Genomic DNA, 55,761 nt, shown 5'->3' with positions numbered 1-55,761 from the left:
TCGCCTATATCGCTCGCCGCATCGTCTATGTCATTCCGATCGTCATCAGCGTGGCGCTGGTGTGCTTTCTGCTCGTGCATATCACGCCGGGCGATCCGCTGGTTGCCGTGCTGCCGGCCGACGCCTCGCAGGAGCTCGCGGCGCAGCTCCGCGCCGCCTACGGCTTCGACCGCCCGCTGCCAGTGCAGTTCGGCCTGTGGCTGCTGCGCGCCCTTCACGGCGATCTCGGCAATTCCATCGCGACGGGGCGCCCGGTGCTCGCCGAGGTCATGCGCGCGGTCAGCAACACCGTCACGCTCGCGATTGCGGCCGCCATCATCGGCTTCACGATGGGCATCCTGCTCGGCCTGATCGCCGGCTATTTCCGCGAGACCTGGATCGACAAGGTCGCGACCTCCTTCGCCATCGCCGGCGTCTCCGTGCCGCATTACTGGCTCGGCATGGTGCTCGTCATCATCTTCTCGGTGCAGCTCAACTGGCTGCCCGCGGTCGGCGCCGGGCCGAACGGCTCCAACTCCTGGGCCTGGGACTGGGCGCATCTGAAATACCTGGTGCTGCCGGCGATCACGACCTCGGTGATTCCGATGGGCATCGTCACCCGCACCGTGCGCGCGCTCACCGGCGACATCCTCAGCCAGGACTTTGTCGAGGCGCTGCGCGCAAAGGGCCTGCACGAAACCGGCGTGTTCCGCCACGTCATCAAGAATGCCGCGCCGACCGCGCTCGCGGTGATGGGGCTTCAGCTCGGCTACATGCTCGGTGGCTCGATCCTGATCGAGACCGTGTTCTCCTGGCCAGGCTCGGGCTTCCTGCTCAACTCCGCGATCTTCCAGCGCGACCTGCCGCTGCTGCAGGGCACGATCCTGATCCTGGCGCTGTTCTTCGTCTTCCTCAATCTGCTGGTCGATATCGCGCAAGCCGCGATCGATCCGCGCATCAAGCGGGGCTAGGCGATGAGCGAGCTTCCGTTGTCCGCCACCGCCGATGCCGCGCTGCAGGCCGCGCCCGCCACCAAGGCGCGCGGCTATTGGGCGACCGTCGGCCGCCGCATCGCCCGCGACAAGGTCAGCATGGCCTGCGCGCTGGTGCTGCTGCTGATCTTCCTCTCCGCGGTGCTCGCGCCATGGCTTGGGCTTGAAGATCCCTACAAGGGCTCGATGATCCGCCGCCTCCGCCACATCGGCACAGCAGGCTATCCGCTCGGCACCGACGAGCTCGGCCGCGACATGCTAGCGCGGCTGATCTATGGCGGGCGGCTGTCGCTGGTCATCGGCATTTTGCCTGTTATCCTCGCGTTCTGCATCGGCACGTCGCTCGGCCTCGTCGCCGGCTATGTCGGCGGCAAGCTCAACACCGCGATCATGCGCACGATCGACGTGTTCTACGCCTTCCCCTCCGTGCTGCTCGCAATCGCGATCTCGGGCGCGCTCGGTGCCGGCATTCTCAACTCGATCGTGTCGCTGACCGTCGTGTTCGTGCCGCAGATCACCCGCGTCGCCGAGAGCGTCACCACCGGCGTGCGCAACATGGATTTCGTCGAGGCCGCGCGCGCGTCAGGCGCGGGGCCCTTCACCATCATGCGCGTGCATATCCTCGGCAACGTGCTCGGCGCGATCTTCGTCTATGCGACCAGTCTCATTTCGGTCTCGATGATTTTGGCCGCAGGTCTCTCCTTCCTCGGCCTCGGCACAAAACCGCCGGAGCCGGAATGGGGACTGATGCTCAACACGCTCCGCACCGCGATCTACGTCAATCCCTGGGTCGCGGCATTGCCGGGCGCGATGATCTTCGCGGTCTCGATCTGCTTCAACCTGCTCTCGGACGGCCTGCGCAGCGCCATGGACATCAGGAACTGAGATGATGATGCAAAAGCGCAATGGCGCGGCACGGAAGGTCGTCATGCCCGGGCTTGTCCCGGGCATCCACGTTCTTCATTCCGCGTGGCAAGGCGTGGATGGCCGGGACAAGCCCGGCCATGACGGCATGGAGGCTTTAGTACCAGCCATATGCGGCTGTCCTGCCCCGATGGGGAGAGGTGGGAGCCTGCGGCCATGAGCGAGATCAGCACATCCGTCGAAATGCTGGAGCCCGTCGAGGACGTTGGCGGCGTCGCGCAACCGCTGCTCCAGGTCAACGGCCTGACCAAGCATTTTCCGGTGCGTGGCGGGCTGTTCGCCGCGAAACGCACCGTGCGCGCGGTGGACAATGTCTCCTTCTCGGTCGCGAAGGGGGAGACGGTCGGCATCGTCGGCGAATCCGGTTGCGGCAAGTCCACCACCGCGCGGTTGCTGATGCATCTGATGCCGCGCGATACCGGCGACATCATCTATGACGGCATGACCGTCGGCCAGTCGCTGTCGTTGCGCGAGCTGCGCCGCGGCATGCAGATGGTGTTCCAGGACTCCTACGCCTCGCTCAATCCGCGCCTGACGATCGAGGAATCCATCGCCTTCGGCCCCAAGGTCCACGGCATGGCTGATGGCACGGCCCGTGCGCTCGCGCGCGAGTTGCTCGGCAAGGTGGGCTTGCGGCCGGAAAACTTCGCCAACCGCTATCCGCACGAGATCTCCGGCGGTCAGCGCCAGCGCGTCAACATCGCGCGTGCGCTGGCGCTGTCGCCGCGGCTGGTGATTTTGGACGAAGCCGTCTCGGCGCTCGACAAGTCCGTCGAGGCACAGGTGCTGAATCTGCTCGCCGATCTCAAACGCGAGTTCGGGTTGACCTATCTCTTCATCAGCCACGACCTCAACGTCGTGCGCTACATCTCGGACCGCGTGCTGGTGATGTATCTCGGCGAGGTCGTCGAGCTCGGCCCGGTCGACCAGGTCTGGGATAACCCTGCGCATCCCTATACGCGCGCACTGCTTGCCGCGATGCCGTCGTCGGATCCGGATCGCCGCACCGAAAAACCGCCGATCACCGGCGATCCGCCCAATCCGATCGATCCGCCCCCGGGGTGCCGCTTCCACACCCGCTGCGCGTTTGCGGAGCCGCTCTGCGCAAATGCAGCACCAAAGCTCACCGCGCTCGATAGAATGGGCCACGAGGCCGCGTGCTACATGGCGATTCCGGGTTCAGGCCATAGCCGCGCGCCCGCAGAGGAAACAGCATGACAAGACCGACACCCAAAGAGATCAAGCCGATCGCGCAGATCGCCGGCGTCCCTGTTGATGACGAGATCGCGACGCGCATCTCCAATTCGATCGGGCCGGCCTTCGAAGGCTTTGCGGCCATCGCCGGCACGCTGCCATTCGATCTCGAGCCCGCGCTCTATCCGATCGCGCAGACGCAGAAGGTGTCGAAATGAGCCGTGAGCCTGCATTGATGACGCTCACCGAGGTCGCGCGTGCGATCGCGATGAAGCAGGTGTCCTCGCATGAGGTGACGCGCGCGCTGCTGCACCGCATCGCGCAGTGGCAGCCGCATCTGAACGCCTTCATGTCGGTTGAAGCCGAGTCCGCGTTGAAGGCGGCCGATGCCGCCGATGCCGAGCTCGCCAAGGGCAATGTCCGCGGTCCGCTGCATGGCGTGCCGCTCGCGCACAAGGACATGTATTACGACGCAGGCCACGTCTCGACCTGCGGCTCGCTGATCCGCCGCGATTTCGTACCGACAGTCACGTCGACTGCCTTGCAGCGGCTGAAGGATGCCGGGCAGGTCCGCCTCGGCACGCTGCATCTGGCCGAATTCGCCCATGGACCGACGGGGCACAACGCCCATTACGGCCCTGTGCGCAATCCCTGGAACGTCGCGCACATCACCGGCGGCTCGTCCTCCGGCTCCGGCTCGTCGGTCGCGGCGCGCCTGACGTTCGCGGCGCTCGGCTCGGACACCGGTGGTTCGATCCGCATGCCCGCGCATTTCTGCGGCGTCACCGGGCTGAAGACCACCGTCGGCCGCGTCAGCCGCGCCGGCGCGATGCCGCTGTCGCAATCGCTCGACACGGTCGGTCCGCTCGCCCGCACCGCCGAGGATTGCGCGCTGCTGCTGGCGCTGATGGCCGGTCCCGATCCCGCGGATTCGACCTGCAGCCACGAGCCGCTGTCCGACTATGTCGGCGCCACCAAGGGGTCGCTCAAGGGCTTGAAAATCGGCGTGCCCGCGTCCTTCTATGTCGATGATCTCGACGGCGAGGTCGCGCGCGTGCTGGACGAGACCATCGCGGTGCTCGAGCGCGAGGGCGCCGACATCGTCACGGTCGAGTTGCCGGACCAGCGGCAATTGTCTGCGGCAAGCCAGCTCGTGCTCGCGGCCGAAGCGGCCGCCTTCCACAAGCGCTGGATGATCGAGCGTCCGCAGGACTATGGCCCGCAGGTGCTGATGCGGCTTCAGAACGGTCTCGCCGTTCCCGCCATCACTTATCTGGAGGCGATGCGCTGGCGCGGTCCGGCGCTCGCCGCTCACAATGCGGCCACCGCTGGTGTCGATGCGGTCATCGCGCCGGCATCGCCCGTGCCGGCGCCAACGATCGAGGAGAGCGACGTCGGTGGCGGCCCGAACGCGCCGGCGATGGTGCAGCGGCTGACGCTGTTCACCCGCCCGGTGAATTTTCTCGGCCTGCCGTCGCTCACCATTCCCTCCGGCTTCGCCAAAAGCGGCCTGCCGGTTGGCATGCAGCTGATCGGCCGCTCCTTCGATGAAGCGACCTTGCTCACCATCGGCGCCGCCTTCCAGCGCGTCACCGACTATCACGATAGGTTGCCGAAACTGCCGTCATGACAAAGCTCGTCGAGATCTCAGGCCTCAACATCCGCTTCACCGGGGAGCGCACGGTCTATGCCGTGAACGATCTCAGTCTCTCGCTCGGTGACGGCGAGGTGCTGGGCCTGCTCGGCGAGTCCGGTTCCGGCAAGAGCGTGACCCTGCGTGCGCTGATGCGGCTCCTGCCGAAGAAGCGCACGCAGATCACGGGCAAGGTCAACGTCATGGGCCGCGACGTGCTCGCCATGAACGACGAGGAGCTGTCGTCGTTCCGTGGCCAGACCGTGTCGATGATCTTCCAGGAGCCCGCGCTCGCGCTCGATCCGGTCTACACCATCGGCGCGCAGATCGCCGAAAGCGTCGTGCGCCACGAAGGCAAGAGCTTTGCGGAAGGGCGGGCGAGGGCGCTCGAAATGCTCGAGGTCGTGCGAATTCCCTCCGCAAAGCGCAGACTCGATGCCTATCCGCACGAGATGTCCGGCGGCATGCGCCAGCGCGCGATGATTGCGCTTGCGCTCGCCTGCCGTCCGAAGATCTTGCTGGCGGATGAGCCGACCACCGCGCTCGATGCCACCGTGCAGATCCAGATTCTGCTGCTGCTGCGCGAGCTTCAGCGCGAGTTCGGCATGTCCGTCATCTTCGTCACCCACGACATCGGTGTTGCGATCGAGATCTGCGACCGGGTCGCGGTGATGTATGCCGGCCAGATCGTGGAGCAGGGCACGCTCCGCGACATCGTCCGCACGCCGGTGCACCCCTACGCCAAGGGCCTGCTCGCCTCCACCATCCACGGCGCCAAGCGCGGCGCCCGGCTGGAGACCATCCCCGGCACCCCGCCATCGCTGGCCGAAAAGCCGAACAACTGCTCCTTCGCCCCCCGTTGCACGGTCGCCCAGCCGCGGTGTCTGGAGCAATTGCCTGCGAATGTCGAGGTCGGACCGGGTAGGGCGGCGAGATGCGTGCTGGCCGAGCCGGTGGTGGCGACGTAACCGGCGGGCTCCCTCGCTCCGCTCTTGCGGGGAGAGGGCCGGGGTGAGGGGCCTCTCTCCGCGGATGAGATTGTCGAGGGACCTGCACCCCCTCACCCGGATCGCAAGGGCGATCCGATCTCTCCCCGCAGGCGGGGAGAGGTGAAGAGCCCCGCGCACGTCTTCAGAATCCCTCTACGACAACACCGACTTGTCACAGTTCACCTCGCACCGCCAGCCAACTGCACCCCTACTGTGCATGGGGTTGTTTTCGACATTTTTGTTTCCGCAGCCGCAACCGGGTCGCGGGGAACAGCATTCAGACCCCGTTCATCCCGGTTCCCGTTCCATGCCGGGCATTCCTAGGAGAGGGACCTCACTTATGTACATTTCGAACGAAGGCCTGCTCGTCATCCTGTTTGTCGGCCTGATCGCCGGCTGGCTGGCCGGAAAGATCGTGCGGGGCGCCGGGTTCGGCATCATTGGCGACATCGTGATCGGCATCGCCGGCGCGTTTGTCGCAAGCTTCCTGTTCCCGAAGCTCGGCATCCATCTCGGCACCGGGCTCGTGTCCGAGATCATCTAATCCGCCATCGGCGCCATCATCCTGCTCCTGGTGGTGCGGCTGGTGCGCGGCGGCGGCCGGCTCTAGCGTCACATTGGCTCGGTGAGCCGACACTTTTCGCCTCTCCCCCGCTGGGGAGAGACCGCGATGTCTGCTATAAAAAGCCGCAAAGACTGTGAAATACCGGACTTGCGTGCGAGGCCGTCAGGGGTAGAGGTGGCCTATCAGGGACCTGGATTAATTCGACCGCGTTCGTCGCGGGGGAATACGATGTTAATCCGGGTCGCGTACCCCTGAACGACCTAGGAAATCAGGGGCGTTGCCCCTTACCCGAAAGAGATCAGACTGATGGCAGCCGTACCCGGCGTCCGCCGTTCAGAGCTCGGTGACGCCCTGCGTGCTTGTCGCACGGCGTTCGTCGGCGTCGGCTTGATGAGCTGCATGATCAACCTGCTCTATCTGACCGGGTCGATCTTCATGCTGGAGGTCTACGACCGGGTTCTGCCGAGCCGGAGCGTTCCGACTCTCGTCGGCCTGATCATCATCGCCAGCTTCCTCTATATGGCGCAGGGCATGCTCGACATGATCCGGAACCGGATCCTGGGGCGGATCGGTACGGCGCTCGATGAAGCCCTCAACAAGCGCGTGTTCGACACCGTCGTGCGTCTGCCGCTCCTGGTCGGCAGCCGCAACGAGGGCCTGCAGCCACTGCGCGACCTCGACAATGTCCGCTCCTTCCTCGGCGGCATGGGCCCGAGCGCGTTCTTCGACCTGCCCTGGCTGCCGCTCTATCTCGCCATCTGCTTCGCCTTCCACGTTATGATCGGCCTCACCGCTTTGGTCGGCGCCATCATCCTGGTCGGGCTGACGCTGGTCACCGAGTTCCTGTCCCGCCAGCCGGCGAAGGACGCGATGGGCCTCGCCGCCCAGCGCAACGATCTCGCCGCCTCCAGCCGGCGCAACGCCGAAGTCATGGTCTCGATGGGCATGACCGGCCGGATGAACCAGCGCTGGAGCGAGGCCAACGAAAAATACCTCGACGGCAATCAGCGTGCGAGCGACGTCGCCGGCGGTCTCGGTGCGGTCGCAAAAGTGCTGCGCATGATGCTGCAATCGGCCGTGCTCGCGGTCGGCGCCTATCTCGTCATCCACCAGGAAGCGACCGCCGGCATCATCATCGCCGGCTCGATCCTCTCCGCCCGCGCCCTCGCGCCGGTCGATCTCGCCATCGCGCACTGGAAATCCTTTGTCGCGGCACGTCAGAGCTGGCAGCGCCTCACGCGCCTGCTGGAGCAGATGCCGCCGCAGACGATGCCGACCCAGTTGCAGGCGCCCACCAGTCGTCTGTCGGTCGAGGGCATCGCCATGGTGCCGCCGGGCGATCAGCGCCTCATCGTGCAGGACGTCAGCTTCGCGCTCACCGCCGGCAATGGCCTCGGCGTGATCGGGCCGAGCGGCTCCGGCAAATCGTCGCTGATCCGCGCGCTGGTCGGCGTCTGGCATCCGGTCCGGGGCAAGGTGAGGCTCGACGGCGCTGCGCTCGACCAGTGGGCCTCCGACATGCTCGGCCGCCACATCGGCTATCTGCCGCAGGACGTCGAATTGTTCGGCGGCACCATCGCGCAGAACATCAGCCGTTTCGATCCCGAGGCCACCTCTGACGGCATCATTTCCGCCGCGAAAGAAGCCGGCGTGCACGAGATGATCATCAAGATGCGCGAGGGCTACAACACCCAGGTCGGCGAGCAGGGCACCGCGCTCTCCGCGGGCCAGGCGCAGCGTGTGGCGCTGGCGCGTGCGCTCTACGGCAGCCCGTTCCTGATCGTGCTCGACGAGCCCAATTCCAATCTCGACACCGAAGGCGACGAGGCGCTGACCCGTGCGATCCGCAGCGCGCGCGAGCGCGGCGCCATCGTCATCGTGGTGGCGCATCGCCCGATCGGCGTCGAGGCGGTCGACCAGATCCTGGTGCTGCGCGACGGCCGTATGCAGGCGTTCGGGCCGAAGGAGCAGGTGCTTGCCCAGGTGCTTCAGCCGCGCGTGACGCCGCCGGCACCGATCAAGATCGTCAGCGAAGGCGGAGTGCCCAAGTCATGAGCACGATGGCTATCGGCGGCGGAAAGCCCGCCGCGAAGAGGACCGTGCGGGATTCCATCAGGTTTCACCTGATGCTCGGGCTGGCCATCGTGGCGGCCCTCGTCGTCGGCCTCGGCGGCTGGGCCTCGACGGTGCAGATCTCGGGGGCCCTGATCGCACCGGGCCAGGTCGTGGTCGAATCCAACGTCAAGAAGGTGCAGCATCCGACCGGCGGCGTGGTCGGCGAGCTGCGCGCCCGCGACGGCGACGTGGTCAAGGCCGGCGATATCGTGGTGCGGCTCGACGACACCGTCACCAAGGCGAACCTCGCCATCGTCACCAAGAATCTCGACGCCGCGCTGGCGCGCGCGTCGCGGCTCCAGGCCGAGCAGCGCGCGCTCGACAAGATCGAGTTTCCCCAACCGCTGCTCGATCGCACCAACGAGTCCGACGTCAAGACGCTGCTCTCTGCCGAAACCAAGCTGTTCGACGTCCGCGTCAACGGCCGCGCCGGCCAGAAGGCGCAGCTCCGCGAGCGCATCCAGCAGCTCAACGAGGAGATCGAGGGCCTCTCCGCGCAGGAGAAGGCCAAGGACAGGGAAATCGCCCTGGTGCAGCAGGAGCTCACCGGCGTGCGCGATCTCTACGAGAAGCACCTGGTGCAGATCTCGCGCCTGACCACGCTCGAGCGCGACAGCGCCCGCCTCAACGGCGAGCGTGCGCAATACATCGCATCGCGCGCGCAGGCCAAGGGCAAGATCACCGAGACCGAGCTTCAGATCATCCAGGTCGACAAGGACATGGTGAGCGAGGTCTCCAAGGACCTGCGCGAGACCAACGACAAGATCGGCGAAATGATCGAGCGCAAGGTCGCCGCCGAAGACCAGCTCCGCCGCGTCGATATCCGTGCGCCGCAGGACGGCATGGTGCTGCAATCGACGGTGCATACCGTCGGCGGCGTCGTCACCGCCGGCGATGCGCTCATGCTGATCGTGCCGCAGGCGGACGATCTGCAGGTCGAGGCCAAGGTCAATCCTGTCGACATCGACAAGCTCCAGATCGGCCAGAAGACGCTGTTGCGCCTGTCCGCGTTCAACCAGCGCACCACGCCCGAGCTCAACGGCGTCGTCAGCCGCGTTTCACCCGACGTCACTACCGACCAGCGCACCGGCCAGAGCTACTATACCATCCGCGTGTCGATGTCCCCGGAAGAGGTCGCCAAGCTCGGCGACTCCAAGCTGATCCCCGGCATGCCGGCGGAAGCCTTCGTCCAGACCGGCGACCGCACCATGCTGTCCTATCTGATGAAGCCGCTGCACGACCAGCTGATGCGGGCCTTCCGCGAGAAGTGACGCGCGAAAGCGCGTCATCCCGGAGCGCGCCGCATACTCACTGTCATCGCCCGGCTTGACCGGGCGATCCAGTATTCCAGAGGTGGCTGTGTTTGAACCGGGACGCCGCGGCGTACTGGATGCCCCGGTCCCGGCTCCGCCAAGGCTACGCCGAGGCCCACACGAGCGCTCGGCACGCCGAAGCTTCAGCGAAGGCGGCAAGCCGGGGCATGACGGCGGAGCGTGTGGTCCGCAAGCCGCCCTTCGCTGACGATTGCCATCGTTCTTTGCTATAGTTCGACTCAAGCCCAGCAACCCGGCGGTCGAACAATGCAGTCCCCACCCTCCATCGCCACCAAATCCTTCACCGACGCCGCCCTCGCCGTCGCCCGCCTCGAGGAAATCTACGAGCGAAATACGAAATTCCTGCGCGACCGGTTCGAGGCCTACGTCAACGGCGAGGCGATCACGACGCGGGTGCGGGCCTATTATCCCTTCGTCCGCGTCACCACCGCGACGTATGCGCGGCTGGACTCGCGACTTGCCTACGGCTTCGTCGCCGGGCCCGGCGTGCACGAGACCAGCGTCACGCGGCCGGATCTGTTCCGCGCCTATCTCACCGAGCAGATCGGGCTGTTGATCCAGAACCACGGCGTTCCCGTCGAGATCGGCGAATCCGCCGAGCCGATCCCGATCCACTTCGCCTATCGCCGCGACATCAACATCGAAGCCGCCATCACCACCAGCGAGAAGTCCCTTGTGACGCGATCGCTGCGCGATGCGTTCGACGTGCCCGACCTCGCCACCATGGACGATTCGATCGCCGACGGCACGTTCGAGCTTCAGCCGGGCGCGCCCGAGCCGCTGTCATTGTTTCGCGCTGCCCGTGTCGATTATTCGCTGCGGCGGCTCTATCACTACACCGGCACCGATCCTGAGCATTTCCAGAATTTCGTGATCTTCACCAACTACCAGTTCTACGTCGATGCCTTCGCGCAGCTCTCCCAGCAGCGGCTGCAGTCCGGCGAAGCCGGCCTCGAAGCCTTCGTCGCGCCCGGCAATGTGATCACGGGCAGCGGCGGCGCAACCAGCGGGGTGGCGCCTGCCCGCGCGCCGCAGATGCCGGCTTTCCATCTGGTCGCGCCTGGCTATCGCGGCATCACCCTGATCAACATCGGCACCGGCCCGTCGAACGCGCGCAACGTCACCGACCACGTCGCAGTGCTGCGCCCGCATGCCTGGCTGATGCTCGGCCATTGCGCAGGCCTGCGCAACACGCAGCGGCTCGGCGACTACGTGCTCGCCCACGGCTATGTGCGCGAGGACCACGTGCTCGACCGCGAGCTGCCGCTCTGGGTGCCGATCCCGGCACTGGCCGAGATGCAGGTCGCGCTCGAACAGGCGGTCGAGGACGTCACCGGCCTCGAAGGTTTCGAGCTGAAGCGCCTGATGCGCACGGGCACCGTCGCGAGCGTCGACAACCGCAACTGGGAGATCTCGGGGCCCGAGGTGATCCGCCGCATGTCGCAGTCGCGCGCGGTCGCGCTCGACATGGAATCGGCCGCGATCGCCGCCAACGGCTACCGCTTCCGCGTCCCCTACGGCACGCTGCTGTGCGTCTCCGACAAGCCGCTGCATGGCGAGATCAAGCTCGCAGGCATGGCCAGCGAATTCTACCGCCGCCGCGTCGGCCAGCATCTCGAGATCGGCCTGAAGGCGCTGGAGCGGCTCAAGCAGCAGGAATCGGAGCGACTGCATTCGCGAAAGCTGCGAAGCTTCGCCGAGGTCGCGTTCCAGTAAAGGACAACGGGACTGTCGTACGAACACTAACGTCTCTGTGAGCGTAGCGTCCCGGAATATCGCTGCCGATGCAGGGTTATCACGTCGTCCGGGGCCGCTTGAACAGGACAGGAGGCAGACATGATCACAGCGATGATCAGGCTCGTCACGCTCGGTACATTTGCGGCAGTGCTGTTGAGCTCGCCGGCCTTTGCCGCCGGCGGAGGTGGTGGCGGCGGCGGGGGCGGCATCAGCTCCACTGATCCCTATGCCGGAGCCTATGCGGATCAGAGGGCGCAGCCGCAGCCAGTCTACCCGAAGCGCTGGGGCACCAAGGCAACACACAAAGGCAGGAAGCCGAACAACCAGTCCAGTATCGGCGATCCTGCCTTCGCGGCCGGCTACCGCGTGGCTTATGACACCATCTACGAGCGCAACGACTATGCGACCGCGATCGAGCAATTGAAATCGCTCGGCCATGACGACCATCCGAACGTCGCCAACCTCATCGGCTATTCCTACCGCAAGCTCGGCGACTACGAGCAGTCGCAGGTCTGGTACGAGCGCGCGTTGAAGGCAGATCCGAACCACGTATTGACGTGGCAGTATTACGGATTGTGGCAGCTCGAGCGGGGTAACCGCGAGCAGGCGCTCTATCATCTCAGCCGGATCGCTGCCATCTGCGGGACGGATTGTGAGGAGTATCGATCGCTGGCCGCGGCACTCGACAAGCCGACCGGCACGGCGCTCACCTATTGAGTTGGAGCCGGGCCGACCGACGGAAGCTCGCTGTTGATGAACATCGCATGACAGCGATGCCTCCTGGCGCGGATGGTGACAAAGCGCCAGATTTTCAGCATTGTCCCGTTCGGGGGCGCGAACGGGACAATTGGATGCCGCTGTCGCGCGACAGGATCATCGGCCACGACCTCGAACGGTTGGCCTTTCGCTTCACGATGATGCGTGACGATGAGGTCGTGCATTGCCAGATCAGCGATGCCGCGATGGACGAGCTCGCGGGCATGCAGGGCACCGAGAGCAGCGCGCGCCAGGCGCAGTTCCTATCCCTGCGTGAGACCATCGAGCGGCTCGCGTCGGATATCTATGACGAGGCGCCGCGGGTCCAGGGATATGTGGTGCGGATCTTCATGCGGCATCTGGCAAGATAGCAGGGCATGCGCGCAACTCGCCATGGCTGCGAAAGGATTCATTAAGGGCAGCCTGTAGTTGCAATGGATGGCGGCGACCCGGCGTGAGATGATCTCTCGCGGTAACCCACACCAAAACTCTCACATGACCAGAAGATCAGTCCTGCTGCTCGTCGTCGTCGCCCTGCTGGCGGGAAACCTGGCCTATGCGAACCTCGTCGGGCCGAGCGCGTTTGCACGCGATTTCGATCAGAACATCGCGCGCTTCCCTTTGGCCGCGTCGATTGCCCGCAGCGATCCCGCGCTCAGGGCGGTCTTCCTTCGGGAGACCGAAGAGGCCTTCAACGAGGGCGGATGGCCCGCCGCCAATGGTGCACTCAACATGATCCTGGCGAGCGAGATGGAAGTCTATGCCGACGACGAGCACATCAATGCCCTGGACCGGGCGGAGCTGGCGACCCTCCTGAAGCTCGCGAATAACCCGTTGGCTTGCAAGTCCTATCTGCTGGCCGGTTCCCAGCGCGGTGAGTTTACGGACGCAGCGCAAGAGGTTGCGGATCTTGGTGCGGCACATGGGGCGGCGATCGCAAACGGCTTCGAACGCAGGATGAAGGGTGTTGCCCGGACGCAGACGAGCGACGCTGAAATCGCCGCGGTCGAAACGCAATTGCGTCTGGGGCCATTCGCGGAGCTCACCCGGCAGGAGCTTGGCGCCCAGTCGAGATACCTCGGCGGCAACGCTGCTCTGATGTGCAGCGCGGCGACCAAGAAGCAGCTCAATCTGCTTTCAATGGACAGTGCCGACTCGGCCTCCGCCTCGCGCAAGCGGAGAGCCGGGAACTACTATATCGATATCGTAGAGGTTCGCGCGAAGCTCTGCCGCGAGCCCGGCAACGGCTTGTCCTGCTCTTAGGCCGGCGCGGCGCCGGGCCAAGGGCCGCGTCACGGCTTGGCGCTTTCGGCGAAATGCTTGCGAAAGAACGCAACGACATCTGCGTGAAGCCGTCGGTGGAAATCGACGCGATCGAAATCCGGCGCATCGGTGCAGACGGCGGGGGCCTCCCGGGCGTCCTTTGGGGTGCAGGTCGCGAGGAAGGAAAAATGCCGGGCATTGTCCACGAAATGGTAGTCCGGCTTGATCGGAAGCCTTTGATTGATCGCTGCCGCACAGCATCCGGAGAGACCATCGGCATTCTGCGCGGGGTCAGAACTCCACAATTGAACCGGCACTGTTATCGCTTTCAGATTCTCCTCCGGGAAGACGAACACCGGATAGGGATCGATGATGACCGCGGCCTTGACGCGCTTATCATGGGTCGTCGGCTGATCAGGAAGCTCGCCGCTTTCGAGTTGCTTGCACGCCTTCAGGCTGGACGTCTCGCAATTCGGCAATCCCTTGCGCAGATCGGGATTGCCGCCGATGACGACGAGGCCGGTGTAACCGCCAAACGAAAACCCGTAGAACCCGATGCGCTGAGGATCGATGCGGGATGCGTCCGGCCACCCCTCCAGCATGTAGTCGATGAGCCGGCTCATGTCCGTGGGGCGCTCGACGAGAACCGAAAGACTGTCGGTGCGGCTGGTGTCGCGCATGGTGTCGCCGGGATGATTGAGCGCCGCCACGACGAACCCGGCATCGGCCAAAGCCGCGGCGGTGTCATGGTGACCGCCGAACCATCCTCGGCGGCCGTGCGACATCACGATGAGTGGAAGCTTTTCTCCGGTGACCGGACATGCGGGCACGGCGAAGAAGGTGGCGCCACGCGCATCCATCTCGCGAGGTGGCTCTGCACACGGAGTCCAGACCAGCAATCGGATTGCCGGTCCCGCCGGACCGGCAGGGATGTCGAAGTTTCTGACCCCGGCGGCTTGCGCCGTCGTTATCCCAAGGACGAGCAGGGTCGCGAAGACGAACGCTGGAAGTCGCATCATTGCTCCTATCGCGCCTGGGCGGTGACGCGCTCGCTCATGCGCCTGCACGACGGTCGGTCCGGCAAGAGATCGGGAGCGCGGGCGGTTCCCATGTGAGGGCGTTCACCCCTCCAGCTTCCGCAGCAACAGCTTCAGCGCCGCGGCAGCAAACATTTGCATGTTCGCGAACCGGTCGTTGTTGCCCATCTCCAGCGTGATCACCTCCGCCGCGGGGCCGGCGACGGCCATGCAACTGTGCCCGGCGGCGTCGCCGTAGCGGTTGCCGGTGGGGCCGGCGGCGCCGGTTTCGGACAGGCTCCAGTCGCAGCCGAAGCGGCTGCGCATCTGTTCGGCCAGCAGCTTTGCATAAGGCTCCGACGAGGAGCGAAAGCCCTTCATTCCTTCGTCCGAAATATCCATCAGCACGCGCCTGGCATCGCGGGTGTAGACCACCGCGCCGCCGAGGAAATAGGCGGAGGCGCCGGGTACCGCGAGCAGGCTGGCCGAGATCAGGCCGCCGGTCGAGGATTCAGCCACTGCAATGGTCTGTTTGCGCGCGATTAATCGGGCCGCGACCTGTTCCGCAATGCCGACGAGCTCTTTCATCCCTTTAACCTCTCAGTCCTCGCAACGGAGCTGTGCCTTCCTAGCATATGACAGCGGCTTTGGCCGAGTTGCGGGCGACGGGCAGGCCTGCTTGAATGGTGGAAGACAAAGCGTGACGAGGAAACGTGAAGGAGACGTGATGGCGTCCCTGATCGCCGGCGGGGTGGATTGCGACGTGCATCCGGCCGTGCCGCATCTGACCAGCCTGCTGCCGTATCTCAACGACTATTGGCGCGATCAGGTGACGACGCGCGGCATGGTCGACCTTGTCTCGCAATCCTATCCGCAGAACTCGCCGATCGTGGCGCGTCCCGATTGGCGGCCGGAAACCGGCAAGCCCGGCGCAAGCCTGGAGGACATGCAGCGCCATCTGCTCGATCCCTTGCAGCTCACGCACGCCATCTGCAATCCACTCTACGGCGTGCAGATGGTGTTTTCGGAAGATTTGCAGGCCGCCTTCTGCCGCGCGTTGAACGAGTGGCTGGTGAAGGAATGGCTCGATCGCGATTCACGGCTGCGTGGTTCGATCGTGATCCCCACGCAAAGTGTCGAGAAAGCCGTCGCCGAGATCGAGCGCTGCGCGCAGGACCGCCGCTTCGTACAGGTACTGATGTTGGTCATGGGCGACACGCCGCTCGGCAAGCGCGCGCTGTGGCCGATCTACGAGGCAGCGGAACGGCTCCAGCTGCCCGTCGGAATTCACGCCGGTTCCGCCTATCACAATCCGCCGACTGCCGTGGGCTGGGGTTCCTATCACATCGAGGATTATGTCGGTCAGGCCCAGGCGTTCCAGACTCAGCTCACAAGTCTGATCGTCGAGGGCGTGTTCGCCAAATATCCGCGGCTGAAAATGGTCATGCTCGAATCCGGCGTCTCCTGGATCTCCCCTTTTCTCTGGCGCCTGCACAAGTTCTGGCGCGGGGTGCGAATGGAGACGCCATGGGTCGATCGCGCGCCGCTCGACATTGTGCGCAGCAACATCCGGTTCTCTTTACAGCCATTTGATGCGCCGCCGGAACCTGAGACATTAATTCGCCTGTTTGATCATATGCAGTCCGACCAATTGGTTCTATTCTCCACGGACTATCCGCACTGGCAATTCGACGGCCAGGACGCGCTGCCCGAGGGCCTCACCCCCGATCTCGTGCGCAAGATCATGATCGAAAATCCGCATGCGACCTATCCCCGCCTGACTTAGCCCGCTGCCAAAGGAGGCAAGGCGATGAATGTCCAATTCCGCGAGAGCACCGAAGCCGCTTCCCCACTGACCGTCAAAACCGCAATCGCGGACTGCGACATCCATCCGGCACGCGCCACCCGCACCGAGCTTTATCCTTATCTGGCCAAGCGCTGGCAGCATCATCTCGAAGTCTACGGCGTCCATGCCTATCAGGGCATGATGGAAGGCCCGCCCTATCCGAAGGCCCAGCCCAACGCATCGCGCCGCGACGCCTATCCACCGGAAGGCGGGCCGCAGGGCTCTTCGTTGTCCTTCATGCAGAAGCAGCTGCTCGATCCCAACAACGTGGAACTCGGCGTGCTCAATCCGCTCAACACCGGGCAGGGCATCCGCAATCACGAGCTCTCGGCGGCGCTATGCTCGGCGATCAACGACTGGCAGATCGACAAATGGACCAGCAAGGACAAGCGCCTGAAGGCGTCCATTGTCGTCGGCAATGAGGATGGCCTGTCGGCCGCCGCCGAAATCCGCGAGCGCGCCGGCGACAAGAATTTCGTGCAGGTCCTCCTGCTCAGCCGCAACGTCGAGCCGCTCGGCCAGCGCCGTTACTGGCCGATCTATCAGGCCGCGGAAGAGGCGGGGCTTCCCGTCGGCGTGCACGCCTTCGGCTTCGGCGGCAATCCGATCACGCCGTCCGGCTGGCCTTCCTATTACATCGAGGAGATGGTGGGCCACTCGCAGTGCCAGCAATCGGCGTTGGCGAGCCTTGTCTTGGAAGGCGTGTTCGAGCGCTTTCCGAAGCTGAAGATGGTGATGATCGAGGCCGGCTTCGGCTGGGCCCCGTCGCTCGCCTGGCGGCTCGACAAGGTCTGGCACCGGCTGCGCAGCGAAGTGCCGCATGTGAAGCGGCCGCCGTCGGAATATATCCGCGAGCAGGTGTGGTGGACCACGCAGCCGATGGAGGACCCGGAGCGGCGCGAGGATCTGTTCGACGTCATCAAATGGATCGGCTGGGACCGATTGCTGTTCGCGACCGACTATCCGCATTGGGACTATGACGAGCCGTCGCGCGTGCTGCCGGCGGGCGTCAGCGACGCCAACCGCGAAGCGTTCTATCTCGGCAATGCGCGCAAGCTCTATGGGATAGCCGCATGATCCGGAAAAGTGTGAAACGGTTTTCCGATCAGATCATGCGGAAGACATAAGCATGGCGCGGCACGTGATTGCGGCGGTGGATGAGCTTCCGCCGGGCACGCGAAAATTTCTGGAGATCGACGGACGGCCGATCGCGGTCTTCAACATCAAGGGCGAGTATTTCGGCCTGATGAACCGCTGCCCGCATCAGGGCGCGGCGCTGTGCGAGGGTCCGCTGATCGGGCTCGCGCAATCAAAGGATCCCGGCGAGATCGAATACACCAAGCTCGGCGAGATCATCCGCTGCCCCTGGCACGGTTGGGAGTTCGACATCCGCACCGGCCAGTCCTATTGCGACCCCCGCCGCTTCCGCGTGAAGGCCTATCCGGCGCATGTCGAGCCGGGTGCGAGTGTGGTGAAGGGCCCGTATGTCGCCGAGACCATCCCGGTGAAGGTCGAGAGCGACTACGTGGTGGTGGAGCTGTAGCTCCGCCGGAAGTCTGCTCCCTCGCCCCGTTCTTACGGGGAGAGGGTTGGGGTGAGGGGCCTCTCTCCACACGTGAGATGACCGCTAGACCTGTACCCCCTCACCTGGAATTCAAGCTGCGCTTGACTTCCGACCTCTCCCCGCAGGCGGGGAGAGGTGAAGAACGAGAGCGCCCCGGAATGACAATCAATGCCCCGCGACCGGCTCCACCACCGGATCATAAGTCGGCACCGCCTTGCCGCCGCCGCGATACACGACCAGCGCGGCGATGATGCCGAGCGCTGCCGCGAACATCAGCCAAAGACCGGGTGCGGCCTTGTTGCCGGTGTAGTCGATCAGCAAGGTCGAGGCGAACGGCGTGAACGTGCCGAACAGCGCGGCGGCGAGCGCGAAGGCGAGCGAGAAGCAGGTGGTCCGCACATGCGCGGGCACGATCTCGACCAGCGCACCGAGCATGGTGCCGCTGTACATGCCGAAATAGAACGAGAACATCATCTCGACGGCGAGCAGCTTGCCGAAGGTCGGCGCGGCCACCAGCCAGGACAGCGCCGGATAGGCGGTGAGGAGCGCAAGGCCAGCGATAGCAAGCAGTACCGGCTTGCGGCCGATGCGGTCGGACAGCGCGCCGCCGACCGGATTCCAGAAGAAGTTGGTGACGGCGACGAGCAGCGTCACGAGCAGCGCGTCCTGCGTCGAGAGCTTCAGCACCGTCTTGCCGAAGGTCGGCGTGTACACGGTGACGAAGTAGAACGTCGTCGTTGTCAGGACCGCGATCATCATGCCGAGGATCACGATGCGCCAATTGGCGAACGCGGAGGCGAACACCTCGCTCGCGGTCGGATGCTTCTTCATGGCGAGGAAGGCCGGTGTCTCCTCGAGCGTCCGCCGCAGGAAGAAGATCAGGGGAATGATCAGGCAGCCGACGAAGAAGGGAATGCGCCAGCCCCAGGCGGCAACGGTGTCGGCCGGCATCACCTCGGACAGGATGAAGCCGAGGATCGAGGCCACGAAGATCGCGACCTGCTGACTCGACGACTGGAACGAGGTGTAGAAGCCGCGATTGCCGGGCGTGGAGATTTCCGCGAGATAGACCGAGACGCCGCCGAGTTCGACTCCGGCGGAGAAGCCCTGCAGCAGGCGGCCGATCAGCACGATGACGGGCGCGGCGATACCGATGGTCGCATAGCTCGGGCAGAACGCGATCACGACGGTGCCGATGGCCATGATGCCGAGCGTGACGATCAGGCCCTGGCGGCGGCCGATGCGGTCGATGTAGGCGCCGAGCACGATCGCACCGACGGGGCGCATCAGGGCGCCGAGCCAGAACACGCCGAAAGTGTTGAGCAGCGACGCCGTCTCGTTGGTGGAGGGGAAGAACGCCTTGCCGATCGCGGCGGCATAGAAGCCGAACAGGAAGAAATCGAACTGTTCGAGAAAATTGCCGGAGGTGGCGCGCAGGATTGCGCCGATGCGCGACTTGATCTCGGGCGGATTGGTTGCTGGTCCAGCCATGACGTTACTCCCCTGGAAGGCGGCCGGACCGGAACTCATTTCACGGAAAGGCAGCAGATTGCCTGCTGCGACAATCTGTCCTACCCCTCTCGCGCGGGGCGTTGCGAGTCAATCGATTTCACCGCGGAAGCTGATGATTTTTCAGACTTTATTCTGCGTTGCGGCGATCATCCACTCGCGGAACGCCGCCAGCTTCGGCGCCTCGCGGCGGCCCTCCGGCGCGACCAGGTAGAAACCGGCATCGGCCGGCAGCGCGATCTTGAAGGGCACCACGAGCCGGCCCTTGGCGATGTCGTCCTGGACGTAGGAGGTTCGCCCCATCGCCACGCCGATGCCGTCGATTGCGGCCTGGATGGTCATGAAGATCATGTCGAAAGTGATGCCGGGCTGCCTGGCGATATCGCCCGGAAGGCCGGCCGCCGTCAGCCACAGCCGCCAGTCATCGCTGTTGGCATTGGAGGTGTGCAGCAGCGGATAGCCCTTGAGATCCTCGGGCTGGCGCAGCGGCTTGTCGCCGCGCAGCAGCGACGGACTGCACACCGGAAACAGCTCGTCCGCCATCAGCCAGTCGGCGCGCAGGCCCGGCCATTGACCGCGGCCATAGCGAATCGCGGCATCGACATTGTCGCGCTGGAAATCGACGAGGCTGGTCGAGGTGGTGATGCGGACGTCGATGCCGGGGTGCTGCTCCTGGAAATCGGTCAGCCGCGGCAGCAGCCATTTCGCGGCGAGCGATGCCAGCGTCGAGACGGTCAGCACCTTGTCGTCGTCCTTGCGCAGCAGCCGGTCGGTGGCGAGGCGGAGGTCGTTGAAGGCGGCGCGGACGCCCGGCAAATAGTCGCGCGCTTCCGGCGTCAGCGCCAGCGCGCGGTTCTGCCGGACGAACAGGCGGATGCCGAGTTCCTCCTCGAGCCGCCGGATCTGATGGCTGATCGCGGTCTGGGTCACGTTCAGCTCGGACGCGGCCAGCGTGAAGCTGAGATGGCGCGCGGCGGCCTCAAAGGCCCGCAATCCGTTCAGGGAGGGCAATCTGGCAGTCATCTGGCAGCAGGAAGCATGACGTTATTTCATGCGAAGGGGTACAAATTGTCGTTTGTCGCAGCGCGGTAGCAAGCAGATATTAGCGGTCAAGTTAGCTCAAGGAGCTGAAAATGTCTACTTTGACCCACAATTCGATGACAAATCATCATGTACCCGGCCTCATCCAGCAGATCGGCGAGACGCTGCACGTCTGGCACGAGCGCTACCGGACCCGCCGCGAACTGACCCACTGGACGGCCCGCGATCTCCACGACGTCGGCCTGTCCTGGACCGACATCGCCTACGAGGCTGACAAACCCTTCTGGCGGGCCTGATTGGCCGCCAAGCCGGCGCCGCCTGATCACAGGGGCGCCGGCGGTCCCTCTTTCCGCAGGGCTCGTGTCATGAGCACTCTTCGCCTGGAAGATCTGAAGCAATATTCGGACGTGCTGCGCACCCGGCAGGGCGAGGCGCTCAACGTTCGCTTCGTCGAGCCGCGCGACACCGAGGAGCTTCAGCACTATTTCCGCTCGCTCTCGACCCGCTCCCGCTACAACCGCTTCTTCGGTGCGATCAGCGAATTGCTGAAGGGCCTGCTGAGCGAGTTCCTCGATGTCGGCGCGCGCGAGCGCTTCACCGTTGTCGCGACCAAGATGGTCGACGGCTTCGAGACCATCGTCGCCGAAGCGCGCTACGCCTTCCATGCCGAGACCTCGACACTCGAGTTCGGCCTGTCGGTCGACGATCGCTGGCAGGGCCACGGCATCGCCACCGCGCTGATGAAGAATCTCGAATGCCGCGCGGCAGCCCTTGGTGCCGAGCACATGTTCGGCGACACGCTGCGCTCCAACGAGACCATGATCTCGGTCGCCCGCAAATCCGGTTTCGCTTTCGTCAATCATCCCGACGACTGGAAGCTGGTGCGCTTCGACAAGGAGATCGCCGTCGCACCGAAAGATATTCCCTGCGCGAGCTGGCGCCTCGCCGCCCTTTCCCGTCAGGCCGACAGCCCCTCAGCCTCGGCCTGACACCACTGCGAGCCCGGCCTGGTCATCCAGAGCCGGGCTTTTTTTTGCCTTCGCTTACGCGCCGTCATTGGTGAAGTCGGTCGAGGTCGCGACCGATCGCCATCCCGCCAGCTCCCGTGCAACGAAGAGGTTCTTCGCCTCGATCCGCTCTACCGTGTCGCTGCCGAGCGGCAGGCGCAGCGGCGGGTTCTTGGCATCGACCAGCGTCAGGAAGGCCTGCGCCAGCTTGCGCGGATCGCCGCGCTGGCCGTGGTTGAATTCGGCGGCGTGAGCGCGGGTTTTGCCGACGCTCTCGTGATAGTCGTCGATCACCTGCGCGGTGCGGGACAGCGAGGTGTCGTCGAGGAAGTCGGTGCGGAAGAAGCCCGGCTCGACCACGGTGACCTTGATGCCGAGTGGCGCGACTTCGCCGGCCAGCGCTTCGCTGATTCCCTCGACCGCGAATTTGGTCGCGCCATAGACGCCCCAGCCGGGATAACCGGTGTAGCCGCCGACCGACGAGATGTTGATGACGTGGCCGGAACGCTGGCGGCGCATATGCGGCAGCACCGCGCGGGTGACGCCGAGCAGGCCGAACACATTCGTGCCGAACAGCTCTTGCGTCTCCGCGCCGCTGGCCTCCTCGATCGCGCCGAGCAGGCCGTAGCCGGCATTGTTGACCAGGATGTCGATGCGGCCGAAGCGCTTCACAGCCTGGCCCGCCGCCTCATGCGCCTCGGCCTCGCCGGTGACGTCGAGCCGGGTCGCGAGCAGGCGCTCGTGGTTGCCGAGGCGCGCGGTGACAGTGGACGGATCGCGCGCGGTCGCGACCACCGCATCGCCGGCCTTCAAGGCGGCTTCGGCGATCAAAGCGCCAAATCCGCGGGATGCTCCTGTGATGAACCAGACACGCATGATGTTGCCCTTTCCATTTTGGCCCGGCGATGTGCCGAGCCGATCGGCAAGGTGTAGCGGCTCGCCATAGCTGAGATAATCCGCTATATCTTTCGCAGGCTGCTGAGAAAAATTCACTAATGCGGATCGACCCGTCCGACCTCGCGACCTTCCTCGCCATCGCCCGCCACCGCAGTTTTCGGGCGGCGGCGACCGAGCTTGGCGTCACGCCATCGGCGCTGTCCCACGCTTTGCGCAATGTCGAAGAGCGGCTCGGCCTGCGCCTCGTCAACCGCACCACCCGCAGCGTCGCGCTCACCGAGGCCGGCGAGCGTCTGTTTGCCCGCATCACGCCGGCCTTTCGCGACATCGACGACGCGCTCGAGGACCTCAACAATTTCCGCGGCAAGCCCGCCGGCACGCTGCGCTTCACCGCCGCGCGCCAGTCCGCGCAGTTGGTGCTGCTGCCGATCGTGACGCGCTTCCTGAAATCGTTCCCCGATGTCGGCGTCGAGATCGTCATCAACGACGCCCTGATCGACATGGTTGCGGCCGGCTTCGATGCCGGCGTCCGCTTCGGCGAGACCATTGCCGCCGACATGATCGCGGTGCCGATCGGCCCGCGGCACCGCTTTGCCGTGGTCGGCACGCCGGCGTTCTTCAAGACGCACAAGCCTCCAGCCACGCCGCGCGACCTGAAAGGCCTGCCCTGCATCCGCTATCGCTTCACCTCAGGCGCGCTCTATCATTGGGAGTTCGAGCGTGGGGGCATCGAGCTCGCGATCGATGTCGCGGGACCGCTGACGATGAACGACCAGGATCTGATGGTCGATGCCGCGCTGGATGGCGCTGGGCTTGCCTTTGTGTTCGAAGCGCAGGTCGAAGCGCTGCTCGCCAAGCGCAAGCTGGTTCGTGTGCTCGCTGATTGGTGCCCGGCCTATCCCGGTTTCTTCCTGTACTATCCAAGCCGCCGCCAATTGCCGGCCGCGCTCCGGGCGTTCGTGGATTTTGCTCGGGCGCCAGCCAAGCAATGAGCTGCGTAGCCCGGATGGAGCGAAGCGCAATCCGGGATTCGTGCCACGAGCGCCAGCGGCCCCGGATTACGCTTCGCTCCATCCGGGCTACGGACCAATTGCGGGGACGGAGGAGCGAACCTTACTCCTCCGCAATCCAGATACCCCGGTCGCTCAAAGCGGTCAGTATGGCCTCGATGTCTTCCGGTTCCAGCCTGGTGGACGGCATCAGTTCGTTCAGTTGATCGAACGTGACATGCCCAGTCTTCTCCGCCAGGAATACGGCTTTCCGCACAACCTCAGACCAATCCATTTCAGCCCTCCTGAAAATGGGGTACCTACTCTATGGAATGATCTGATGGTCTTGGCTGCGTAGCCCCTACTTCCCCGTGAACACGGCCTTCCGCTTCTCGATGAAGGCCTGCACGGCTTCCTTGTGATCAGCAGTCGTGGTCAGGCGGATCAGCCGTCCGGCTTCGTGGTCGCGAGCGGTCTCGAAATCAAACAGCAGCGCCTCGTCGAGATTGTCCTTCATATAGCGCAGCGCCTGACGCGGGCCTTCGGCGAGCGACTTGGCCAGTGCAAAGGCTTCAGCCTGCAATTTGTCGTCGGGTACGACGCGGTTGACGAGGCCGATGGCCTCGGCACGCGCTGCGTCGACGCGATCGCCGGTGAACAGCAGCTCGCGGGCCCGCGCGGTGCCGACGAGGCGAGTCAGCAGCCAGGCGATGCCGTAATCGCCGGAGAGCGCGATGCGGGCGTAGCCGGTGGCGACGAAGGCCGATTGCGCGGCGATGCGGATGTCGCAGGCCATGGCGATGGCGAGCCCGGCGCCGACCGCGGGGCCGGGCAGGGCGGCGATGGTCGGCTTGCGCACCGACACCAGCGCGCCGGTGAGCAGCCGCTGCCGCTCCTGGAGGTCGGCGACCTTGTCGTCAAACGACATCTCGAGCTTCTTCGGGTCGCGATGCGCGCCCATGCCCTTGACGTTGCCGCCGGCACAGAAGGCCGCGCCCGCGCCGGTGATCAGCAGCGCGCCGACCTCAGGGCTCTCGCCGCAGGTGCGGATCATCGTCCGCAGCGCCGGCGTCAAGGTATCCGACAGCGCGTTGCGCGCCTCCGGCCGGTTCAGCGTGATCACCGCGACGCGGTCGCGGATGACGCAGAGGAGTTCGTTGGTGCCGGTATCGATGGTGGTTTCCGTGGACATGTCGCTCCCTTTCTGTCGTCATTGCGAGGAGCGAAGCGACGAAGCAATCCAGTCCGTTTCCGCGGAGACATCTCTGGATTGCTTCGCTTCGCTCGCAATGACCGTTGTTTTTGCTTTATTGCCTCAAAACTTCTCCACCCACGGCCGCAGCTCCAGCTCCCAGCTCCAGGCGCTGCGCGGCTGTTGCAGCACGTTCCAATAGCTCTGCGCGATCGCGTCGGGATCGAGCATCGAATCCGGCTTATCGGCGGGTTCGGCCCGCGCCGCGCTACGGATGCCGCCGTCGATCACGAAATGGGCGATGTGGATGCCCTGCGGCGAGAGCTCGCGCGCCAGGCTCTGCGCCAGCCCGCGCAGCGCGAACTTGCCCATCGCGAACGAGGCCGACTGCGCATAGCCCTTGACGCTCGCCGAGGCGCCGGTGAACAGGATCGCGCCGTGCTTGTTCGGCAGCATGCGCTTGGCCGCCTGCTGCGCCACCAGGAAACCACCATAGGCGCTGATCGCGATCGCCTGCGCGACGTCGGCCGGGACGAGATCGACGAACGGCCCGCGCGTGCGGCCGCTGGCATTGTAGACGACGAGGTCGGGCGTGCCGATCTCGCGTTCGACCAGGCCGAACAGCCGCTCGACCTCCTCAGGCTCGGTGGCGTTGCAGGCATAGGCCTTGGCGCCGGTCTCGCGACAGAGCGCGCCTAATTTCTCGATCTTGCGCGCGGCCAGCGCGACGCGGATGCCTTGCGCGGAGAGCAGACGCGCCAGCGAGGCACTCAGGCCTTCGCCGGCGCCGACGATGAGGGCGATCTTGTATTTCGGATGTTCCATGGCGTGATCTCTCGGAGACGGGAAGCCGCTGATCTATGCATCCGCCGTGCGGACAACCAGCCGGGTCGGTCATAATTCCGCAGAGCGAATTGCTCCTTCACCGCGATCATGCCTCCCTGACAATTTGCGGCTTTATCCGCCTTTGCGACTGGAGCATGATCGACATCATCCCAAGCGGCAAGCGATAAGAATTGCCGTCGGGCGGGAACGAAGAGGACGATCATGCACAAGCCGGTCACAGGTGAGCCAAAAAGTGTCGCGGCCGCGCCATCCGGTCTGCTGGCGCCCGATACATCAGGCATGAATTTCTATCGCACCGATCCGGCGCTGACGGATCTGTTGCGTATCCATCTGCCGGACCCGCTGTTCCGCCACATCGAGCCGCATCTCGATCGTCTCGGCGAACTCGCCGGTGGCCATCTCGACGAGTGCGCGCGGCTCGCCGACCGGCACACGCCGGTGCTGCACCAGCGCGACAAGTTCGGCCGCGACGTGCAGTGGATCGAATATCACCCGGCCTATCGCGAACTGGAGAACGCCGCTTTCGGCGAGTTCGGCATCCACGCGCTTTCGATCCGCAAGGGCATCATGGGATGGCCGGACAAATATCCCGTCGTGGCCAAGCACGCCTTCACCTTCCTGTTCAACCAGACCGAATTCGGCATGGGCTGCCCGATCAACGTCACCGACGGCTGCGCAAAGCTCTTGGCGAATTTCGGCAGCGAGGCGCTGAAGGCGAAATATCTCGACGGTCTCACCCAGACCGACATGAGCAAGCTGACCCAGGGCGGCCAGTTCATGACCGAGAAGGAGGGCGGCTCCGACGTCGGTACGCTGACCACGCGCGCCGTGCAGGAGGGCGACCATTGGCGCCTCCATGGCGAAAAATGGTTCTGCTCGAACGCCGATGCTAAGGTCGTGATGCTGCTGGCGCGCCCCGAAGGCGCTGGCCCCGGCACGCGCGGCGTCGGCCTGTTCCTGATGCCGCGCTTCCTCGACGACGGTTCGCAGAACCATTACCGGATCGTGCGCCTGAAGGACAAGCTCGGCACGCGCTCGATGGCCTCGGGCGAGATCAAGCTCGAAGGCGCGATCGCCTATGCGGTCGGCAAGCTCGACCGCGGCTTCGTGCAGATGGCCGAGATGGTCAATTCGTCGCGGCTCTCCAACGGCGTCAAATCCACCGCGCTGATGCGCCGCGCCTATCATGATGCGATGACGGTCGCCAGGAACCGCGTGGTGTTCGGCAAGCGCATCATCGACCTGCCGCTGGGCCGCCGGCAGATGTTGAAGATCATGCTGCCGGTCGAGCAGGCGCTGTCGATGAGTTTTCTCACCGCCGACGCGCTCGACCGCGCCGAGGCTGGCAGTCAGGATGCAGCCGCGCTCCTGCGCATCCTGACGCCGACGCTGAAATTCCGTGCGACGCGCGATGCGCGAAAAGTCTGCGGCGATGCGCTCGAGATGCGCGGCGGCATCGGCTATATCGAGGAATTTGCCACGCCCCGCCTGCTGCGCGACGCCCATCTCGGTTCGGTCTGGGAAGGCACCGGCAACATCGTCGCGATCGATGCGCTCCGGCGCGCGGTCGGCCGCCATGGCGCCGAAGCCGCGCTATCAGCCGATCTGCACGCGCGGCTCGATGATAGCGCGTCGGTCCCGCAGGCCTGGCGCGACAATTTGCGCGGTCTGGTCGATCGCGCCGTCGGCTTCGCGCGCGAGGTCGCGGGCAATTCCGAGAACGAGGTCGATGCGCGCCGCGCGACCAGCCTGCTCTATCACGTCGCAAGCACGGTCGCGCTCGCCTGGGAAGCGCATCGCATCAACGAGATGCGCGGCGATGCGCGCCGGTTGCTGCTGTCGCGGCTGGTGATCGACCATCGCGTGTCGCCGAGCGATCCGTTCCGGCTGACGGAAAATGCCGCGCAAGCGAAGATCGCAGCGCTGCTGCTCGGCGATCGCGACGCCGGCATGAGCGAGGTTGGCGAACTGGTTCTGGCAGCGTAGGCTGCACGCCACGCTCAAACCAAAAGAAGCGATAGGGAGTGCTCGATGAAGGCCGCCGTCCTCTATGAAGTCAATCAGCCGCTGGTCATCGAGGATGTCAACCTGCCGAAGCCGGGCCCGCGCGAGGTTTTGATCCGCACGGCGGTCGCCGGCCTCTGTCACTCCGATCTGCACTTCATGGAAGGCCTTTATCCGCATCCGTTGCCCGCGGTGCTCGGGCACGAGTCTGCCGGCATCGTCGAACAGGTGGGCTCTGACGTCACCTATGTGAAGCCGGGCGACCACGTCGTGACGTGCCTGTCGGTGTTTTGCGGCACCTGCGACAATTGCACCACGGGCCGCACCGTGCTCTGCACCGACACCACGGTGAAGCTGTTGCCGGGCGCCTCAAACCGGATGCAATGGTCGAAGTCCGAGAAGCTGCATCAGTTCCTCAACCTCTCGTCCTTCGCCGAGCAGATGCTGGTGCACGAGAACGCCATCGTCAAAATCAGGAAGGAGATGCCGCTCGATCTCGCCGCGCTGATCGGCTGCGGCGTCATCACCGGCTACGGCGCGGTGGTGAACACGGCGAAGGTGACGGCGGGCGAGACCGTGGCCGTGATCGGCTGTGGCGGCGTCGGCATGGCCGCGATCAATGGAGCGCAGATCGCAGGCGCCGGACGCATCATCGCCATCGACACCAATCCGGCAAAGCTCCAGCTCGCGACCAAGCTGGGCGCGACCGACATCATCAATCCCGCCGACGGCGACGTGGTGAAGCAGGTCCGCGACCTCACCAATGGCGGCGTGCATCATTCTTTCGAGGTGCTCGGCCGCAAGGAGACCGCGGAGCAGGCTTTTGGCATGCTGGCGTCCGGCGGCACGGCCACCATCGTCGGCATGATCCCGTTCGGCCAGAAGATCGAGCTGCACGGCTTCGACTTCCTGCGCGAGCGCAGGATCCAGGGCTCATCGATGGGCTCCAACCATTTTCGCGTGGACATGCCGAGGCTGGTCGATTTCTACCTGCGCGGTCGGCTGCACCTCGAGGACTGGATCTCGGCCAAGCTGAAGCTCAGCGAGATCAACGAGGGCTTTGCCAACATGAAAGCCGGCAAGACGCTGCGCAGCGTGATTGTGTTTGATAGCTAGCGCTGGCGCTCGCCGGTGCTGCTCCAAGACAGGTGTCATCGCCCGGCTCGACCGGGCGATCCAGTATTCCAGAGACGGCAGTGATTGAATCGAAAGGCCGCGGCGTACTGGATGCCCCGGTCAAGCCGGGGCATGACAGCGGAGAGTATGCGGGCAGCGTGCCCCCGCCTCACCGCGACACGTGCGCTGATACCGCGAGCCACTTCCCGTTCTTCTTCGTCCAGCAATCGGTGTACCGCCCCGTCGCCTGCTGGCCGTCGGCGGTGGTATAGCTGGTGGCGGCGTGGATGATGGCAAAATCGCCCATGATGCGGATGATGACATCATGCGCATGCAGATTGCGGATTGCGATCGGCCGTGCCGTCTGCTCCAGGAAGGCTGCGCGGTCGACCAATGTCTTGTCGGGATTGGAGCAAAAGAACTCCGGCGCCAGGATTTCGTCGAAGCGTTTGACGTCGCAGTTCTGTACGGAGGCGACGTAGTCGCGGTTGAGCGCGGTGAGCTGGTCGAGGTCTTGGCTCATGACGTTTCTCTCCCTCTGTGTTATTTTACTCCGTCATTGCGAGCGTAGCGAAGCAATCCAGAGTCACTCCGTGGAACGATTCTGGATTGCTTCGTCGCTTCGCTCCTCGCAATGACGGGAGCCACTAGTCATTGAACGAAGGAGGCGGCGCGAACCCGCCGAATTCGCGCTCGATCAGTTCGGCGAGCTTGAGCGGCGTGCGGTCTTCCAGCCACGGGCCGACGATCTGCACGCCGATGGGCAGTCCATCAGGCGCAAAGCCCGTCGGGATCGCGGTGGAGGGCAGACCAGGGAGCGTCGCGATGCCGGGCCAGGCGAGCTGGTCGGGATAGACGTGCTCCTTGCCGTCGATCTTGATGCGGCGGGTTTCCTGGTCGAGCGAATGGTCGTGCGGATAGGCTGCTGTGGGCATGACGGGGCAGATCACCGCGTCGTACGTCTTGAACAGCTCCCGCCATTGCGCCCGTAGCCGCGTGCGTCCGGCATTTGCCGCCTGCCAGTCGCGGTGGCTCAGCGCGATGCCGCGCAGCCGTTCCGCAGCCAAGCTGTTGTCGCCTTCTGGCAACGACGCTGCGGCCGCTTTCGCGCCGGCATAGATGTCCGGCGCGAAGGTCGAGCTGAGGAACGACATCAGCATGCGCATATAGAGCCGCGAGGAGGCCGCGAAATCCGGCAGCAACGGGCTGCTGCGCTCGATCTTGACGCCAGACTTGGCGAGATTGTCGGCCAGCCGGTTGATGGTGCCGCGCACCGCCGTGTCGGTCGGCATCACTGGATCGGTGTCGATCACCAGCACGCGGAAATCCCTGAATGCCGTGTGTCGCGCCGCCGGCAGCTCGAGCCGGTAGGCGAGGCCAGCGTCGATCGGGTCGGGCCCGGCCATCACGTCGAGCACCAGCGAAAGATCAGCGGCGCTGCGCGCCATCGGGCCGATCACCGAGAGGTCACGCTCGAACGGCAAGGGTGGCAACGGCGGCGGCGTGTGGCCGCGCATCGCGACGAGATTGAAGGTCGGCTTGTGCGCATAGATGCCGCAATGGAAGGCGGGCACGCGCAGCGAGCCGCCGATGTCGGAGCCGATCGACAGCGGGCCATAGCCCGCAGCGAGCGCGGCCGAGGAGCCGCCGGACGAGCCGCCCGGCGTGCGGCCGAGATCGTAGGGATTGTTGGTAGTGCCGTAGATGTCGTTGTAGCTCTGCCAGTCACCGAGCCCCAGCGGCACGTTGGTCTTGCCGACGATGACGGTGCCGGCGTCCTTCACCCGCGTGACCGGCAGCGAATCTTGCTTGGCAATGAAGTCTTTTTGCGCAGGAATCCCCCAGGTCGTCGGCAGGCCGGCAATGTTGTAGGATTCCTTCACCGTCATCGGCAGGCCGAGCAGCGGCTTTCTTTCGCCGCGCGCCAACGCTGCATCCGCGTCACGCGCAGCGCTCAGCGCGCGGTCGAAATCCCGCACGCAGATCGCGTTGACCTTGCCATCGTGACGTTCGATGCGATCGATCGCATCCTGCGTGAGCTCGACCGCGGAGACCTTCCTTGCGGTCAACGCGGCCGACAGCTCGACCGCGCTCTTGAAACTCCATTCCGATTCCGCCACGACATGCTCCTGCGCTTCCCTGAAAGGATGATGCGCAGTTTGGCCGAAAGCCGCAACCGCCGTTTGATCGCGATTGATATGCCTCGCTGGTGGTCAGCGGGGGGCGGCCAACCACCAAGGTCGGTGTCATCGCCCGGCTCGACCGGGCGATCCAGTACTCCGAGACGGTTGTGAGGGAATCGCGAAGCCGCGGCGTACTGGATGCCCCGCTTTCGCGGGGCATGACAGCGGGTGTGGCCCTACGCCGCCCCGATCAAGATCCCCACCGACAGCACGATCGCGCCGCCGAGTACGATCTGGAACACGGCCTGGAGGAACGGGGTGTCCATGTAGCGCGCGCGGATGAAGGCGATCGCCCACAATTCGAAGAACACGACGACGCCGGCGATTCCCGTTGCGATCCAGAATGCGTTCGGCCAGCTGTCTGGGACGAGATAAGGCAGGGTGTGGCCGAGCCCGCCGAGCGTCGTCATCGCGCCGCAGGTGATGCCGCGCAGCCAGGGCGAGCCGCGCCCGGTGAGCGAGCCGTCATCGGACAGCGCTTCCGCAAAGCCCATGCTGATGCCGGCGCCGATCGAGGCGGCGAGGCCGACCAGAAACGTCTGCCAGTTCTGGTGGGTGGCGAAAGCTGCGGCGAACAGCGGCGCCAGCGTCGAGACCGATCCGTCCATCAGGCCGGCAAGGCCCGGTTGCACATATTGCAGCACGAACATTCGCCGTCGCGTGCGATCTTCCTCGGCGCGCACGTCCGGCTTCAGGATTTCGTCGGTCAGCGCGACGGCGCGGTTCTCGTGATGCTTTTCCTCCTCGGCGAGATCGCCGAGCAGGCGGCGCACGCCGACATCCTCGGCCTGCTCGGCGGCCCGCGCGTAGAAGCGCTCGGCCTCGAGCTCCATGGTCTCGACCTCTTTCCGGATGGTGTCGAGCGGCAGGTTTTTCGTCAGCCAGATCGGCCGCCGGCGCAGAAAGCCTTTGACGTTCTCGCGGCGGATCGGCGGCAGGTGCTGGCCGAAGCGTTCCTCATAGAGTTTCAGCAGCCGATGCCGGTGGCCGCGTTCCTCCTCGGCCATCTCCTCGAAAATCTTCGACGTGTCCGGGTAACGCTCGCGCAAGTCTTCGGCGAAGGTCATGTAGATGCGGCTGTCCTCCTCCTCGGAGGAGATCGCGACCGCAAGCACCTCGCGCTCGGTCAGTTCGGCAAAACTCTTCACGGCGGCCCTGTTCGATAGTTTAGAATTATTCTAAACTATATAGGGCGCCGGGGTTCCCGGGTCAAACCAGGCGGCTTTTGCGAGGAACTCAAGTAGCAGGCGGCTCACTTCGGCCGGCTGTTCCTGCTGCACCCAATGGCCGGCGCCGTCGACGAGATGGCAGCCGAGCATCTTCGTGCAGCCGCGCCCCTGCATCGCTTCGAACACGCCGGGGCGCTGATAGGTGCCCCAATCCTGCTTGCCCGAGATGAAGCAGGAGGGCACGTCGATGCTGCGGCCCGCAAACAGCTGCATCTCGCTGTTGAGCATGCCGGACGTGCCGTAGCGGTACCATTGCAAGCCCCCTTGGAATCCGGTGCGGTCATATTCGGCGCTGTAATAGGCGAGGTCGCTGTCCGGCAGCCATTGGTTGGCGGCGATCGCGGCCGGCGAGGGCATCTCCTTCGCAACCGTCTCCGCCATCGTCTCGCCGGAGTCCATCACGTAGTAGGTCGGCAGTTTTGCGAGTTCGCCCGCGGACCACGACGTCAGCGGATAAGGCTTGTTGTCGGTCCAGTCCGCACTCTTGTGGTGGTAGTAGGCGCGCAGGAAATCGTGCACGCCCTGCGGTGCGTGCTGCATGTCGGCGTTGGCCGGGCGCGTCGCGTAATACCATTGATAGTGTTTGCGCGGGCGCGGCAGTGCGGCGAGCTCGCGATGCACGGGGTCTTCGGCTGCAGGCTTTGCCGGCACATCGATCGCGCCAAACGGCAGCGGCGGCGCTCCGCCGAACGGCGCGCTCATCAGCGTCACCGAGCGAAACACGTCGGGCCGGATCAGGGCGCACCACGCCGCGACCGGGCTGCCGAAATCATGCCCGGCGAGATCGACCTGCCTGTAGCCGAACGCCGACACCAGGGCGAGCGCGTCGCGCACTAGGTTGAGCAGCGAGAACGGCGTGAGATCGCCGTCGTAATCCGCGGTCCATCCCGTGGTGCGGCCATAGCCGCGCTGGTCCGGCGCGATCACGTGATAGCCGGCCGCGGCCAGTGCCGGCATCACCTTGCGCCAGGAGAAGGCGAGCTCAGGAAAGCCGTGCAGCAAGAGGATGCAGGGCCGCCCCTTGGTCTCGAAGCCGGCTTCGAGCACGTGCATGCGCAAGCCGTTGATGCCGTCGACATAGCGCGAGCGGATTCCGGCGGGGAGAGGAACGTCGGGGAGATCGGCCATTCTTTGTTTCCTCGTCATGGCCGGGCTTGTCCCGGCCATCCACGTTCTTGTTGCCGTTGATTGTAAGAACGTGGATGCCCGGGACAAGCCCGGGCATGACGGAAGCCGGGCGATTGCCGCGCGCTACACCGCCGCACACACGAACGCGTTGCCCTTGCGCCTGATCTTCCCAACCGACGGCGAGGGGAAATGCGCGGTGCAGCACAGCGTGTCGGTGTCGCAATAGCGCTCAAGAAAGCTGCGGCGTGTTTTCGCCGCCGCGGCCGGATCGACGTCGAACTTGATCGACAGCTCCGGATAGAGCGTCTGCAGCGGCGAATGCATGAGGTCGCCGGAGAACACGGCGTCGTCCTTGCCGCGGCCCATTGTGATGGCGATATGGCCGGGCGTATGTCCTGGCGTCGGCAGGATGCGGACGTGATCGCCGATCTGATGATCGTTGCCGACCAGCTCGTGGCGCCTGGCCTCGACCACCGGCGCTGTCAGCAAAGGGCGGGATCTCCGCCTTCGCATTCTCCGCGAACCAGTGGTCGTATTCCTGCTTGGCGAAGACGTAGCGCGCCCTCGGGAAAGTCGGTACCCAGCGGCCGTTCTCGAGCCGCGTGTTCCAGCCGACGTGATCGACATGCAGATGCGTGCACATCACGAAATCGATGTCGTCGACCGCGAACCCGGCGGCGTTGAGTCCGCGCAGGTACGTATCGTCGGTCTTCATGTTCCATTTCGGCCGCTGCGGGCGCGGCTTGTCGTTGCCGATGCAGCTGTCGATCAAAATGGTGCGGTGCGGCGTCTTCACCACATAGGACTGGAAGCACAGGAGCAGCACGTCCTGCTCGTCCAGCGCCTTGGCCTGCCGCATCCATGCCCGGTTCTCGGCCAGCACCTCGGCCGTCAATCCCGGCAGCATGTCCAGTGCCGGGACGAACGAGGTCTCCTGCTCGATGACGCGATGGATGGTGAGATCGCCGACCGCGTATTTCAGGCTCATGAGAACTCCCGCTGTACAGCATGATCCGGAAAAGTGTGCAGCGGTTTTCCGACAAGATCATGCTCAAACAACAATCCTAAAGCGCGATGATGTTCATCGCGCTTTAGGCGGCCGGAGGCACCGAGATCTTGACCGAGGGGCGCTCCAGCATCTTCTGGTGGAAGGCGTCGAGTTTCGGGTAGGCCTTGCGCCAGCCGCAATCGGCGAAGCGGAAGTCGGCATAGCCGAGCACGCAGACGAGGCCGATCTGCGAGATGTCGAACGGGCCGTTCAAAACGTCGGGCATGTTCTCGAAGCGCGCCATGCCGGTCCAGGCCCGGTTCCAGTGGTCGTCCGACCATGCCTGCCATTGCAGGCCCTGCGGCCGCACCATCTTCTCGTAGCGGCACAGCAGCATGGAATCGAGCATGCCGTTGATCAGGGAGTGATTGGTCTTGGCCTTCCAGCGCCGCGGGCCGTAATCGGGGATCAGGCTGCCGCCGGCCATCTCGTTGAGATATTCGACGATCACGTAGGAATCGAGAATGACGTCGCCGTCATTGGTGATCAGCACCGGCAGCTTCTTCAGCGGCGTGATGCGCGAATAGTCCTCATTGACCGTGCCCGGCGCGACGGTCGCGGGCGTCAGCTCGATCTTGTCGATCAGCCCGAGCTCGATCGCGGCGATACGGACCTTGCGGGCGAAGGGCGAGGCGGCGGAGAAGGAGAGTTTCATCTGACGATTCCCTGCGGTCGGTCTTGAGCGGACGGTGTCTCCTCCGTCATGGCCGGGCTTGACCCGGCCATCCACGCGTTTCCACGCGGCTGGACTGCGAGACGTGGATGCCCGGGACAAGCCCGGGCATGACGACGAGTGTGCTGATCGCGGCTTACGCCGCCACGATCTCCTGGCGCTGCTCGCCGAGGCCTTCGATGCCGAGCGTGACGACATCACCGACATTGAGGAAGGTCGGCGGCTTCATGCCGAGACCGACGCCGGGCGGGGTGCCGGTGGTGATGATGTCGCCCGGCAGCAGGGTCATGAACTGCGACACGTAGGAGACGCATTTGGCCATGGAGAAGATCATGGTCTGGGTCGAGCCGGTCTGGCGGCGCTGGCCGTTGACGTCGAGCCACATCGACAGGTTCTGCACGTCCTTGATCTCGTCCTTGGTGGCGAGCCACGGGCCGACCGGGCCGAACGTGTCGTGCGACTTGCCCTTGGTCCACTGGCCCAGGCGCTCGGTCTGGAAGTGGCGCTCGGAGACGTCGTTGCAGACGCAATAGCCGGCGACGTAGTTCAGCGCGTCGGCTTCAGACACATATTTTGCGCGGGTGCCGATGATGGCGGCGATCTCGACTTCCCAGTCGAGCTTGGTCGAGCCGCGCGGCTTCTCGACAGCGTCGTTCGGGCCGGATAGCGAGGTGTTGGCCTTCATGAAGATGATCGGCTCGGTCGGGATCGCAGCGCCGGTTTCCTTGGCGTGGTCGCTGTAGTTGAGGCCGATGGCGACGAATTTCGAGATGCTGGTGACGGGCGCGCCGAAGCGCGGCTTGCCGGAGACGGCGGGCAGGGAGGCCGGGTCAAGGCCCGCCAGCTTCTTCAGGGATTCCGGGGAATAGGCCTCGCCGGTCAGGTCCTTCAGATGCGCCGACAGGTCGCGCAATTGGCCGGATTTGTCGATCAGGCCGGGCTTTTCCGCACCCTTTTCGCCATAACGAACAAGCTTCATTCTCGTTTCTCCCTGGAGATGGACCGATCGGTTAAATAGCTTCATGGAACAGGGCGGCGGGAAATTCAACCGCTCAAAGTGGGGCGCATTGCAGGCTTCTGGATTCGGTGGGCGGAGGTATCGGGAGGCTCTGTGTCCCGGACGCGCTGCAGCGTGAAACGCTGCTGCGCAGAGCCGGGACCCAGATTGTGGCAACATGGGCCCCGGATCAGCAGCGCATCAACATAGCGCGTCGAAGACGCGCGTAAACGCGCTCTTCGTGCTGCGCAGCATCCGGGGCACGAGACCTAGCCCAGCGCCACAAATTTGAACGCATCCCCGTCCCGCTTGATGTGGCCGGCCGAGAAATGGCCGCCGATCACCAGCGTCGGGGTATCGGCAAAGCGCGAGAACACCTTGTGGCGGGTTGCCGCCGATTGGGCGGTATCGGTGTCGACGACCGAGCACCAGTCGAGATGCGCCATCTGGCAGGGGTGATGGGCGACGTCGCCGCTGAGCAACCCTTGTTCGCCGCCGGACTCGATCAGGACGCTCATGTGCCCGGGGCTGTGGCCGGGGGTCGGGATCACGCTGATCTCCTCGCAGAGCCGGTGATCACTCGGGATCAACTCGACCAGGCCCGCATCGACGACCGGCTTCACGGAATCGTTGAACACCGCGACCTTGTCCGGCTCGGCCGTATAGTCGCGCCAATATTCATACTCGGTCTTGCCGAACAGGTAGCGCGCCCTGGAGAAAGTCGGCACCCATTTGCCATCAACCAGCTTCGTATTCCAGCCGACATGATCGACATGAAGATGCGTGCACAGCACGGTGTCGATGCTGTCAGGGGGAAAGCCCGCTGCCGTCATGGTCTCTAGAAACGGCGTGCTGCGGTTATTCCAGACCGGGACACCGCGGCCCTGCTTGTCGTTGCCAAGGCCAGTGTCGACCACGATGCGGCGCGTCGGCGTCTCCACCACCAGCGAGTGGATCGACATTTTCAGCCGGCCCTCCTCGGTGGCGAAATGCGGGATCAGCCAGGGCAGCTTCTGGATCTCGTCATTGGTCGCGGCCGGCAGGATGAAGCGGGTCGAGCCGACCGTCTCCATTTCCACGATCTTGGCGATTTTGACCTTGCCCACGGTCCACGGCATGCGGCGATCCCAATTTTCTTGCTTTCGCGAAAGATGCGGCCTTCCGCCGTCGAAGGCAATGGATCATCTGTCGCGATGTTGCGTTATCGGGGGAACCCCGAGACAGCCAGAGAGAGCGACGATGCCAGAGCTTGCCATTTCCGCCGAGAAGGTCGCCTTCATCATCGAGAAGGCCCGCGAATTCGACGTCAAGGAGGCGGCGTCCGACCCTGACTCGGGCTCCAATCCCTCTGATGATGACGAGATCGACGTGCTCGAGGACACCAATTCCGACCCGGTCGCAGCCGAGCTGTCCGGTTTCATCCGCGCGCTGAACGAGGACGAGCAGCTCGACCTCGTCACGATGATGTGGCTCGGCCGCGGCGATGGCGAAGTGGAGGAGTGGGACGATCTGCGCGCACGCGCCGCCGAGGCGCGCGGTGAGTACAAGAATCCGCGTCGTGAAACGGTGCAATATCTGCTGGGCGAGCCGATGCTGGGCGATCTGCTCGCCGATGGCATGGACGAGCTCGGCATCGATTGGACCGACGAGCGGACCACGCCGGTTTCTTAGAGCTGAAGATCTAGTCGTCATGCCCGGGCTTGTCCCGGGCATCCACGTTCTTCGTGCCGTGAGTAAGACGTGGATGGCCGGGACAAGCCCGGCCATGACGCTGTGGAAGCCTCAACGGACTAACTCAGTTCTCACCGAGCGCAGTCGACGATCACGGTGCCGAGTTTGTCACCCTTCTCGACCGCGAGATGCGCCTGCGCAGTATCCGACAGCGCGAACTGCCCCGCGACGTTGTGAATGCGCGGCCCTGCCGCCAGCCATTTCGTGATATCGGCCTGCGCCGCCGCAAGCAACGCCTGCGGCAGCGCGAACAGCACCAGGGTGCGCAGCGCGATGCACTTTTCCATCAGCTCGCGCATTGGGACAACCGGTGTGCGGTTGCCGTTGGTGGCGTAGACGGCGATCGTCGAATTGAGCGCCATCAGCTTCAACGTCGTCGCGATGTTGCCGCCGAAATCGACATCGGCCACGCGATCGACACCACGTCCGCCGGTGAACGCCATCGCCCTGGCAACGACGTCCTCGTCCCTGTAATTGACCACGAGATCGGCGCCCGCGCGCCGGGCCTGCTCCCCCTTCATCGCCGAGCTGACCGTCGCGATCACCTGTGCGCCGCCCCATTTGGCGAGCTGCACGGCATAATGGCCAACCGCGCCGGCGCCGCCGGTGACGAGCACGGTCTTGCCGACGATCGGCCCATCCGCAAACAGGCTGCACCACGCGGTCATCGCGGGGATGCCGAGCGTTGCGCCTTCCGCAAAGGAAAGATGATCCGGCAGCGGCGTCACCAGCTGCTCGGCGAGCGCGATATATTCGGCCGCCGTGCCGAAGGCGCGGCCGTTGCGCTGGCCGTTGAACAGCCAGACCCGGTCGCCGACCTTGAAGCGCGTTACGCCGTCGCCGATCTGGTCGACGAAACCCGCGCCGTCGCTGTTCGGAATGACGCGCGAAAATTCCATCGCGCGATAGCTGCCACCGCGCCGGCCGACATCGGCCGGATTGACGCCGGAGGCCTCCAGGCGAATGCGAACTTCGCCTGGGGCTGCGACCGGCGTCGCCATCTCACCATAGGTGAGGACGTCCGCCGCCGGTCCCGTTTGCTCGTACCAGACCGCCCTCACAGCGTTCCGGGGAAGGCGCCGCCGTCGAGCAAAATGTTCTGGCCCGTGATGAAGCCGGCCTTGGCGCCGCAGAGGAAGGCGCAGGCATAGCCGAACTCGTCAGGCTGGCCGAAGCGGCCGGCGGGGTTGAGCTTGGCGCGCTCGGCCAGGATCTGCTCCGGCGTCGTGCCGCGCTTGTCGGCCTCGGCCTTGGCGGTGCCGGTCAGGCGGTCGGTCTCGAACGGACCCGGCAACAGGCCGTTGATGGTGACGTTGTTGATCACGGTCTTGCGCGACAGGCCGGCGATGAAGCCGGTGAGGCCGGCGCGCGCGCCGTTGGAGAGACCGAGGATGTCGATCGGCGCCTTCACCGCGGCCGAGGTGATGTTGACGATGCGGCCGAACTTGCGCGCCATCATGCCGTCGACGGTTGACTTGATCAGCTCGATGGGCGTGAGCATGTTGGCGTCGATCGCTTTGATCCAGTCGTCGCGGGTCCAGTTGCGGAAATCGCCGGGCGGCGGGCCGCCGGCATTGTTGATCAAGATGTCCGGCTCGGGGCAGGCCTTCAGCACGGCCTCGCGGCCCGCAGGCGTCGTGATGTCGCCGACGATCTCGGTGACCTTCACGCCCGGATAGGCTTTGCGGATGTCGTCGGCCGTCTTCTTCAGGGCTTCGGCGCCGCGCGCGGTCAGCGTGACGTCAACGCCGGCTTCCGCCAGCGAGATGGCGCAGGCGCGGCCGAGGCCCTTGCTGGATGCGCAGACGATGGCGCGGCGACCTTTGATCCCAAGATCCACTGTTTCACTCCCGTAATGTCAGGCAGGTTTTAGACGGGCCGCACTCTAGCCAATCGTGGCGCCGCTGATAAGGGAGGGGGCCGCGTCAAAATGCATGGCGCGGTCGCGCGGCGATGCAAATGTGCGGGCATGATCCGGAAAAGTGTGCAGCGGTTTTCCGAAAAGATCATGCCCGGACAATAAGCTAGATGCGCCGTTCCTGCTTGAGGCGGTCAATCGCGGCCGCGGCCTCCGGCGGCAATGTCTTGAAGCCCATCTTGCCGGCCGCCGAGAATAGCGGCCGCAGATGCGAACCGGCGAGGAACGGCGGCTGGCGGTTGGCCGGCACGATCTGGTCGAACACCAGCACCAGCGTGGTGGCGACGAGGCCGACCCTGATGGCGCCGAGTGCGGCGCCGGCGAGCCGGTCGCCGATCCCGGCTTCGCGTATCGTGTCGTTCAGCGCGAGGCGGCCGATATATCCAAGGAGCATGCCGACGACCACGAAGATGCCGAAGAACCACATCCAGTTTTGCAGCAGCGGCGCGTTCGGATTGGTCGCAACCTGCGGCACGATCAGCGGCATCAGCGCGACGGCGATGGGAGCGGCCAGGAGATAGGCGAGAATGGTCATGGCGCTGCCGAGCAGACCGGTCCTGAAACCGAAGCCGATCGCGACGGCGAGTGCCGCATAGACCGCGAGATCGAAACTGTTCATGAGCGTCAGGCCTGCCTCGATGGAACGCTTGCGTCGATGGAACGAATGAACGCCGGACCGATCATTCCGGTTTCAGATCGTTAAAATCGTCTGTATTGGTGGCTCCAAGGCTCAGGGAAAACGCTCAAGGCAAGCGTCATGTCAGACTTATTCGACGTCAGTCAAGAAACCATCCTAGTGACGGGCGCGAGCCAGGGGCTGGGGCGGCAATTTGCCCGGGTTCTGGCGGCCCATGGCGCGGCCGTCGCGCTCGCGGCGCGCCAGACCGACAAGCTCAAGAGCCTGGAGGAGGAGATCCGCGGCAAGGGCGGCCGCGCTGCCGCGGTCGCGCTCGACGTCACTGACATGTCATCGATCGCGAGGGCTGTGGATGCCACGGAAGCCGCGCTCGGTCCGATCACGGTGCTGATCAACAATGCCGGCATCGCCATCGAGAAGCTCGCGACCGAGCAGACCGAATCCGATTGGGACGCCGTGATCGGTGCCAATTTGAAAGGCGCCTATTTCCTCGCGACCGAAGTCGCGCGCCGCATGATCGCGCGCAAGCAGGAAGGCAACATCGTCAACATCGCTTCCGTGCTCGGCACCGGCGTGCTGAAGGCGGTGTCGCCCTACGCGATCTCGAAGGCCGGCATCCTCCAGGCGACCAAGGCGATGGCGCTGGAGCTCGCAGGCCAGAACATCCGGATCAACGCGCTGGCGCCAGGCTATATCGACACGGAAATGAATCATGCCTTCTGGTCCACCCCGCCGGGCGAACGCCTGACCAAGCGCATCCCGCAGCGCCGCGTCGGCGCCGAGTCCGATCTCGACGGCGCGATCCTGCTGCTGGCCTCGAAGGCGTCGCGGTATATGACCGGGAGCGTCGTGACGGTGGACGGCGGGTTCTTGTTGAATTGACTTTCTTCGCTTCTCCCCGGCTGCGGGGAGAGGCCGGATTTGCGCGCAGCGCAAAGCCGGGTGAGGGGGAGTCTCCGCGAGTCCAACTCTCACCGTTTTTGCCGAGATAGCCCCTCACCCCAACCCTCTCCCCGTAAGAACGGGGAGAGGGAGAAGAGCTACCGCATTATCTTGTTTCAGCGCTCCTAGCCGAGGGCGTCAGCAGGATAGCCACGATCTCGACGATCAGCAGCCCGCCGGTGATACCGGCAAGGCGCTCGATGCCGGGAATGATGCTGGACGGCGGCCCTGATCCCTGCACCATCGTCATGATGAAGACGACCGCGCCCTGGGTGCCGACATAGCCGATATCGCGCGCGCTCGCCTGGACATGCGCACCGACCCAGACCCCGATGGCAAGCGCGGCAAGCCAGGGCAGGAAGTTTTCGAACGAGGCGATCAGCACCGCAAGGCCGGCGAGGCCGCCGATCAGGCAGCCGAGGATGCGATGCGTGCCACGGGCCGCGATCTTCTCGCGATTCGCAGCATCGTCGTCGGATATTGCCGGCACGGCCATCACGGCCGCGACCGTGATTGCGGCCTGCGAGAAGCTCGGCAATTGCAGCCAGCTCCATGCCAGCGGCACCAGCATCACACCAAGGCCCGCGCGCATTGCGTGCTGGGTCGAGGCCCATTGCGCGCCGAGAAGGTCGGACCAGCCCGGCGCCCGCGGACGTGGCGGCGCATGATCCTCGCGCGGCGAAAGCAGGTGCGAGACCAGAATGGCGGCGAGAGTGCCGATCGTCACCTCGGCAGTACGGTTGCAGGCGACTGACAGCGCCGAGGTCGGATCGTCGAGCGTTGCGAGCAGCACCATGTCGGCCGTGACGGCGCCGAGCAGCCAGGCATAGCCGTGGCGACTAACTTGCAGGCCGAGCACGCCGATGCTGCTTGCGATGAACAGTGCGAGGCTCAGTGCAACCTGGTCCTCGATCAGCCACGGGCTCAAGAGCAGGCCGGCAGCGGCACCGATCGCGGTGCCGACGATGCGCAGGGCGCCGCGACGCAAGGAAGAGGGCGCCGTCACCTGCGTCGAGACGAAGGCACTGATCGCCGCCCACCATGGAGCGTCCACCCGCAGCACAAGCGCCACGATCACGGCCAGCGTGACGGCCAGTGCAACGCGGCTGCAATGATGGCCGCGTGGGCCGGCCAGATCGATCTCCAGCAACTCCCGCCGCAATGCAGAGATCGCTCTTGTCGCGGCCCCGCTCATGGCAGCACGACCACCCTGGCGTCGGCACCCATATAGAGTCTCTGGCGGATCGACCAGCGTCAGCGTCACCGGAAAGCGGCGCTTGAGGCGGATCCAGTCAGTGGTCGGCGCCACGTAGTTGAGGAGGCGATTGGGCACGGGTTCGCGGCTGATGCCACGAGCAATGCCGGTCACCTTGGCACGGCGTAGATGCCAGGGATCTGAGTCCAGCGACACCCAGGCCGTGCTGCCGACGGCAAAGCCGCGGATGTAGCTTTCCTTGAAGTTGGCGACGATGCGCCAGGCGCGGGCATCGACGATGCCGATCAGCGGCACATCGGCCTGTGCAGTGTCGCCCACGCGCAGGCTGAGCGACGTGACCGTGCCGCTGGTTGGTGCGACCAGCTTGGTGCGGGCGAGCTGCCATTCTGCGAGCGCCAGCGCCGAATTGGCGCGGGCGTGGCTCGCTTGATGCATGGATAGCGTGGCCTCCGTCGCCGCGACCGACTCCTGTGCGGCGTCGCGTGCCGCATTCGCGCGTCGCAGCGTATCGCTCGCCTGGTCGAGCGCGACGCGGGAGACATCCTGGGCCGAGGCGAGCGTCGTCAGGCGCTTTTCGTTTTCGCTCGCAAAATCCGCGGCCGAGCTCGCCGCCGCCAACGCGTCCCGTGCCGATGCGATCCGGTGCTGGTCGGAGGCGATCTGCGCGCGGGCCTCGGCAAGATCGGCACGCCGCTGATCCAGGGCCAACTGGAAAGGTACGGGATCGATGCTGGCAAGCAGGTCGCCCTCGGCCACATCCTGATTGTCGGCGACATGTACGGCAATGATGCGCCCAGTCACCTGAGGCGCGAGCGCGACCAGATCGGACTGAACATAGGCGTCGTCGGTGAAGGCGACGAACGACGATATCACCTCATAGGCAACGAAAAGCGCCAGCGCGATCGCTGCCGCAAGTCCGACTCGTCGTCCACGCGTCATGTCAGGCAAAACTCCGAGGCAGCGGCGCGCATCAACTTCTCCGGGCTAGATGAGCAGTCTATCCCGGCCGGTTGCAGCTCGAAAAGTCCCGTTCGTGCGGCACCGCTAGTTTGTCCTCATCTCCCCCCTGATCATATCCGCCGCCTTCTCCCCGATCATGATGGTCGGCGCGTTGGTGTTGCCGCCGATCAGCGTCGGCATGATCGAGGCGTCGACGACGCGCAAGCCCTCGATGCCGTGCACCTTCAGCTTCGGATCGACCACCGACATCGCATCGGTGCCCATCTTGCAGGTGCCGACGGGGTGATAGACGGTGTCGACGCGATTGCGCAGGATGGCGCGGATGTCGTCGTCCGTTCTCACATCCGACGTGAACATGTCCTTCTTCTGCAACGCGCGCAGCGCAGGCGTCTCCATCAGCCGCCGCGTGGTCTTGAAGCCCGCGACCATCGACTCGAGATCTTCCGCCTCGCCCAGAAAGTTCGGATCGATCATGGGTGCAGCGAGCGGATCGGCGCTTTTCAGCCATACGCTGCCGCGGCTCTTCGGTCTGAGCAGGCAGACATGGCACGAGAAGCCCGCCTCTTTGTGCTTCTTGCGGCCGTGGTCGTCGAGCACCGCGATGACGAAGTGCAGCTGGATGTCTGGCACCGCGAGGTCGGGCCTGGTCTTCAGGAAGCCGCCGCATTCGGCGAAATTGGTGGTCATCAGGCCGCGTCGCTCGCGGCGGTACCGCTGGATGGCGCGGAGCAGGGATGGCAACCGGCCGAGCGATGAATGAACGAAGTGCGGATAGTCGGAGGCGTAGACGAACACGAAATCTGGATGGTCCTGCAGATTGCGCCCGACGCCCGGCAAATGATGCACGGCGCCAATGCCGTGCGCACGAAGCGCATCGCCATCGCCGACACCCGACAGCATCAGCAATTGCGGTGACTGGAAGGCGCCGCCGGCGAGGATCACCTCGCGGCGGGCGCGCAGCTGCTTGGTCTGCTTGCCCTGCACATATTCGATGCCGACCGCGCGCCCGCCTTCGAACAGGATTTTCGTGGCCTGCGCCCCCGTCTCGACGCACAGGTTCGCGCGCTTGTCCATGTGGGGATGCAGATAGGCGCGTGCCGCGCTCCAGCGCTCGCCATGGTGCTGCGTCACCTGGTAGCTGCCGAGCCCTTCATGGTCCTCGCCGTTGAAGTCCTCGCGGATGCGAAACTGCGCCTCGCGCGCGGCCTGATGGAAGATGTCATGGATCGGATTCTCCGAGCGCAGTCTGTTGACATGCAGCGGACCGCCCTTGCCATGATACTCGCCGTCGAAATCGGAATTGTTCTCCGAGCGCTTGAAATAGGGCAGCACGTCGGCATACGACCAGCCGGCATTGCCGAGCGAGGCCCAGTGGTCGTAGTCGGCGCGATGGCCGCGGATATAGACCATGGCATTGATCGCCGAGGAGCCGCCGAGGCCTTTGCCGCGCGGTTGATAGCCGATGCGGCCGTTCAATCCCTTCTGCGGCACGGTATCGAAGGCCCAGTTGGCCGCCCTGTATGGCAAAGCGAGCCCGAATGGCGTGGTGATCCGCCAATTGTCGTTCCGTCCGCCGGCATCGAGCAGGGCCACGGACGTCGCCGCATCCTCCGACAGCCGCCCGGCCACCGCGCAGCCACCGGAGCCCGCGCCCACGACGACGAAGTCGAATGTGTCAGTCACTGATGTGTCCCCCTGCATTGTCATTCCGGGGGCGATGCGGAGCATCGAACCCGGAATCTCGAGGTTCCGGGTTCGCTTCGCGCCCCGGAACGACCGCCTCTACGACATGAACCGCATCAACTTCTCCAGCCGCGCGATCTTGCCGCCGTAGGGCGGGTAGAGGTCGGCGAGGCGGTTGAACTTGGAGCGATAAAATACCGGCTTCAGTTTGCTGAACGTGCGAAAACCCCATTCGCCGTGATAGGCGCCGGTGCCGGATGCGCCGACGCCGCCCATCGGCTGGTTGGCTTGCGCGAAGTGGAACAGGCAGTCGTTGACGGTGACGCCGCCGGAGATCGTGCGCGACAGCACCTCGTCGCGCGCGGTGCGATCCTTGCCGAACCAGTAGAGCGCGAGCGGCCGGTCGCGGGCGTTGACGAAAGCGATCGCCTCCGCCGGATCGCGATAGCCCAGCACCGGCAGAATGGGGCCGAAAATCTCATCCTGCATCGCCGCCATCGCCTCGGTCGCGCCGACGATCAGTGTCGGCGGGAATTTGCGGTGTGCTTTCCAGTTCGGGTCGTCCGCCTTCGCCGGTTGCAGGATCTTTGCGCCGCGCTGGGCGGCATCCGCGACGAGATTTTCCAGTCGCGCATAGTGCCGGTCGGAGATGACGGAGGTGTAGTCCTTGTTGGCCGGATCGGTGCCGAACATGCGTCGCATCTGCGCGCGCACTTTTTCGGCGAAGGCCTGCAACGAGCGCTCAGGCACCAGCAGATAGTCCGGCGCGATGCAGGTCTGCCCGGCATTGAGCAGCTTTCCGTAGGCGATGCGCTCGGCCGCCTCCTCGAGATCGGCGGAAGCGTCGATGATCGCCGGCGACTTGCCGCCAAGCTCGAGCGTTACGGGCGTGAGATTGCGCCCGGCGGCCTCCGCGACCAGCCGGCCGACCCGGGTCGAGCCGGTGAAGACGAGATGGTCGAACGGCAGGCTCGCAAAGGCTTTTGCGACGTCGTCGTCGACGCCTGTGACCAGCGCCTCGGTGGCATCGAACCGCGCGGCCATCGTCTCCTTCAGCAGCGCGGAAAAGTGTGGCGACAGCTCGCTCGGCTTGATGATGACCCGGTTGCCGGCGGCGATCGCGCCGATCGCTGGCGCAAGCGTCAGCTGGAGCGGATAATTCCAGGGCGCGATGATGCCGACGACGCCGAGCGGCTGCGGGATCAGCCGGTTGCGCGCGGGCAGGAATTGCAGCGCGGTGGCCACGCGCTGCGGCGCCATCCAGCTCTTCAGGTGCTTGGTCGCATGCCGGATCTCGGAGAACACCAGCATCGTCTCGGCGATGGTGGTCTCGACGGCCGAGCGGTGGCCGAAATCGGCCGAGATCGCCTGCCGGAAACGTTCCTCGTTGTCGGCGACCACAGTGCGCAGCCGCGCCAGCCGGTCGAGCCGCTCGGCCAGGTCGGGCGCCGGCTCGGCCCGCGCCCGCGCGACCATGGCCTCGAAGGCATCCTTCAGCGCCGGAAGTGGCGCGCTCGCCAAGGGGCGGTCCAAGGTATGGTCCATGGGTGGTCTCCCCTGAAAACGACGTTTGCCCCCGGTTTTGTTGCCGCAAGCTGGCCCTTTGTGGAACTTCTGGCAAGAGTGCGCCAAACGGGCCGGAAATCGGCCCAACTCGCTGTCATAAAGTCGAAAAAAACGTCCCCGCGGCCCTTTCCAAAGGCAGCCCGGGTTGGTACATACCCCTCGCACCCGAGGGGCTTTGCCCCGGGGTTGCCTTCCAAGGAAGCCTTTGGGACGGACGAAGCAAGCCACGCGAACAGCGCCGGCCACTTCATCCACCGTCCCCGGCATCTTGGCCAAGGCAAAGCGACGGTTTAACGCGGGGTGGAGCAGCCCGGTAGCTCGTCAGGCTCATAACCTGAAGGTCATAGGTTCAAATCCTATCCCCGCAACCACTGATACCGACACTCCCGTAGCCGAGGCTGCGGGAGTTTTGGTTTGTGCCGCCTTTTCCGCGTTACGCGCAGCAGTCCAGCTCAGGATTGTGCCCAAATCACCATGGAGGGTGGCGTCGATTTGGCCGCGCTTGGCACCCGGCCGGAGAACGATGCGTTCGATCAGACCACGAAGAGCCTGGGCGGCCTCGGCCCGGTCTTCAGGACGGTTCAAAGCCTCAGTGAGGTGGGCGACCTTCTTGGCGTAGACTTGCGAGGCGCTCGGGAGAATGTCCGGGGTATCGGCAGGAGCTTCGGCGAGCAGGGCAGAGAGCTCGGTTTTGCGAGCCTCCAGCGCATCCATCGCCGCGATCATCGACTGCTGGAACATGCCCTCCTTGATCGCTTCGACCATTCCATGGATTTGCTTTTCTACCTTCGCCAGTTCAGCGCGCCAAGCATCGCCGCGGGCTCGCCGGTCTCGGTTCAGCCGGTTCATCTCCTCAGCATAGGCGCGCATTGCTTCTGCGATGACGTTTGGCGCCAGCAACCGGTCCTTCAGCCCGCCCAATACGCGATGTTCGAGTTCGCTCCGCGCCAAGGTGCGGCCGTTCGAACAGGACCCGTTGCTGACATGTGCCGAGCAGACGAAGCGATCGGCTCCGCGCAGTGAACAGGGGCCATCGCATAAGCCGCAGAGGACAAGTCCCGAGAACAACGACTTTGGGCGACGAGCACTGTTAAGTCGTTTGTTCGAATGGTGCTCGCGGACAGCTACTGTCACATTGATAAATTTTTCGGCGATCTCACTTTGCTTGGCTTTCACCCGATCCCAGAGTTCATCCTCGATGATGCGAAGCTCTGGAACTTTGGTGACGATCCAGTCGGCCTCCGGATTGAGACGCGAGATGCGTTTCCCCGTCGAAGGATTCTTAATGTAATGCAGCCGATTCCAAACGAGGCGTCCCACGTAAAGCTCGTTATTGATGATCCCGGTGCCGCGCTTGACATGGCCCCGGATCGTCGTGTCATTCCACAGCTGGGTCTCAGGGCCGGCTATGCCTTCGGCGTTGAGCTTCACCGCGATCGCTCGCGGACTGATGCCAGCGGCGAAGTCCCGAAAGATGCGCCGGATTACGCCGGCCTGGGCCGGATCGATCTCTCGGTCTCCCCGGATACGATCTCCGCGCTCGTCGAGCCGTTTGATAACGCGGTATCCGTAGCAAAGCCCGCCACCTGACTTTCCACCCTCTACCCGACCTCGCAAACCACGGTGCGTCTTCGCAGCGAGGTCCTTCAGAAATAGAGCATTCATAGTCCCTTTTAGACCGACGTGAAGCTCGGTGATTTCCCCTTCGGCCAAGGTGACGATCGGAACCCCGGCAAAGCGCAGTTGCTTGAACAGGGTCGCCACGTCCGCTTGGTCGCGGCTGATGCGATCGAGCGCCTCAGCGAGCACGATATCGAACGCACGGCTCTGAGCATCCTGCAACAGGGCTTGGATGCCCGGACGAAGGATCATGCTCGCACCGGAAATTCCGGCATCCTTGTAAGAATTGACGATCGTCCACTTCTCACGCATCGCGCGTTCTCTGCAAATACGAAATTGGTCTTCGATCGAGGCGTCACGTTGATTGTCAGACGAGTATCGGGCATAGAGCGCAACTCGCGTCATTGACTTGTCCTTGCATTCCGCTTTGCGCCGGCACATGGCGCCGTGAAGCAAAAAATATCGAATGAACGCGGCATTTATATGCCGTGCACACCCGGATATGTGATGCAAGGAAAGGCTATCGCGGCGCTCTGGAGTGAACTAAAAGACGCTGCGCTGTGTGCGTCTTTGCTCATATCCCATTTGCTGGTACTCGAGAGCTCCATCTACACAATGGCGATGTGCGATGAGCGTCGGCTAAGCCGCGCCTAGATTGTGCTGGTTTCTTTCTCGGGCGAGGCACAAGCTGATCGACGATCTTTGATATCGTCACGGGCCATTTGTCGTCCGATAAGCCGGGCGAGGCGAAGGATTGAGTGCTCGGAAGGCTTCGCCTGATTGACTGCTTCCGCTATGGTCGGAAGCCTTGAATTTTCGACGCTCTTGATTTTCAACGCTGTGCCTCCGCTGGGCACAGTCAAAACAAAGCTTCCGTGGACTTGAAAGTACGCGAGGACGTCGAGGCGGTCTTCGGATACATCTTCGTATAAGTGGGCCGCTTCGAAGCCGAATCCGCCGGCCTCTTCATGTCAATTCGGACGGGACTCGCAAGGATCGCCTAACAAGCGGGTCAACCTCACCGACACCGCACGAAACCGCGAGACGTCCTGTCCTCGCAACATGCGGCTGAGAGAGGTCCGGCGACATCAGGTGTCCTAGCCCGTCATTGGGCGCGAGCGACCCCACCGCGCCACCAGAATTCACCATGTGCTTCCGGATGGCTCGTCAGGTCTTTGTCGCCGTCTTGGCAATCTCCGTCTCGACGCCGGTCGCGCAAGCCTTGGCGAATGAGTAATCCATGCTCGTGGACGCCACACTCTTCACGAATTCGCTGACGACGTTTTCCCTGGAGTAAGGGCCGGTCGCCTTGAACTTGGCGATAGCTCCATCCGCGGCTGTAAACTGAGCGACGCACAGCGGTACCAGAACCGACATCCTGCCACTGGTCTCCGCCGAGGCGCGCATGATTCTAGCGTTCTCCCCGGTGACCCAACCGCCCCAGGCAAATCCAATCGCCATGGTCGCCACCGCGCCGAAAGCGATTCCTTGAAGGAAGCGGGTCCGCGCCTCGCCTTGTAATATTGCAGGAAGTCTCATGATGGTTGGCCTTTCGTGAGCGCATGAGGACGTGCATCGGCGCTGCTGACGCACGTTGGTAAACCCAATTTTATGATTGCGCCTTCCGATGGCACGTGAGCTGCTACTACGACGATACGCGGCGACTTCGGAGGTCGCTGCTTTCTGGGCAGCTTCAAGGTGAGCATCCGCCAACCTCTAGCCGAACACTATATCCCTGGAGTGACCGTGTAAATGGAGTGACCGTGTAAATGACGATCCGCTCTGGCTCGACTGCAGATCCAGGCCGCGCGACGAGCCGCGGCCGCTTCCCCTAGTCAGACGAGCCGCTTTGCCAGAGCGTCACGGCTACGACGAGCCGAGTGTAATTGGCGTGTCTGAATTCCTCATCCCAACGGATAAGATCGTAAGCGATCTTGTGCGGCGTATAGGCACGGAAGTTGAAGCCAGCCGAGAGATGCCGCGCAGCGGCACCTTCCATGGCCTCCTTGGTGATCTCCGTCATACGGCGCCTTTTTTGCAAACCCGCCGAAAGACCTGCGCTGGACACCTGATCGTGTTCGGCGTCGTTGGCGCGGGGCGTTCGGACGCGCGATCGAGACTGAGTACCTTGAGCCACTGTAAGCACCCACGCTGCTAAACGTGCTTCCGCTCAAGGCCGGGCTCCTTGCTCGGGACCACGCTGCGCTTCCCGGTGGGGAATAGCCAGTGAAATCGGCGCCGCGCTCAAGGCAAGCGCTCACTGGAACCCTAAGCGGCCGGGTTGATTAGCTCAAGAGCGGAACGAATGGCCTGATGCGCCACCTCGCAGGCATGACTGTCTCCGCCTCTCAGTGTCGCGGCGGCGCGGTTGTCACACTCCAATTGAATGATGTCCAATATGTCTGGGTCGAAAGCGGTTCGTCAGAAGTCACCAGCGGCGACAGGTGAGCAAGGCCGGGTAGTTCGGCTAACGCTTGAGCTTCTCGATCAGGTTGACGCTTGGGCACTCAGCCAGAAGCGAAGGCCCAACCGATCAGAAGCGATACAGCTGCTGGTGAAGACGGCGCTGGACGGCCTGCGTGATCGGTCTATGCGCCAAGCTCCGAAGTCGAAGCGTGAGAGCTCTCGGATCCGGGCAAAGGAGCTGGCCTCTGACGCAATCGACGGGATGGGCGATGCGGATGCGACATCTGAAGACAGGGCAAGCCGGAAGGGGAAACTAATGAAGGGCCCCGAAGAATTTCGCAACGTGCGGCGGGACAGATCGAACAGTTGAGGCTGATCGTGTGACAGGACGACAGCCGTATCGATGTCCGAGTCGTCAGGCAAGCGACACACCGATTGGTGGGACTATATGTGATCCAATTTTCTGGAGCGCTCCATGAATCGGTATTTCCTTGACATCCAAAGTGGTCGCGATTTCTTTGCAGACGAGGAAGGTCTACCCCTTCCCAATCTGAAAGCCGCCGAAGTCAAAGCAATGCAAACCTTGACTGGAATCGCCAAGGAATCCGTCTTCCAAAGCAAGCGGCCGGATTTGGCAGTGGAAGTGCGCTCGAGCACCGAACAGCTGTTCTGCGTTTCGATAGTCCATCGGAACTCGAGCACCACGCATTGAAGCCGGTTCCCAAAGGCCAATAGAGTCCTGCTCGCTTGGATCCGCTACCGATCGATGCATAGGTGCGCCGGTCTTGCCGCGGCGTGAGTGTAGCGATCGCTTTCCGACACACCCACATCCGGCACGGCAAGGGCAAAACGACCGTTGTCCCGAAGGTTCGGCCAAAGTCGAGCGATTCTCCGAAAGTCGCGCGGTTCCTCGCAGGCGAAGTCAGTTGTGACAGCCGCGAAGCCAGTGACTATACTCTAGACTCGGCGCTTCGGAGTGCAGGCACGGCATTCGCGAGCGGAGGGCTTGTGCCTGCTCGATCGAGGGCTCGCGTCATCTACTTGGGGGGGCCGGCTTGAGCAATTCCACTGAGCGGCCAACGTACGAACGCCTGGCTGACTTCATTCGACAGAACCAGGCTCCGATCGTGAAGGAATGGACGGAGTTCGCTCGAACTCTATCACCGGCCAGCGACCGGATGACGAAGTTGGCTCTGGAAGATCATATCGTCGATCTTCTCGGGTTCGTGGCGGACGACCTCGAAACCGCACAAACTCCGCGGGAGCAATTTGATAAATCGCGAGGCGACGGCACGAATGATAGCGCCTTTTCTCAAAGCGCGGCTGAACTCCATGCCGCTCTGCGTCTGGCCGACGGCTTTGACATCGATCAGATGGTGTCGGAATACAGGGCGCTTCGCGCAAGCGTGGTCAAGCAATGGGTTGCCCACCATCGGAGCCTTGCGGACACCGATATCGAGGACTTGACGCGGTTCAACGAAGCGATCGATCAGGCCGTGACCGAGTCGGTTGCCCACTATACGAAGACGATAAACGACTCGCGCAACCTGTTTCTGGGCGTCCTCGGCCACGACCTGCGCAATCCTCTCGGTGCCGTTTCAATGGGCGCTCAGTGGATGGAGCGATCTGGGACAACCGACGCAAAGCAGGCCAGGGTAGTTTCCGAGATCAGGCTGGCGGCCGGGCGGGCGACACAAATTCTGAACGATCTGCTCGATCTCACCCGCTCGTCCTTCGGCACTCAAATCCCCGTCACAAAGACCAACAACGACGTTGCGGCTTTGTGTCAGGAAATCGCGGATGAGTTTCGCGCCGTCAACCCAGATCGGAAACTTGAGGTCACGAAGGAGGGCGATCCGTTGGTTTCCTGCGACCCCGCCCGCCTTGGACAGGTGCTGTCCAACCTGATGGGCAACGCAGTCCATTATGGCGACGCAGCGTCGCCCATCACGGTGACTGTCGCAGGTAACGATCCCGATGCTATGACCATCGAAGTGCACAATCTCGGAACCTCGATCCCGCTTGATGCGCAAAAATCAATCTTCCAATCCTGGACGCGAGGCCAGGAAGTCGGTGACCCGTCGGAGCACAGTACCCACCTTGGCCTTGGCCTCCACATCGCGAAATTGATCGTCGAAGCCCATGGCGGCGAGATCTCTGTGGTATCCAGCGAACAAACAGGCACGCGCTTTTCAATCCGACTGCCGCGCAAATGACCAGTCATGCTTCCTTATGGAAAGGGCTTGCGGCGTCGACGCGCTAACCTTGCGGCGATGATCGGGCAAGGCCGCTGGACGCACATTGCCGAGCGAGGCGAGTGCTGCGGTCATTCGGCGGAAGTCGTGGCGGCGCACGGCGAAACCTCTCGCTAACCGTTAGCCGCATTGGGTCCGCCAGAAAGACTGATCAGAAAAGAAGCGGCCATTCGGAACGCCGGCTGCTGCGATGGCTTAAAGGCGTGACTGCGGGATATCCCGGCCGGTGACGTCTCCTGCATTAGAAAGGACTAATATGCCAGAGCAAAGCTCTCCTCGTGGCAGTTGCGTCTTGGTCGTCGAGGATGAACCAATGCTCCTCTTGATGGCGAACGACCTCGTCGAGGATGCGGGACTGCATCCGCTGCTTGCCGGCAATGCCGATGAGGCCATCAGAATACTCGAAGCCCGACAGGATGTCTGCGTTGTCTTCACAGATGTCAGGATGCCTGGTTCGATGGACGGCGTTGGGCTCGCGGAAGCCGTTCGCGAAAGATGGCCACCGATCAGGCTCCTGATCGTCTCGGGCCATCTCGTCAAAGGTTCTGAGCTGCCCGATGGGGCAAGGTTCTTCCACAAGCCGTACCCGTCGGAGGCGATCATCTCGGCGCTCCGAGAGCTTGCTGCCTGACCGTGAAGAGCGTTGCTTGTCCGGCGCAACAGGTTGCTGAAGTGGCCTTTGGCGCCGCTATGATCAGTATTGACCAGCGCGTCGGACCGTAACTTGCTACTGTCATTGCATCACCGCGCGGCCCTCGGCATCTGTCGGTGACGAGAACGCTGTCGCGCTCCCGCCTTCCCTGGGAAAAGGAGCACGCTATGCAGCGACGCCGTCTCAAGCAGACCACCTCCTTTGAAGAACGCCTTGCCGAACACGGGCGAGTCCTTCGTCAAAAGGCAAAGTCGCTCCCGCCAGGTATCGAGCGGGAACACACAATCCGCAAAGCTGGGCAGGCGGAGACCGGGGCTCAAATCAGCGAATGGCTGTCCACACCCGGATTACCGGCTCCGGAATGAAGGAACGGGAGGGCATCCGGGACGTTCCGCCATATGACCGAGCACAGAAAGCAGCCTGATATTTGGCGGGATCCTGCTGGCGAGCCCTCGCGCTTGCGCACGATATTTGCCGTTCAGTCCCGGTCGTTCGCCTCTTCCTTGATCTCAGGGGGCGTGTGGCCAAGTTCAATTTTTTGAGCCAGTTGGGCACGCTCCTTGTCCGCCGGCTGGTCTTCTCCGCGTACGCGCATGATGCCGTGGCCTGATGGTTTGGTCATGGTGACCTCCTGCTGGACCAAGCCTAGCTTAGCCACAACGTTCCAAATAGGGGGATTGCCCCGACGCCGCGGGTGGGACGGTCGCGTCATCTGGTTGCTTCCGCAATTGGCCGTCGCCGTTATGACGACCTCGCTCTGAACCGTCGCCTCAGCCACTTCCACTTCAGCTCAATCCATCGCAACATGGCGAGGAGAGGCTTTTGCAGGACCGGCATGTCCTGCGCGATGAGAAGAAGCCCAAGGGGGAGCATCCAGAGACCGAAGAGGGGCAAGAAGCTGAAGACGCCCCCGAGAATTAATATCCCCGCGACAATGACACGGATCCAGAATTTGGATGGCTCTCGCAGCCAGCGAATGAAAGTCCCCACTTTCGTGGGCACTCGACGCTCGATCAATGCGAAGTATCTGTTCAGCCCCACTATGACGGAAGCCATGCCAATTCCGATTCGCGCGAGTGTTAAAGCACCGCATCACAAAAATGCTGCTTGGGGAGCCAAACCGACTGGGGGCGGAGTGTTCCTCCGTCCTGGTTGCGCACAGAGGAAAAGGCGGCGAGGTCGCTTGGACATGCAGACCCCAGTGAGGTGCTCTCAACTCGGTGCCCTTGCTTGAGGCGGGGGACGACACGTCACAGGCATCGAGAGATGCCCCATCAAACAAAAGCCGCCGGGCGTTACACCGAACGGCTTTTCTTCGCGGCTCCCAGTCTCCTGGTTCTGCCGCCAGATTCAAACCGTCTTCTCACCCTTTGTTCCCTTCGAGAGTGCGGCTGTCAGCAGATCGGCGGACGGCGCGTGTGCTTGACCCGTAAGGGGCCACTGCCAGCTCCCCTTGTGTTGCAGTAACGCGGGCTCTCCCTCACCACGGCCACTTGCGGAACGAACAAGCAATAGCCATATGGTAATTATCGAGTTTCGGCCGAACGACTTGGCCTCGCCGCTTTCAGCGCGCCTGACTGACGACCTCCCTCCAGATCTCGCTTAGCTTGCTGCGCGCTCGAGCGCGGCTCCGAACATCTATCCCAAAGGAAGATCACCCATGAATACGGGAACTGTGAAGTGGTTTAACGGCCAAAAAGGCTTCGGCTTCATTCAACCAGACCAAGGAAGCCAAGACGTCTTCGTTCATATCAGCGCGGTTGAACGCGCCGGCATGAGCGGTCTCGATGAAGGACAAAAGGTGTCCTTCGACGTCGTTGCTGACCGCCGGACCGGCAAGTCCGCAGCAGAGAATCTGCGCGTCGCGTAAGCGCGCATAGGATGCCATGCTGCTTTGACCACGGATGTACTGGCAGGGCCCCTGGCTTCGCAAACCCGCGACCGGTTTAACGGCCGCGGGGTTGTTTTTTAGAACGCAAAGAAGATGGCCCTTCGCGCTATGCCGGTTTCCTTCCGCGCTCGTCGCCGTCGGAAATCCAGCTTGAACGAAAAAGTGGCATTTTCCGCCGGCGTTCTCATATAAAATGAATGACAAACTGGCAAAAATCGACAACGCGGCGACGAAGGCTGAACTCCGTCAGATGCTGACAGATGCGGTTCGTAATACCGGAGCGGACTTGCGACCAAAGCCCGTCGTAAGACGTGAGGGCAATGGGCAGCGGCTTGCGCCGATTAGGCTTTGGATAGTCATCGTAGACCGATGGTTCTAAATTTCGGTTGGCGCAGCCAACTGTTTTTAGAGCTGGCCCCGGTTGTTTGGACAGCGCCCCGCTGGATTTAAGTGGATTCCTGCCGGGTTATGCTGAACGCGGGGCTTTACGGTTTTGTCGTTGCGTCGGGAGGGCGTAG

General features: G+C 63.9%; 52 protein-coding genes, 1 tRNA gene and 2 pseudogenes (1 of these 55 only partly in view). 29 read left to right on the top strand and 26 right to left on the bottom strand.

What is annotated here, in order from left to right; genetic code table 11:
* The 13 genes and pseudogenes from QJT78_RS24365 to QJT78_RS24305 form a co-directional block, all read left to right on the top strand.
* Window positions 1-950 carry the 3' portion of an ABC transporter permease gene (locus QJT78_RS24365; RefSeq protein ID WP_014498430.1) on the top strand. Its footprint begins 4 nt before the window's first position, so only the last 950 of its 954 coding nucleotides appear in the window; the start codon falls outside the window, past its left edge; its stop codon occupies window positions 948-950.
* Between the two features lie 3 nt (window positions 951-953).
* A complete protein-coding gene (locus tag QJT78_RS24360) occupies window positions 954-1,856 on the top strand; it encodes an ABC transporter permease (RefSeq protein ID WP_014498429.1) in 903 nt (300 codons plus the stop codon).
* Window positions 1,857-2,051: 195 nt separating this feature from the next.
* Window positions 2,052-3,113 carry an oligopeptide/dipeptide ABC transporter ATP-binding protein gene (locus QJT78_RS24355; protein ID WP_028148655.1) on the top strand — a complete coding sequence of 354 codons (1,062 nt, stop codon included), beginning with the start codon at window positions 2,052-2,054 and terminating at the stop codon, window positions 3,111-3,113.
* Complete coding sequence (locus QJT78_RS24350) at window positions 3,110-3,307, top strand: hypothetical protein (RefSeq protein WP_018321359.1); 198 nt, start codon at window positions 3,110-3,112, stop codon at window positions 3,305-3,307. Before QJT78_RS24355 ends, QJT78_RS24350 begins: the two co-directional genes overlap by 4 nt.
* A complete protein-coding gene (locus tag QJT78_RS24345) occupies window positions 3,304-4,719 on the top strand; it encodes an Asp-tRNA(Asn)/Glu-tRNA(Gln) amidotransferase GatCAB subunit A (RefSeq protein ID WP_028148654.1) in 1,416 nt (471 codons plus the stop codon). Before QJT78_RS24350 ends, QJT78_RS24345 begins: the two co-directional genes overlap by 4 nt.
* The gene (locus QJT78_RS24340; RefSeq protein ID WP_028148653.1) at window positions 4,716-5,690 is read left to right on the top strand and encodes an ABC transporter ATP-binding protein; all 975 of its coding nucleotides are present in this window, start codon (window positions 4,716-4,718) and stop codon (window positions 5,688-5,690) included. Before QJT78_RS24345 ends, QJT78_RS24340 begins: the two co-directional genes overlap by 4 nt.
* A gap of 361 nt (window positions 5,691-6,051) precedes the next feature.
* Window positions 6,052-6,321: pseudogene (locus QJT78_RS24335) on the top strand (GlsB/YeaQ/YmgE family stress response membrane protein).
* A gap of 261 nt (window positions 6,322-6,582) precedes the next feature.
* Window positions 6,583-8,331 (top strand): type I secretion system permease/ATPase, encoded by a 1,749-nt coding sequence (locus QJT78_RS24330; RefSeq protein WP_028148652.1) that lies wholly within the window; start codon window positions 6,583-6,585, stop codon window positions 8,329-8,331.
* A complete protein-coding gene (locus tag QJT78_RS24325) occupies window positions 8,328-9,662 on the top strand; it encodes an HlyD family type I secretion periplasmic adaptor subunit (RefSeq protein ID WP_028148651.1) in 1,335 nt (444 codons plus the stop codon). Before QJT78_RS24330 ends, QJT78_RS24325 begins: the two co-directional genes overlap by 4 nt.
* Window positions 9,663-9,971: 309 nt before the next feature.
* Window positions 9,972-11,441: an AMP nucleosidase gene (locus tag QJT78_RS24320; RefSeq protein ID WP_028149269.1), complete on the top strand. Its 1,470-nt coding sequence runs from the start codon at window positions 9,972-9,974 to the stop codon at window positions 11,439-11,441.
* A gap of 120 nt (window positions 11,442-11,561) precedes the next feature.
* Window positions 11,562-12,179 carry a tetratricopeptide repeat protein gene (locus tag QJT78_RS24315; protein ID WP_028149268.1) on the top strand — a complete coding sequence of 206 codons (618 nt, stop codon included), beginning with the start codon at window positions 11,562-11,564 and terminating at the stop codon, window positions 12,177-12,179.
* A gap of 134 nt (window positions 12,180-12,313) precedes the next feature.
* On the top strand, window positions 12,314-12,589 hold the full coding sequence (locus tag QJT78_RS24310) for a DUF1488 family protein (protein ID WP_028149267.1): 276 nt from the start codon (window positions 12,314-12,316) through the stop codon (window positions 12,587-12,589).
* A 67-nt stretch (window positions 12,590-12,656) separates the two neighbouring features.
* On the top strand, window positions 12,657-13,481 hold the full coding sequence (locus QJT78_RS24305; protein ID WP_155257789.1) for a hypothetical protein: 825 nt from the start codon (window positions 12,657-12,659) through the stop codon (window positions 13,479-13,481).
* A 29-nt stretch (window positions 13,482-13,510) separates the two neighbouring features.
* Here the strand turns inward: QJT78_RS24305 and QJT78_RS24300 are convergent, their stop codons facing one another.
* Both QJT78_RS24300 and QJT78_RS24295 read right to left on the bottom strand, forming a co-directional pair.
* Complete coding sequence (locus QJT78_RS24300; protein WP_028149265.1) at window positions 13,511-14,497, bottom strand: dienelactone hydrolase; 987 nt, start codon at window positions 14,495-14,497, stop codon at window positions 13,511-13,513.
* A 105-nt stretch (window positions 14,498-14,602) separates the two neighbouring features.
* Window positions 14,603-15,085, bottom strand: a complete 483-nt coding sequence (locus tag QJT78_RS24295; RefSeq protein ID WP_028149264.1) for a CinA family protein — start codon at window positions 15,083-15,085, stop codon at window positions 14,603-14,605.
* A 139-nt stretch (window positions 15,086-15,224) separates the two neighbouring features.
* On the opposite strand from QJT78_RS24295, the gene QJT78_RS24290 reads away from it, so the two are divergent.
* The 3 genes from QJT78_RS24290 to QJT78_RS24280 are packed head-to-tail and all read left to right on the top strand — an operon-like array spanning window position 15,225 to window position 17,886.
* Window positions 15,225-16,283, top strand: a complete 1,059-nt coding sequence (locus tag QJT78_RS24290) for an amidohydrolase family protein (protein ID WP_028149263.1) — start codon at window positions 15,225-15,227, stop codon at window positions 16,281-16,283.
* A gap of 24 nt (window positions 16,284-16,307) precedes the next feature.
* A complete protein-coding gene (locus QJT78_RS24285) occupies window positions 16,308-17,420 on the top strand; it encodes an amidohydrolase family protein (RefSeq protein WP_028149262.1) in 1,113 nt (370 codons plus the stop codon).
* A 52-nt stretch (window positions 17,421-17,472) separates the two neighbouring features.
* Entirely contained in the window at window positions 17,473-17,886 is a 414-nt protein-coding gene (locus tag QJT78_RS24280; protein ID WP_028149261.1) for a Rieske (2Fe-2S) protein, read from the top strand.
* Window positions 17,887-18,072: 186 nt separating this feature from the next.
* On the opposite strand, the gene QJT78_RS24275 is transcribed toward QJT78_RS24280, so the two are convergent.
* Together QJT78_RS24275 and QJT78_RS24270 are read right to left on the bottom strand one after the other, a co-directional pair.
* Window positions 18,073-19,398, bottom strand: coding sequence for an MFS transporter (locus tag QJT78_RS24275; RefSeq protein WP_028149260.1), 1,326 nt, complete (start codon window positions 19,396-19,398; stop codon window positions 18,073-18,075).
* Window positions 19,399-19,539: 141 nt separating this feature from the next.
* On the bottom strand, window positions 19,540-20,439 hold the full coding sequence (locus QJT78_RS24270) for a transcriptional regulator GcvA (protein WP_028149259.1): 900 nt from the start codon (window positions 20,437-20,439) through the stop codon (window positions 19,540-19,542).
* A gap of 110 nt (window positions 20,440-20,549) precedes the next feature.
* Here QJT78_RS24270 and QJT78_RS24265 point away from each other — a divergent pair, with 110 nt between their 5' ends.
* Together QJT78_RS24265 and QJT78_RS24260 are read left to right on the top strand one after the other, a co-directional pair.
* On the top strand, window positions 20,550-20,753 hold the full coding sequence (locus QJT78_RS24265) for a DUF1127 domain-containing protein (RefSeq protein ID WP_028149258.1): 204 nt from the start codon (window positions 20,550-20,552) through the stop codon (window positions 20,751-20,753).
* 69 nt (window positions 20,754-20,822) lie between these two features.
* Complete coding sequence (locus tag QJT78_RS24260; RefSeq protein ID WP_281460338.1) at window positions 20,823-21,446, top strand: GNAT family N-acetyltransferase; 624 nt, start codon at window positions 20,823-20,825, stop codon at window positions 21,444-21,446.
* 54 nt (window positions 21,447-21,500) lie between these two features.
* Here the strand turns inward: QJT78_RS24260 and QJT78_RS24255 are convergent, their stop codons facing one another.
* A complete protein-coding gene (locus tag QJT78_RS24255) occupies window positions 21,501-22,340 on the bottom strand; it encodes an oxidoreductase (protein WP_028149256.1) in 840 nt (279 codons plus the stop codon).
* A gap of 119 nt (window positions 22,341-22,459) precedes the next feature.
* Between QJT78_RS24255 and QJT78_RS24250 the strand changes: the two genes are divergently transcribed.
* Entirely contained in the window at window positions 22,460-23,353 is an 894-nt protein-coding gene (locus tag QJT78_RS24250) for a LysR family transcriptional regulator (protein WP_028149255.1), read from the top strand.
* Window positions 23,354-23,474: 121 nt separating this feature from the next.
* On the opposite strand, the gene QJT78_RS24245 is transcribed toward QJT78_RS24250, so the two are convergent.
* From QJT78_RS24245 to QJT78_RS24235, 3 genes are all read right to left on the bottom strand, one after another.
* A complete protein-coding gene (locus tag QJT78_RS24245) occupies window positions 23,475-23,645 on the bottom strand; it encodes an RNA polymerase sigma factor region1.1 domain-containing protein (protein ID WP_049807731.1) in 171 nt (56 codons plus the stop codon).
* Window positions 23,646-23,711: 66 nt separating this feature from the next.
* Window positions 23,712-24,542, bottom strand: coding sequence for an enoyl-CoA hydratase (locus tag QJT78_RS24240; RefSeq protein ID WP_028149254.1), 831 nt, complete (start codon window positions 24,540-24,542; stop codon window positions 23,712-23,714).
* 123 nt (window positions 24,543-24,665) lie between these two features.
* Window positions 24,666-25,367, bottom strand: a complete 702-nt coding sequence (locus QJT78_RS24235; RefSeq protein WP_028149253.1) for an SDR family NAD(P)-dependent oxidoreductase — start codon at window positions 25,365-25,367, stop codon at window positions 24,666-24,668.
* A gap of 222 nt (window positions 25,368-25,589) precedes the next feature.
* On the opposite strand from QJT78_RS24235, the gene QJT78_RS24230 reads away from it, so the two are divergent.
* Both QJT78_RS24230 and QJT78_RS24225 read left to right on the top strand, forming a co-directional pair.
* Window positions 25,590-27,374 (top strand): acyl-CoA dehydrogenase family protein, encoded by a 1,785-nt coding sequence (locus tag QJT78_RS24230; RefSeq protein WP_028149252.1) that lies wholly within the window; start codon window positions 25,590-25,592, stop codon window positions 27,372-27,374.
* A gap of 45 nt (window positions 27,375-27,419) precedes the next feature.
* The gene (locus QJT78_RS24225; RefSeq protein ID WP_028149251.1) at window positions 27,420-28,508 is read left to right on the top strand and encodes a Zn-dependent alcohol dehydrogenase; all 1,089 of its coding nucleotides are present in this window, start codon (window positions 27,420-27,422) and stop codon (window positions 28,506-28,508) included.
* A 169-nt stretch (window positions 28,509-28,677) separates the two neighbouring features.
* On the opposite strand, the gene QJT78_RS24220 is transcribed toward QJT78_RS24225, so the two are convergent.
* From QJT78_RS24220 to QJT78_RS24185, 8 genes and pseudogenes are all read right to left on the bottom strand, one after another.
* Window positions 28,678-29,031, bottom strand: a complete 354-nt coding sequence (locus QJT78_RS24220; protein ID WP_028149250.1) for a nuclear transport factor 2 family protein — start codon at window positions 29,029-29,031, stop codon at window positions 28,678-28,680.
* A 124-nt stretch (window positions 29,032-29,155) separates the two neighbouring features.
* The gene (locus tag QJT78_RS24215) at window positions 29,156-30,628 is read right to left on the bottom strand and encodes an amidase (protein ID WP_028149249.1); all 1,473 of its coding nucleotides are present in this window, start codon (window positions 30,626-30,628) and stop codon (window positions 29,156-29,158) included.
* A gap of 239 nt (window positions 30,629-30,867) precedes the next feature.
* Window positions 30,868-31,839, bottom strand: a complete 972-nt coding sequence (gene mbfA / locus QJT78_RS24210; protein WP_028149248.1) for an iron exporter MbfA — start codon at window positions 31,837-31,839, stop codon at window positions 30,868-30,870.
* A gap of 30 nt (window positions 31,840-31,869) precedes the next feature.
* The gene (locus tag QJT78_RS24205) at window positions 31,870-33,048 is read right to left on the bottom strand and encodes an alpha/beta hydrolase (RefSeq protein WP_049807732.1); all 1,179 of its coding nucleotides are present in this window, start codon (window positions 33,046-33,048) and stop codon (window positions 31,870-31,872) included.
* Window positions 33,049-33,171: 123 nt separating this feature from the next.
* Window positions 33,172-34,036 (bottom strand): annotated as a pseudogene (locus QJT78_RS24200) (MBL fold metallo-hydrolase).
* Window positions 34,037-34,139: 103 nt separating this feature from the next.
* Window positions 34,140-34,751, bottom strand: coding sequence for a glutathione S-transferase family protein (locus QJT78_RS24195; protein WP_028149247.1), 612 nt, complete (start codon window positions 34,749-34,751; stop codon window positions 34,140-34,142).
* A 154-nt stretch (window positions 34,752-34,905) separates the two neighbouring features.
* Window positions 34,906-35,748 carry a fumarylacetoacetate hydrolase family protein gene (locus QJT78_RS24190; RefSeq protein WP_028149246.1) on the bottom strand — a complete coding sequence of 281 codons (843 nt, stop codon included), beginning with the start codon at window positions 35,746-35,748 and terminating at the stop codon, window positions 34,906-34,908.
* Between the two features lie 287 nt (window positions 35,749-36,035).
* On the bottom strand, window positions 36,036-36,884 hold the full coding sequence (locus QJT78_RS24185) for an MBL fold metallo-hydrolase (RefSeq protein ID WP_028149245.1): 849 nt from the start codon (window positions 36,882-36,884) through the stop codon (window positions 36,036-36,038).
* Between the two features lie 121 nt (window positions 36,885-37,005).
* Between QJT78_RS24185 and QJT78_RS24180 the strand changes: the two genes are divergently transcribed.
* The gene (locus QJT78_RS24180; protein ID WP_028149244.1) at window positions 37,006-37,437 is read left to right on the top strand and encodes a DUF3775 domain-containing protein; all 432 of its coding nucleotides are present in this window, start codon (window positions 37,006-37,008) and stop codon (window positions 37,435-37,437) included.
* Between the two features lie 131 nt (window positions 37,438-37,568).
* On the opposite strand, the gene QJT78_RS24175 is transcribed toward QJT78_RS24180, so the two are convergent.
* From QJT78_RS24175 to QJT78_RS24165, 3 genes are all read right to left on the bottom strand, one after another.
* A complete protein-coding gene (locus QJT78_RS24175) occupies window positions 37,569-38,558 on the bottom strand; it encodes an NADPH:quinone reductase (protein WP_028149243.1) in 990 nt (329 codons plus the stop codon).
* Window positions 38,555-39,337, bottom strand: coding sequence for an SDR family oxidoreductase (locus QJT78_RS24170; protein ID WP_014498394.1), 783 nt, complete (start codon window positions 39,335-39,337; stop codon window positions 38,555-38,557). The genes QJT78_RS24175 and QJT78_RS24170 overlap by 4 nt, the downstream gene beginning before the upstream one ends.
* Before the next feature lie 184 nt (window positions 39,338-39,521).
* Window positions 39,522-40,034 (bottom strand): CvpA family protein, encoded by a 513-nt coding sequence (locus tag QJT78_RS24165; RefSeq protein WP_028149242.1) that lies wholly within the window; start codon window positions 40,032-40,034, stop codon window positions 39,522-39,524.
* Between the two features lie 138 nt (window positions 40,035-40,172).
* Here QJT78_RS24165 and QJT78_RS24160 point away from each other — a divergent pair, with 138 nt between their 5' ends.
* Window positions 40,173-40,934 (top strand): SDR family oxidoreductase, encoded by a 762-nt coding sequence (locus QJT78_RS24160; RefSeq protein ID WP_028149241.1) that lies wholly within the window; start codon window positions 40,173-40,175, stop codon window positions 40,932-40,934.
* Between the two features lie 166 nt (window positions 40,935-41,100).
* Here QJT78_RS24160 and QJT78_RS24155 read toward each other — a convergent pair whose 3' ends face one another.
* The 3 genes from QJT78_RS24155 to QJT78_RS24145 form a co-directional block, all read right to left on the bottom strand.
* Window positions 41,101-43,149: an FUSC family protein gene (locus QJT78_RS24155; RefSeq protein ID WP_028149240.1), complete on the bottom strand. Its 2,049-nt coding sequence runs from the start codon at window positions 43,147-43,149 to the stop codon at window positions 41,101-41,103.
* A gap of 105 nt (window positions 43,150-43,254) precedes the next feature.
* Complete coding sequence (locus QJT78_RS24150; protein ID WP_028149239.1) at window positions 43,255-44,853, bottom strand: choline dehydrogenase; 1,599 nt, start codon at window positions 44,851-44,853, stop codon at window positions 43,255-43,257.
* Window positions 44,854-44,952: 99 nt separating this feature from the next.
* A complete protein-coding gene (locus QJT78_RS24145; RefSeq protein WP_028149238.1) occupies window positions 44,953-46,398 on the bottom strand; it encodes a coniferyl aldehyde dehydrogenase in 1,446 nt (481 codons plus the stop codon).
* Between the two features lie 315 nt (window positions 46,399-46,713).
* Between QJT78_RS24145 and QJT78_RS24140 the strand changes: the two genes are divergently transcribed.
* Window positions 46,714-46,790, top strand: a tRNA-Met gene (locus QJT78_RS24140).
* On the opposite strand, the gene QJT78_RS24135 is transcribed toward QJT78_RS24140, so the two are convergent.
* The 3 genes from QJT78_RS24135 to QJT78_RS24125 all read right to left on the bottom strand — a co-directional run bounded on the left by QJT78_RS24135 (window position 46,747) and on the right by QJT78_RS24125 (window position 50,062).
* Window positions 46,747-48,444, bottom strand: a complete 1,698-nt coding sequence (locus tag QJT78_RS24135) for a recombinase family protein (RefSeq protein WP_080586655.1) — start codon at window positions 48,442-48,444, stop codon at window positions 46,747-46,749. The genes QJT78_RS24140 and QJT78_RS24135 overlap by 44 nt on opposite strands.
* Before the next feature lie 762 nt (window positions 48,445-49,206).
* On the bottom strand, window positions 49,207-49,578 hold the full coding sequence (locus QJT78_RS24130) for a hypothetical protein (RefSeq protein ID WP_049810183.1): 372 nt from the start codon (window positions 49,576-49,578) through the stop codon (window positions 49,207-49,209).
* A gap of 292 nt (window positions 49,579-49,870) precedes the next feature.
* The gene (locus tag QJT78_RS24125; protein ID WP_028149236.1) at window positions 49,871-50,062 is read right to left on the bottom strand and encodes a hypothetical protein; all 192 of its coding nucleotides are present in this window, start codon (window positions 50,060-50,062) and stop codon (window positions 49,871-49,873) included.
* Window positions 50,063-50,920: 858 nt separating this feature from the next.
* Here QJT78_RS24125 and QJT78_RS24120 point away from each other — a divergent pair.
* The 4 genes from QJT78_RS24120 (at window position 50,921) to QJT78_RS24105 (ending at window position 53,717) form a co-directional block, all read left to right on the top strand.
* Window positions 50,921-51,157 carry a hypothetical protein gene (locus QJT78_RS24120; protein WP_028149234.1) on the top strand — a complete coding sequence of 79 codons (237 nt, stop codon included), beginning with the start codon at window positions 50,921-50,923 and terminating at the stop codon, window positions 51,155-51,157.
* Window positions 51,158-51,500: 343 nt separating this feature from the next.
* Entirely contained in the window at window positions 51,501-52,661 is a 1,161-nt protein-coding gene (locus QJT78_RS24115; RefSeq protein ID WP_028140621.1) for a sensor histidine kinase, read from the top strand.
* A gap of 295 nt (window positions 52,662-52,956) precedes the next feature.
* On the top strand, window positions 52,957-53,331 hold the full coding sequence (locus QJT78_RS24110) for a response regulator (RefSeq protein WP_028149233.1): 375 nt from the start codon (window positions 52,957-52,959) through the stop codon (window positions 53,329-53,331).
* Window positions 53,332-53,519: 188 nt separating this feature from the next.
* The gene (locus QJT78_RS24105; protein WP_080586656.1) at window positions 53,520-53,717 is read left to right on the top strand and encodes a hypothetical protein; all 198 of its coding nucleotides are present in this window, start codon (window positions 53,520-53,522) and stop codon (window positions 53,715-53,717) included.
* 113 nt (window positions 53,718-53,830) lie between these two features.
* Here QJT78_RS24105 and QJT78_RS24100 read toward each other — a convergent pair whose 3' ends face one another.
* Window positions 53,831-53,974, bottom strand: coding sequence for a hypothetical protein (locus QJT78_RS24100; RefSeq protein ID WP_240536492.1), 144 nt, complete (start codon window positions 53,972-53,974; stop codon window positions 53,831-53,833).
* A 1,038-nt stretch (window positions 53,975-55,012) separates the two neighbouring features.
* Here QJT78_RS24100 and QJT78_RS24090 point away from each other — a divergent pair.
* Window positions 55,013-55,222, top strand: a complete 210-nt coding sequence (locus QJT78_RS24090; RefSeq protein ID WP_014493181.1) for a cold-shock protein — start codon at window positions 55,013-55,015, stop codon at window positions 55,220-55,222.
* The last annotated feature ends 539 nt before the right edge of the window (window positions 55,223-55,761 follow it).

This window comes from Bradyrhizobium sp. Mp27 (assembly GCF_029953005.1).
Lineage (GTDB): Bacteria > Pseudomonadota > Alphaproteobacteria > Rhizobiales > Xanthobacteraceae > Bradyrhizobium > Bradyrhizobium barranii.
This window is presented reverse-complemented; position numbering and strand designations above follow the sequence as displayed.

Excerpts from the sequence above, each read along its gene's own strand:
- QJT78_RS24360 (WP_014498429.1), top strand. The coding sequence starts at position 954 with ATGAGCGAGCTTCCGTTGTCCGCCACCGCCGATGCCGCGCTGCAGGCC.
- QJT78_RS24355 (WP_028148655.1), top strand. The coding sequence starts at position 2,052 with ATGAGCGAGATCAGCACATCCGTCGAAATGCTGGAGCCCGTCGAGGAC.
- QJT78_RS24350 (WP_018321359.1), top strand. The coding sequence starts at position 3,110 with ATGACAAGACCGACACCCAAAGAGATCAAGCCGATCGCGCAGATCGCC.
- QJT78_RS24345 (WP_028148654.1), top strand. The coding sequence starts at position 3,304 with ATGAGCCGTGAGCCTGCATTGATGACGCTCACCGAGGTCGCGCGTGCG.
- QJT78_RS24340 (WP_028148653.1), top strand. The coding sequence starts at position 4,716 with ATGACAAAGCTCGTCGAGATCTCAGGCCTCAACATCCGCTTCACCGGG.
- QJT78_RS24330 (WP_028148652.1), top strand. The coding sequence starts at position 6,583 with ATGGCAGCCGTACCCGGCGTCCGCCGTTCAGAGCTCGGTGACGCCCTG.
- QJT78_RS24325 (WP_028148651.1), top strand. The coding sequence starts at position 8,328 with ATGAGCACGATGGCTATCGGCGGCGGAAAGCCCGCCGCGAAGAGGACC.
- QJT78_RS24320 (WP_028149269.1), top strand. The coding sequence starts at position 9,972 with ATGCAGTCCCCACCCTCCATCGCCACCAAATCCTTCACCGACGCCGCC.
- QJT78_RS24315 (WP_028149268.1), top strand. The coding sequence starts at position 11,562 with ATGATCACAGCGATGATCAGGCTCGTCACGCTCGGTACATTTGCGGCA.
- QJT78_RS24310 (WP_028149267.1), top strand. The coding sequence starts at position 12,314 with ATGCCGCTGTCGCGCGACAGGATCATCGGCCACGACCTCGAACGGTTG.
- QJT78_RS24305 (WP_155257789.1), top strand. The coding sequence starts at position 12,657 with ATGGCGGCGACCCGGCGTGAGATGATCTCTCGCGGTAACCCACACCAA.
- QJT78_RS24300 (WP_028149265.1), bottom strand. The coding sequence starts at position 14,497 with ATGCGACTTCCAGCGTTCGTCTTCGCGACCCTGCTCGTCCTTGGGATA.
- QJT78_RS24295 (WP_028149264.1), bottom strand. The coding sequence starts at position 15,085 with ATGAAAGAGCTCGTCGGCATTGCGGAACAGGTCGCGGCCCGATTAATC.
- QJT78_RS24290 (WP_028149263.1), top strand. The coding sequence starts at position 15,225 with ATGGCGTCCCTGATCGCCGGCGGGGTGGATTGCGACGTGCATCCGGCC.
- QJT78_RS24285 (WP_028149262.1), top strand. The coding sequence starts at position 16,308 with ATGAATGTCCAATTCCGCGAGAGCACCGAAGCCGCTTCCCCACTGACC.
- QJT78_RS24280 (WP_028149261.1), top strand. The coding sequence starts at position 17,473 with ATGGCGCGGCACGTGATTGCGGCGGTGGATGAGCTTCCGCCGGGCACG.
- QJT78_RS24275 (WP_028149260.1), bottom strand. The coding sequence starts at position 19,398 with ATGGCTGGACCAGCAACCAATCCGCCCGAGATCAAGTCGCGCATCGGC.
- QJT78_RS24270 (WP_028149259.1), bottom strand. The coding sequence starts at position 20,439 with ATGACTGCCAGATTGCCCTCCCTGAACGGATTGCGGGCCTTTGAGGCC.
- QJT78_RS24265 (WP_028149258.1), top strand. The coding sequence starts at position 20,550 with ATGTCTACTTTGACCCACAATTCGATGACAAATCATCATGTACCCGGC.
- QJT78_RS24260 (WP_281460338.1), top strand. The coding sequence starts at position 20,823 with ATGAGCACTCTTCGCCTGGAAGATCTGAAGCAATATTCGGACGTGCTG.
- QJT78_RS24255 (WP_028149256.1), bottom strand. The coding sequence starts at position 22,340 with ATGCGTGTCTGGTTCATCACAGGAGCATCCCGCGGATTTGGCGCTTTG.
- QJT78_RS24250 (WP_028149255.1), top strand. The coding sequence starts at position 22,460 with ATGCGGATCGACCCGTCCGACCTCGCGACCTTCCTCGCCATCGCCCGC.
- QJT78_RS24245 (WP_049807731.1), bottom strand. The coding sequence starts at position 23,645 with ATGGATTGGTCTGAGGTTGTGCGGAAAGCCGTATTCCTGGCGGAGAAG.
- QJT78_RS24240 (WP_028149254.1), bottom strand. The coding sequence starts at position 24,542 with ATGTCCACGGAAACCACCATCGATACCGGCACCAACGAACTCCTCTGC.
- QJT78_RS24235 (WP_028149253.1), bottom strand. The coding sequence starts at position 25,367 with ATGGAACATCCGAAATACAAGATCGCCCTCATCGTCGGCGCCGGCGAA.
- QJT78_RS24230 (WP_028149252.1), top strand. The coding sequence starts at position 25,590 with ATGCACAAGCCGGTCACAGGTGAGCCAAAAAGTGTCGCGGCCGCGCCA.
- QJT78_RS24225 (WP_028149251.1), top strand. The coding sequence starts at position 27,420 with ATGAAGGCCGCCGTCCTCTATGAAGTCAATCAGCCGCTGGTCATCGAG.
- QJT78_RS24220 (WP_028149250.1), bottom strand. The coding sequence starts at position 29,031 with ATGAGCCAAGACCTCGACCAGCTCACCGCGCTCAACCGCGACTACGTC.
- QJT78_RS24205 (WP_049807732.1), bottom strand. The coding sequence starts at position 33,048 with ATGGCCGATCTCCCCGACGTTCCTCTCCCCGCCGGAATCCGCTCGCGC.
- QJT78_RS24195 (WP_028149247.1), bottom strand. The coding sequence starts at position 34,751 with ATGAAACTCTCCTTCTCCGCCGCCTCGCCCTTCGCCCGCAAGGTCCGT.
- QJT78_RS24190 (WP_028149246.1), bottom strand. The coding sequence starts at position 35,748 with ATGAAGCTTGTTCGTTATGGCGAAAAGGGTGCGGAAAAGCCCGGCCTG.
- QJT78_RS24185 (WP_028149245.1), bottom strand. The coding sequence starts at position 36,884 with ATGCCGTGGACCGTGGGCAAGGTCAAAATCGCCAAGATCGTGGAAATG.
- QJT78_RS24180 (WP_028149244.1), top strand. The coding sequence starts at position 37,006 with ATGCCAGAGCTTGCCATTTCCGCCGAGAAGGTCGCCTTCATCATCGAG.
- QJT78_RS24165 (WP_028149242.1), bottom strand. The coding sequence starts at position 40,034 with ATGAACAGTTTCGATCTCGCGGTCTATGCGGCACTCGCCGTCGCGATC.
- QJT78_RS24160 (WP_028149241.1), top strand. The coding sequence starts at position 40,173 with ATGTCAGACTTATTCGACGTCAGTCAAGAAACCATCCTAGTGACGGGC.
- QJT78_RS24155 (WP_028149240.1), bottom strand. The coding sequence starts at position 43,149 with ATGACGCGTGGACGACGAGTCGGACTTGCGGCAGCGATCGCGCTGGCG.
- QJT78_RS24145 (WP_028149238.1), bottom strand. The coding sequence starts at position 46,398 with ATGGACCATACCTTGGACCGCCCCTTGGCGAGCGCGCCACTTCCGGCG.
- QJT78_RS24135 (WP_080586655.1), bottom strand. The coding sequence starts at position 48,444 with ATGACGCGAGTTGCGCTCTATGCCCGATACTCGTCTGACAATCAACGT.
- QJT78_RS24130 (WP_049810183.1), bottom strand. The coding sequence starts at position 49,578 with ATGAGACTTCCTGCAATATTACAAGGCGAGGCGCGGACCCGCTTCCTT.
- QJT78_RS24125 (WP_028149236.1), bottom strand. The coding sequence starts at position 50,062 with ATGACGGAGATCACCAAGGAGGCCATGGAAGGTGCCGCTGCGCGGCAT.
- QJT78_RS24120 (WP_028149234.1), top strand. The coding sequence starts at position 50,921 with ATGAATCGGTATTTCCTTGACATCCAAAGTGGTCGCGATTTCTTTGCA.
- QJT78_RS24110 (WP_028149233.1), top strand. The coding sequence starts at position 52,957 with ATGCCAGAGCAAAGCTCTCCTCGTGGCAGTTGCGTCTTGGTCGTCGAG.
- QJT78_RS24105 (WP_080586656.1), top strand. The coding sequence starts at position 53,520 with ATGCAGCGACGCCGTCTCAAGCAGACCACCTCCTTTGAAGAACGCCTT.
- QJT78_RS24100 (WP_240536492.1), bottom strand. The coding sequence starts at position 53,974 with ATGACCAAACCATCAGGCCACGGCATCATGCGCGTACGCGGAGAAGAC.
- QJT78_RS24090 (WP_014493181.1), top strand. The coding sequence starts at position 55,013 with ATGAATACGGGAACTGTGAAGTGGTTTAACGGCCAAAAAGGCTTCGGC.